This is a genomic window from Halobacillus sp. SY10 (genome assembly GCF_045401165.1).
GTDB classification, from domain to species: domain Bacteria; phylum Bacillota; class Bacilli; order Bacillales; family Halobacillaceae; genus Halobacillus; species Halobacillus aidingensis.
This window is the reverse complement of sequence record NZ_CP174345.1, coordinates 3,205,324-3,261,707: the sequence shown is the minus strand read 5'-3', so window position 1 is coordinate 3,261,707 and position 56,384 is coordinate 3,205,324. Positions and strand designations below refer to the sequence as shown.

The 56,384-nt window shown below is 41.7% G+C and carries 61 protein-coding genes and 3 riboswitches (1 of these 64 running past the window's edge); of the genes, 48 read left to right on the top strand and 13 right to left on the bottom strand.

Features of this window, described 5'->3' with window-relative positions; all coding sequences use genetic code 11:
* A protein-coding gene (locus ACJA3J_RS16740) for a flavodoxin family protein (protein ID WP_406944648.1) crosses the window boundary here: on the bottom strand, positions 1–117 show its 5' portion. The gene continues 423 nt to the left of window position 1, outside the view; the window shows 117 of its 540 coding nt (coding positions 1–117); it begins with the start codon at positions 115–117; its stop codon lies beyond the left edge, outside the window.
* Between the two features lie 108 nt (positions 118–225).
* Here ACJA3J_RS16740 and ACJA3J_RS16735 point away from each other — a divergent pair, with 108 nt between their 5' ends.
* The 5 genes from ACJA3J_RS16735 (at position 226) to hpaB (ending at position 6,025) form a co-directional block, all read left to right on the top strand.
* Positions 226–1,101 carry a LysR family transcriptional regulator gene (locus ACJA3J_RS16735; protein WP_089651403.1) on the top strand — a complete coding sequence of 292 codons (876 nt, stop codon included), beginning with the start codon at positions 226–228 and terminating at the stop codon, positions 1,099–1,101.
* A gap of 258 nt (positions 1,102–1,359) precedes the next feature.
* On the top strand, positions 1,360–1,470 hold the full coding sequence (locus ACJA3J_RS16730) for a YhfH family protein (protein ID WP_115822687.1): 111 nt from the start codon (positions 1,360–1,362) through the stop codon (positions 1,468–1,470).
* A 71-nt stretch (positions 1,471–1,541) separates the two neighbouring features.
* A complete protein-coding gene (gene aceB, locus ACJA3J_RS16725; RefSeq protein WP_406944647.1) occupies positions 1,542–3,134 on the top strand; it encodes a malate synthase A in 1,593 nt (530 codons plus the stop codon).
* 13 nt (positions 3,135–3,147) lie between these two features.
* Positions 3,148–4,440 carry an isocitrate lyase gene (gene aceA, locus ACJA3J_RS16720; RefSeq protein WP_406944646.1) on the top strand — a complete coding sequence of 431 codons (1,293 nt, stop codon included), beginning with the start codon at positions 3,148–3,150 and terminating at the stop codon, positions 4,438–4,440.
* 145 nt (positions 4,441–4,585) lie between these two features.
* Positions 4,586–6,025 (top strand): 4-hydroxyphenylacetate 3-monooxygenase, oxygenase component, encoded by a 1,440-nt coding sequence (gene hpaB / locus ACJA3J_RS16715; protein ID WP_406944645.1) that lies wholly within the window; start codon positions 4,586–4,588, stop codon positions 6,023–6,025.
* An 11-nt stretch (positions 6,026–6,036) separates the two neighbouring features.
* Here hpaB and ACJA3J_RS16710 read toward each other — a convergent pair whose 3' ends face one another.
* The gene (locus ACJA3J_RS16710) at positions 6,037–6,174 is read right to left on the bottom strand and encodes a hypothetical protein (protein ID WP_167356006.1); all 138 of its coding nucleotides are present in this window, start codon (positions 6,172–6,174) and stop codon (positions 6,037–6,039) included.
* Between the two features lie 126 nt (positions 6,175–6,300).
* On the opposite strand from ACJA3J_RS16710, the gene ACJA3J_RS16705 reads away from it, so the two are divergent.
* Positions 6,301–6,501, top strand: coding sequence for a YozQ family protein (locus tag ACJA3J_RS16705; RefSeq protein ID WP_406944644.1), 201 nt, complete (start codon positions 6,301–6,303; stop codon positions 6,499–6,501).
* A 2-nt stretch (positions 6,502–6,503) separates the two neighbouring features.
* Positions 6,504–6,761, top strand: a complete 258-nt coding sequence (locus tag ACJA3J_RS16700; RefSeq protein WP_089651407.1) for an alpha/beta-type small acid-soluble spore protein — start codon at positions 6,504–6,506, stop codon at positions 6,759–6,761.
* Between the two features lie 49 nt (positions 6,762–6,810).
* Here ACJA3J_RS16700 and ACJA3J_RS16695 read toward each other — a convergent pair whose 3' ends face one another.
* Positions 6,811–7,197: a hypothetical protein gene (locus ACJA3J_RS16695; RefSeq protein WP_115894146.1), complete on the bottom strand. Its 387-nt coding sequence runs from the start codon at positions 7,195–7,197 to the stop codon at positions 6,811–6,813.
* Between the two features lie 137 nt (positions 7,198–7,334).
* On the opposite strand from ACJA3J_RS16695, the gene ACJA3J_RS16690 reads away from it, so the two are divergent.
* Together ACJA3J_RS16690 and ACJA3J_RS16685 are read left to right on the top strand one after the other, a co-directional pair.
* Positions 7,335–7,931, top strand: a complete 597-nt coding sequence (locus tag ACJA3J_RS16690; RefSeq protein ID WP_406944643.1) for a serine/threonine protein kinase — start codon at positions 7,335–7,337, stop codon at positions 7,929–7,931.
* Between the two features lie 66 nt (positions 7,932–7,997).
* Positions 7,998–8,237 (top strand): hypothetical protein, encoded by a 240-nt coding sequence (locus ACJA3J_RS16685; protein WP_089651410.1) that lies wholly within the window; start codon positions 7,998–8,000, stop codon positions 8,235–8,237.
* A gap of 39 nt (positions 8,238–8,276) precedes the next feature.
* Here ACJA3J_RS16685 and ACJA3J_RS16680 read toward each other — a convergent pair whose 3' ends face one another.
* On the bottom strand, positions 8,277–9,035 hold the full coding sequence (locus tag ACJA3J_RS16680) for a TrmB family transcriptional regulator (protein ID WP_406944642.1): 759 nt from the start codon (positions 9,033–9,035) through the stop codon (positions 8,277–8,279).
* Between the two features lie 753 nt (positions 9,036–9,788).
* Between ACJA3J_RS16680 and ACJA3J_RS16675 the strand changes: the two genes are divergently transcribed.
* Positions 9,789–10,958, top strand: a complete 1,170-nt coding sequence (locus tag ACJA3J_RS16675; protein WP_406944641.1) for an MFS transporter — start codon at positions 9,789–9,791, stop codon at positions 10,956–10,958.
* Positions 10,959–11,366: 408 nt separating this feature from the next.
* Here ACJA3J_RS16675 and ACJA3J_RS16670 read toward each other — a convergent pair whose 3' ends face one another.
* Positions 11,367–13,943 (bottom strand): glycoside hydrolase family 31 protein, encoded by a 2,577-nt coding sequence (locus ACJA3J_RS16670; RefSeq protein ID WP_406944640.1) that lies wholly within the window; start codon positions 13,941–13,943, stop codon positions 11,367–11,369.
* Between the two features lie 388 nt (positions 13,944–14,331).
* Between ACJA3J_RS16670 and ACJA3J_RS16665 the strand changes: the two genes are divergently transcribed.
* The 11 genes from ACJA3J_RS16665 (at position 14,332) to copZ (ending at position 22,803) form a co-directional block, all read left to right on the top strand.
* Positions 14,332–14,508, top strand: a complete 177-nt coding sequence (locus tag ACJA3J_RS16665; RefSeq protein WP_089654190.1) for a YfhD family protein — start codon at positions 14,332–14,334, stop codon at positions 14,506–14,508.
* Between the two features lie 187 nt (positions 14,509–14,695).
* Positions 14,696–15,607, top strand: coding sequence for a glycine betaine ABC transporter substrate-binding protein (locus ACJA3J_RS16660; RefSeq protein WP_406944639.1), 912 nt, complete (start codon positions 14,696–14,698; stop codon positions 15,605–15,607).
* Between the two features lie 248 nt (positions 15,608–15,855).
* The gene (locus ACJA3J_RS16655; protein ID WP_406944638.1) at positions 15,856–16,803 is read left to right on the top strand and encodes an AAA family ATPase; all 948 of its coding nucleotides are present in this window, start codon (positions 15,856–15,858) and stop codon (positions 16,801–16,803) included.
* The gene (locus ACJA3J_RS16650; protein ID WP_406944637.1) at positions 16,800–18,008 is read left to right on the top strand and encodes a DUF58 domain-containing protein; all 1,209 of its coding nucleotides are present in this window, start codon (positions 16,800–16,802) and stop codon (positions 18,006–18,008) included. Before ACJA3J_RS16655 ends, ACJA3J_RS16650 begins: the two co-directional genes overlap by 4 nt.
* A 2-nt stretch (positions 18,009–18,010) precedes the next feature.
* Positions 18,011–19,231 carry a hypothetical protein gene (locus tag ACJA3J_RS16645; RefSeq protein WP_406944636.1) on the top strand — a complete coding sequence of 407 codons (1,221 nt, stop codon included), beginning with the start codon at positions 18,011–18,013 and terminating at the stop codon, positions 19,229–19,231.
* An 87-nt stretch (positions 19,232–19,318) separates the two neighbouring features.
* A complete protein-coding gene (locus tag ACJA3J_RS16640; protein ID WP_089654185.1) occupies positions 19,319–20,125 on the top strand; it encodes a VLRF1 family aeRF1-type release factor in 807 nt (268 codons plus the stop codon).
* A 253-nt stretch (positions 20,126–20,378) separates the two neighbouring features.
* Complete coding sequence (locus tag ACJA3J_RS16635; RefSeq protein WP_115822672.1) at positions 20,379–20,684, top strand: antibiotic biosynthesis monooxygenase; 306 nt, start codon at positions 20,379–20,381, stop codon at positions 20,682–20,684.
* Entirely contained in the window at positions 20,681–21,049 is a 369-nt protein-coding gene (locus ACJA3J_RS16630; RefSeq protein ID WP_089654183.1) for a hypothetical protein, read from the top strand. Before ACJA3J_RS16635 ends, ACJA3J_RS16630 begins: the two co-directional genes overlap by 4 nt.
* A gap of 11 nt (positions 21,050–21,060) precedes the next feature.
* Complete coding sequence (locus tag ACJA3J_RS16625) at positions 21,061–21,714, top strand: B12-binding domain-containing protein (RefSeq protein WP_406946311.1); 654 nt, start codon at positions 21,061–21,063, stop codon at positions 21,712–21,714.
* The gene (locus tag ACJA3J_RS16620; RefSeq protein WP_406944635.1) at positions 21,701–22,465 is read left to right on the top strand and encodes an STAS domain-containing protein; all 765 of its coding nucleotides are present in this window, start codon (positions 21,701–21,703) and stop codon (positions 22,463–22,465) included. Before ACJA3J_RS16625 ends, ACJA3J_RS16620 begins: the two co-directional genes overlap by 14 nt.
* 131 nt (positions 22,466–22,596) lie before the next feature.
* Complete coding sequence (copZ, locus tag ACJA3J_RS16615; RefSeq protein WP_089654180.1) at positions 22,597–22,803, top strand: copper chaperone CopZ; 207 nt, start codon at positions 22,597–22,599, stop codon at positions 22,801–22,803.
* Between the two features lie 56 nt (positions 22,804–22,859).
* Here the strand turns inward: copZ and ACJA3J_RS16610 are convergent, their stop codons facing one another.
* Together ACJA3J_RS16610 and ACJA3J_RS16605 are read right to left on the bottom strand one after the other, a co-directional pair.
* Complete coding sequence (locus ACJA3J_RS16610; RefSeq protein ID WP_089654179.1) at positions 22,860–23,189, bottom strand: spore coat protein; 330 nt, start codon at positions 23,187–23,189, stop codon at positions 22,860–22,862.
* Between the two features lie 11 nt (positions 23,190–23,200).
* A complete protein-coding gene (locus tag ACJA3J_RS16605) occupies positions 23,201–23,458 on the bottom strand; it encodes a hypothetical protein (RefSeq protein WP_115822930.1) in 258 nt (85 codons plus the stop codon).
* Between the two features lie 243 nt (positions 23,459–23,701).
* Between ACJA3J_RS16605 and ACJA3J_RS16600 the strand changes: the two genes are divergently transcribed.
* The 8 genes from ACJA3J_RS16600 (at position 23,702) to ACJA3J_RS16565 (ending at position 32,609) form a co-directional block, all read left to right on the top strand.
* Complete coding sequence (locus tag ACJA3J_RS16600; protein WP_406944634.1) at positions 23,702–24,619, top strand: proline dehydrogenase family protein; 918 nt, start codon at positions 23,702–23,704, stop codon at positions 24,617–24,619.
* Between the two features lie 217 nt (positions 24,620–24,836).
* Entirely contained in the window at positions 24,837–27,236 is a 2,400-nt protein-coding gene (locus ACJA3J_RS16595) for a 3-hydroxyacyl-CoA dehydrogenase/enoyl-CoA hydratase family protein (protein ID WP_406944633.1), read from the top strand.
* Between the two features lie 26 nt (positions 27,237–27,262).
* Positions 27,263–28,438 carry an acetyl-CoA C-acetyltransferase gene (locus ACJA3J_RS16590; RefSeq protein WP_089654175.1) on the top strand — a complete coding sequence of 392 codons (1,176 nt, stop codon included), beginning with the start codon at positions 27,263–27,265 and terminating at the stop codon, positions 28,436–28,438.
* Positions 28,439–28,457: 19 nt separating this feature from the next.
* Positions 28,458–30,239 carry an acyl-CoA dehydrogenase family protein gene (locus tag ACJA3J_RS16585; protein ID WP_115894136.1) on the top strand — a complete coding sequence of 594 codons (1,782 nt, stop codon included), beginning with the start codon at positions 28,458–28,460 and terminating at the stop codon, positions 30,237–30,239.
* A gap of 752 nt (positions 30,240–30,991) precedes the next feature.
* The gene (locus tag ACJA3J_RS16580) at positions 30,992–31,351 is read left to right on the top strand and encodes an arsenate reductase family protein (RefSeq protein ID WP_406944632.1); all 360 of its coding nucleotides are present in this window, start codon (positions 30,992–30,994) and stop codon (positions 31,349–31,351) included.
* Between the two features lie 82 nt (positions 31,352–31,433).
* Positions 31,434–31,817 (top strand): glycine cleavage system protein GcvH, encoded by a 384-nt coding sequence (gcvH, locus tag ACJA3J_RS16575; RefSeq protein WP_089654172.1) that lies wholly within the window; start codon positions 31,434–31,436, stop codon positions 31,815–31,817.
* Positions 31,818–31,939: 122 nt separating this feature from the next.
* Positions 31,940–32,287 (top strand): toprim domain-containing protein, encoded by a 348-nt coding sequence (locus tag ACJA3J_RS16570; protein ID WP_089654171.1) that lies wholly within the window; start codon positions 31,940–31,942, stop codon positions 32,285–32,287.
* 4 nt (positions 32,288–32,291) lie between these two features.
* Positions 32,292–32,609 (top strand): thioredoxin family protein, encoded by a 318-nt coding sequence (locus ACJA3J_RS16565; protein ID WP_406944631.1) that lies wholly within the window; start codon positions 32,292–32,294, stop codon positions 32,607–32,609.
* 140 nt (positions 32,610–32,749) lie between these two features.
* On the opposite strand, the gene ACJA3J_RS16560 is transcribed toward ACJA3J_RS16565, so the two are convergent.
* The gene (locus tag ACJA3J_RS16560; protein ID WP_374189705.1) at positions 32,750–33,172 is read right to left on the bottom strand and encodes a TlpA family protein disulfide reductase; all 423 of its coding nucleotides are present in this window, start codon (positions 33,170–33,172) and stop codon (positions 32,750–32,752) included.
* A gap of 91 nt (positions 33,173–33,263) precedes the next feature.
* Positions 33,264–33,369: riboswitch (SAM riboswitch) on the top strand.
* A gap of 228 nt (positions 33,370–33,597) precedes the next feature.
* Positions 33,598–33,706: riboswitch (SAM riboswitch) on the top strand.
* A gap of 80 nt (positions 33,707–33,786) precedes the next feature.
* Between ACJA3J_RS16560 and ACJA3J_RS16555 the strand changes: the two genes are divergently transcribed.
* From ACJA3J_RS16555 to ACJA3J_RS16480, 16 genes are all read left to right on the top strand, one after another.
* A complete protein-coding gene (locus ACJA3J_RS16555; protein WP_089654169.1) occupies positions 33,787–34,812 on the top strand; it encodes a methionine ABC transporter ATP-binding protein in 1,026 nt (341 codons plus the stop codon).
* A complete protein-coding gene (locus ACJA3J_RS16550; protein WP_089654168.1) occupies positions 34,805–35,473 on the top strand; it encodes a methionine ABC transporter permease in 669 nt (222 codons plus the stop codon). The genes ACJA3J_RS16555 and ACJA3J_RS16550 overlap by 8 nt, the downstream gene beginning before the upstream one ends.
* A gap of 26 nt (positions 35,474–35,499) precedes the next feature.
* Positions 35,500–36,357, top strand: a complete 858-nt coding sequence (locus ACJA3J_RS16545) for a MetQ/NlpA family ABC transporter substrate-binding protein (protein ID WP_089654167.1) — start codon at positions 35,500–35,502, stop codon at positions 36,355–36,357.
* Between the two features lie 66 nt (positions 36,358–36,423).
* Positions 36,424–36,789, top strand: coding sequence for a carboxymuconolactone decarboxylase family protein (locus ACJA3J_RS16540; RefSeq protein ID WP_089654166.1), 366 nt, complete (start codon positions 36,424–36,426; stop codon positions 36,787–36,789).
* A gap of 226 nt (positions 36,790–37,015) precedes the next feature.
* Positions 37,016–37,156: a hypothetical protein gene (locus tag ACJA3J_RS16535; RefSeq protein WP_167356104.1), complete on the top strand. Its 141-nt coding sequence runs from the start codon at positions 37,016–37,018 to the stop codon at positions 37,154–37,156.
* A 243-nt stretch (positions 37,157–37,399) separates the two neighbouring features.
* On the top strand, positions 37,400–38,179 hold the full coding sequence (sufC, locus tag ACJA3J_RS16530; protein WP_089654165.1) for a Fe-S cluster assembly ATPase SufC: 780 nt from the start codon (positions 37,400–37,402) through the stop codon (positions 38,177–38,179).
* 19 nt (positions 38,180–38,198) lie between these two features.
* Entirely contained in the window at positions 38,199–39,506 is a 1,308-nt protein-coding gene (gene sufD / locus ACJA3J_RS16525; protein WP_115895328.1) for a Fe-S cluster assembly protein SufD, read from the top strand.
* Positions 39,506–40,726, top strand: coding sequence for a cysteine desulfurase (locus ACJA3J_RS16520; RefSeq protein ID WP_406944630.1), 1,221 nt, complete (start codon positions 39,506–39,508; stop codon positions 40,724–40,726). Before sufD ends, ACJA3J_RS16520 begins: the two co-directional genes overlap by 1 nt.
* On the top strand, positions 40,716–41,159 hold the full coding sequence (sufU, locus tag ACJA3J_RS16515; RefSeq protein ID WP_406944629.1) for a Fe-S cluster assembly sulfur transfer protein SufU: 444 nt from the start codon (positions 40,716–40,718) through the stop codon (positions 41,157–41,159). Before ACJA3J_RS16520 ends, sufU begins: the two co-directional genes overlap by 11 nt.
* A 30-nt stretch (positions 41,160–41,189) precedes the next feature.
* Positions 41,190–42,587, top strand: a complete 1,398-nt coding sequence (gene sufB / locus ACJA3J_RS16510) for a Fe-S cluster assembly protein SufB (protein ID WP_089654161.1) — start codon at positions 41,190–41,192, stop codon at positions 42,585–42,587.
* 783 nt (positions 42,588–43,370) lie between these two features.
* Positions 43,371–44,183, top strand: a complete 813-nt coding sequence (locus ACJA3J_RS16505) for a sulfite exporter TauE/SafE family protein (RefSeq protein WP_406944628.1) — start codon at positions 43,371–43,373, stop codon at positions 44,181–44,183.
* 11 nt (positions 44,184–44,194) lie between these two features.
* A complete protein-coding gene (locus tag ACJA3J_RS16500) occupies positions 44,195–45,574 on the top strand; it encodes a bifunctional UDP-sugar hydrolase/5'-nucleotidase (protein ID WP_167356106.1) in 1,380 nt (459 codons plus the stop codon).
* A 370-nt stretch (positions 45,575–45,944) separates the two neighbouring features.
* Entirely contained in the window at positions 45,945–46,715 is a 771-nt protein-coding gene (gene yunB, locus ACJA3J_RS16495) for a sporulation protein YunB (RefSeq protein WP_089654157.1), read from the top strand.
* Between the two features lie 54 nt (positions 46,716–46,769).
* A riboswitch (Lysine riboswitch) is annotated at positions 46,770–46,953 on the top strand.
* A 135-nt stretch (positions 46,954–47,088) separates the two neighbouring features.
* Positions 47,089–48,633, top strand: a complete 1,545-nt coding sequence (locus ACJA3J_RS16490; RefSeq protein WP_406944627.1) for a Na+/H+ antiporter NhaC family protein — start codon at positions 47,089–47,091, stop codon at positions 48,631–48,633.
* Between the two features lie 367 nt (positions 48,634–49,000).
* A complete protein-coding gene (locus ACJA3J_RS16485) occupies positions 49,001–50,527 on the top strand; it encodes a sodium-dependent transporter (RefSeq protein ID WP_089654154.1) in 1,527 nt (508 codons plus the stop codon).
* Position 50,528: 1 nt separating this feature from the next.
* Positions 50,529–50,630, top strand: a complete 102-nt coding sequence (locus ACJA3J_RS16480; protein ID WP_115893550.1) for a MetS family NSS transporter small subunit — start codon at positions 50,529–50,531, stop codon at positions 50,628–50,630.
* A gap of 32 nt (positions 50,631–50,662) precedes the next feature.
* Here the strand turns inward: ACJA3J_RS16480 and ACJA3J_RS16475 are convergent, their stop codons facing one another.
* Positions 50,663–51,601 carry a M23 family metallopeptidase gene (locus ACJA3J_RS16475; RefSeq protein WP_115893551.1) on the bottom strand — a complete coding sequence of 313 codons (939 nt, stop codon included), beginning with the start codon at positions 51,599–51,601 and terminating at the stop codon, positions 50,663–50,665.
* Positions 51,602–51,679: 78 nt separating this feature from the next.
* Positions 51,680–52,309 (bottom strand): YhcN/YlaJ family sporulation lipoprotein, encoded by a 630-nt coding sequence (locus tag ACJA3J_RS16470; protein WP_089654152.1) that lies wholly within the window; start codon positions 52,307–52,309, stop codon positions 51,680–51,682.
* Positions 52,310–52,444: 135 nt separating this feature from the next.
* On the opposite strand from ACJA3J_RS16470, the gene ACJA3J_RS16465 reads away from it, so the two are divergent.
* Positions 52,445–52,720: a YutD family protein gene (locus tag ACJA3J_RS16465; protein WP_089654151.1), complete on the top strand. Its 276-nt coding sequence runs from the start codon at positions 52,445–52,447 to the stop codon at positions 52,718–52,720.
* Between the two features lie 43 nt (positions 52,721–52,763).
* Here ACJA3J_RS16465 and ACJA3J_RS16460 read toward each other — a convergent pair whose 3' ends face one another.
* Positions 52,764–53,051, bottom strand: a complete 288-nt coding sequence (locus tag ACJA3J_RS16460; RefSeq protein ID WP_089654150.1) for a cytosolic protein — start codon at positions 53,049–53,051, stop codon at positions 52,764–52,766.
* 56 nt (positions 53,052–53,107) lie between these two features.
* Positions 53,108–53,374, bottom strand: coding sequence for a DUF3055 domain-containing protein (locus tag ACJA3J_RS16455; protein WP_089654149.1), 267 nt, complete (start codon positions 53,372–53,374; stop codon positions 53,108–53,110).
* Positions 53,375–53,540: 166 nt separating this feature from the next.
* Between ACJA3J_RS16455 and hepT the strand changes: the two genes are divergently transcribed.
* Both hepT and ACJA3J_RS16445 read left to right on the top strand, forming a co-directional pair.
* Positions 53,541–53,978: a type VII toxin-antitoxin system HepT family RNase toxin gene (gene hepT / locus ACJA3J_RS16450; protein ID WP_089654148.1), complete on the top strand. Its 438-nt coding sequence runs from the start codon at positions 53,541–53,543 to the stop codon at positions 53,976–53,978.
* Between the two features lie 21 nt (positions 53,979–53,999).
* Entirely contained in the window at positions 54,000–54,788 is a 789-nt protein-coding gene (locus ACJA3J_RS16445) for a TIGR01457 family HAD-type hydrolase (protein ID WP_089654198.1), read from the top strand.
* Positions 54,789–54,823: 35 nt separating this feature from the next.
* Here the strand turns inward: ACJA3J_RS16445 and ACJA3J_RS16440 are convergent, their stop codons facing one another.
* Positions 54,824–56,383: a hypothetical protein gene (locus ACJA3J_RS16440; RefSeq protein ID WP_406944626.1), complete on the bottom strand. Its 1,560-nt coding sequence runs from the start codon at positions 56,381–56,383 to the stop codon at positions 54,824–54,826.
* Position 56,384: the final 1 nt, after the last annotated feature.

Below are 56,384 nucleotides of genomic sequence, written 5' to 3'. Positions count from 1 at the left end.
TATTTTATAATCACTGAGGCGTAATTGTGTATGCTCAATTCCTTTCATTGCTTGTTTGACGAGGTATTCAGAATTACCGTTCTTTCTGGAACTCCCTAAAATAGTCAATATTTTCATTCAGTGCTGCCTCCTTTGCTTTTAGAAAGAGTATATCATTGAACATGTCATCATTGTTATCTATACTTATTGATAATAACTATTGTAAAAAATGATAGAGGTGTACGTATGGATGTATCCTATTTTTATACTTTTAAAGAAGTGGTCAAGTGGGGGAGCTATACCCGTACGGGGGAAGAACTCGGTTATGCTCAGTCCAGTGTGACGACGCAAATTAAAAAGCTTGAAGATTACTATGGGGTGAGACTTTTTGAGCGAGCTGGACAGACGATGCGCTTAACCCAGTCTGGCGAACAGCTTCTATATTATGTCGACCAGGTCATCGGTTTATTAGAAGAAGCGGAAAGCATGCTTTCAGACAATATTCATATGCGAGGGACTGTGAGGATTGGTGCTGTTGAATCCTTAGCCGCTTATTTCATATCGAAATCATTGAAAGCTTTTAAAGAACAAAATCCTGACTTAAGAATCCAGTTGGAATCCGGACTCTGTCCAAATCTCAAAGACGGTGTGTTAGAAAGCCATTATGATCTCGCTGTTGTTCTTGATGAAGAAGTGAAGCATCCTCTTCTGAAAACTTCACTTCTACGAAAAGAAAGAATGGTTATTGTCGCTGCGAATGAACACCCTCTTGTTGGTGAGAAGAGGGTTAATTTACGGCGGATAGAGGATGAAACGCTCATTCTGACAGAAAAAGATTGTTCTTATAGAAATATGCTCGAAAGGCTTTTAAAGAAACGTGCAGTAGAACCACGTTCTGTGATTTCATTTACAAGTCTTGAAGCGATCAAACAATGTGTGATTGACGAGCTGGGTATAGCGATGCTGCCTGAAATGACGGTAGCCAGAGAACTTGAGGATGGAAGTCTTTGTGCTTTGGACTTTGATTATGAAGAATTGGACTTATACATCCAAATCATTCATCACCAAAAGAAGTGGTTATCGCCATCGCTAGAGAAGTTTATCGAACTGCTTTACGAGTAAAAATGAAGGTAACTTTGACTGTATTAAAACAGTACTGTTAGGGGGTTTATGGTAAAATTTGATTTCAGAAGTATAAAATGTAAGGAAATAAAAATACAAAAAAGGCGCTGACCCCTTTGACAGCGCCTTTTTTGTATCCAACATATGCCTAAATTAAAAAAACTTTCAGAAAACGGTTGCAATTTCCTCTTCCTCACAGTAAACTGTACCATAACAGATAAACAAAATAACTTCTGTTATATTAAAGGAGGAGCTAAAATGAAAAAACAACAAAATGTCCCTTGTCCGCAGTGTGGTTCGAAAATCGAAGGTCATACTTACAATTACATGATGGAATGTGATCGTTGCCTTTCCAAAAAAGATGAATAATTTTTTGTTTTAACTGTTATATATCAGGGGAGTTAATTGTTTGTTAGTATACAACAGAGGGTGGCGATTCAATGAAAACCAAATTGTCTGGAATACAAATTCACGGAACAATGCATGACGGATTTGCAGAGATTTTAAATGATGAAGCATTATCCTTCATCATTCAATTACATGAAAAATTTAATGACAAAAGAAAACAGTTACTGGCAGATCGAATAGAGACACAAAAGAAAATCGATCAAGGACAGCGGCCGGATTTCCTGAAAGAAACTGAGCATATCAGGAATGCTGACTGGACAATATCCCCCATACCTGACGATCTTAAGGATCGTCGGGTAGAAATTACAGGTCCTGTTGACCGGAAGATGGTCATCAATGGCCTTAATTCCGGAGCGAAGGTATTCATGGCTGATTTTGAGGATGCGAACTCTCCAACTTGGCTGAATACCATTCATGGCCAAATCAATCTGAGAGATGCAGTAAGACGGAATATTCGTTTTGAAAATCAAAACGGAAAGGTCTATGAGTTAAACGAGAAGACTGCTGTACTCAAAGTACGCCCGCGTGGATGGCATTTAGAAGAAAAACACATGACTTACAATCAGGAACGGCTCTCCGGGAGTCTTGTGGACTTCGGACTCTACTTTTTCCATAATGCTAAAAAACTCATTGAAAATGGTTCAGGGCCGTATTTTTACTTACCGAAGCTTGAAAACCATCGTGAGGCGAAGTTATGGAACGATGTGTTTGTCTTTGCTCAAGACTATATGAATATCCCACAAGGAACGGTGAAAGCGACCGTCTTAATTGAAACGATTTTAGCCGCTTTTGAGATGGATGAAATCCTTTATGAATTAAGAAATCATTCCGCTGGATTGAACTGTGGCCGTTGGGATTATATTTTCAGCTACTTGAAAAAGTTCCGTCATGATGAAAGTTTTTTATTGCCTGACCGTGCGGATGTAACGATGACTGTTCCATTTATGAGGGCCTACTCACGGTTAACCATTCAAACTTGTCATAAGCGAGAGGCTCATGCCATGGGTGGAATGGCTGCCCAAATACCGGTAAAAAATGATAAAGAGAAAAACGACGCTGCTTTTGAAAAGGTACGTGCGGATAAGAAGCGGGAAGTGAAAGATGGGCACGATGGGACGTGGGTCGCCCACCCGGGCATGGTAGAAACAGCGATGGATATTTTTGACAAACATATGCCTGATGATAATCAGATTCGAAAAAATCAAGATTCCGTCTCCTATCGTGCGGAGCAATTGCTTGAAGTTCCTGATGGATCTATTACAGAGCAGGGGTTAAGAACAAATATAAATGTAGGGATTCAATATATGGCCTCCTGGCTGGATGGAAGAGGAGCAGCACCGATTCATCATTTGATGGAAGATGCGGCAACAGCTGAGATCTCGAGAGCTCAAGTGTGGCAGTGGATCAGACATCCTAAAGGAATATTAAAAGATGGCAGGGAGATCACGATGGAGCTTTACGCATCGTTGAAAGAGGAAGAGATGGAAGCAATTCGCTGGGAAGTAGGAAAGAATGCTTTTGAAAAGGGTTCCTATATGGAAGCCGCTCAATTGTTTGACCGATTGATTCGTAACGATGATTTTGCTGAGTTTTTAACTTTAGAAGTCTATAACCATTTATCTTAAGGGGGATTTTATTATGAATGAGCGTGTTGAAAAGTTGCGTCACCAGTGGCAGGACGAGAGTCGATGGAGCGGGGTACAAAGACCATATGAAGCTGAAGAGGTCATTCGGTTAAGAGGTTCCATGGATATTCAGCATACGTTAGCGGAAAAAGGTGCCGAAAAGCTTTGGAAGTTAATGAACGAAGAAGATTATGTCCACGCGTTAGGTGCTTTGACGGGAAACCAAGCGATGCAGCAGGTGAAAGCAGGGTTGAAAGCAATCTATTTGAGTGGATGGCAAGTGGCCGCTGATGCCAACCTCTCAGGGCATATGTATCCCGACCAGAGCTTGTATCCGGCCAATAGCGTACCGCAGGTGGTGAAGAGGATCAATCAAGCTTTGCAAAGAGCGGATCAAATTCATCATATGGAAGGCAAAGAGGACATTGATTGGTTTGCGCCTATTGTCGCAGACGCCGAAGCTGGTTTTGGTGGCCAGCTGAATGTGTTCGAGTTGATGAAAGGAATGATTGAAGCAGGTGCTGCAGCTGTTCACTTTGAAGATCAGCTTTCTTCGGAGAAAAAATGTGGTCACCTTGGTGGGAAAGTCCTTTTACCGACACAGACCGCGGTTCGAAACCTGATTTCCGCAAGGTTTGCTGCGGATGTGATGGGAACTCCGACCATCATTATAGCAAGAACCGATGCAAATGCGGCCGATCTGATCACGAGTGATGTGGATCCTTATGATGCGCCATTCATTACTGGAGAGAGAACAGCAGAAGGTTTCTTTAAAACAAGGTCTGGATTGGATCAGGCGATTGCACGTGGTTTGGCTTATGCGCCATATGCTGATCTTGTCTGGTGTGAAACATCGGAGCCTAACTTGGAGGAAGCCCGTCGTTTTGCAGAATCTATTCACGAACAATACCCTGGAAAGCTCTTGGCTTATAACTGCTCTCCTTCTTTCAACTGGAAGAATAAGCTCGATGGTGAAACGATTGCAAACTTTCAGCGTGAGCTGGGGGAAATGGGATACAAGTTTCAATTCGTTACATTGGCAGGGTTCCATGCCTTGAACCACGGCATGTTCGAACTTGCTCGTCAATATAAAGATCGTGGTATGGAAGCTTATTCTGAGCTTCAGCAGGCAGAGTTTGCGAGTGAGATTCATGGGTATTCAGCGACACGACATCAACGTGAAGTTGGAACAGGGTATTTTGATGAAGTCGCTCAAGTGATCTCGGGTGGAACATCTTCCACAACGGCATTGAAGGGTTCCACAGAGACTGAACAATTCAACTCTGAAACCGTCAGCCCTTCATAACAGGAGCGTATGATTTAATGAGAAACGCCTGGAGTGTGAATCTCCTGGCGTTTATTTTTCTTGTCCACAAAGCACAATTCTTCGCCGAATTAATATGGTATGATATCAGTTATTTTCAGTGATTGTGAAAATCAGGAGTGATATCATGCCGGTGATTTCAGGTGAAGAATATAAAAAACGCATAGACGCGATGAATGCGGAAGTGTGGGTGGGAGGAAGTAAAGTCACGGGTGGCATTTCCGAACACCCGGCCTTCAAGGGGATCATCCGCAGTCAGGCAGAACTCTACGATCTTCAGTGTGCCAATCAAGACGATATGACGTTTCCCTCAGAAACGACAGGGAACCGATTAGGACTGTCATACTTAATTCCAAGAACGAAAGGGGAATTAGAAAGAAGGAGGAAAATGATTCAGCGGTGGGCCCTTCATTCAGGTGGAGTGATGGGGAGAAGCCCGGATTATATGAACACTGTGCTCGCCGCTTTTGCTGCATCGATTGATGTATTGGATGGGGAAGAGAATTGTCATCCGGAACGGCTTCTGAAATTTTATGAATATGCTCGAGAGAATGATTTGTCGTTCACACATACTTTCGTTAACCCTCAAAGCAACCGATCAAAGTTAGCTTTTCTAGAAGAGGATGTCACCAATGCTCGGATCATGGACCGGACCGACCAAGGTTTGATCATTAAAGGTGCCAAACTTCTGGCAACACAAGGAGGAATAACGGATGAGATCGTCGTCTTTTCCGCTCCTGGTGCTCAGGATAATGCTCACGCCTACTGTTTTTCTATCCCGAGCAACACGAAAGGGTTAAAATTTGTATGTAGGGAATCGTTCGCCAATGATGGACCATCTTATGATTATCCTTTGTCCTCACGTTTTGAAGAGATGGATACCATCGTCATTTTTGATGATGTTCTCGTTCCATGGGAGCGTGTCTTCATACACGATAATATTCGAGCAGCTACCCGTTTGTATGTCCAAGGGAAATTTGTTCCCTTCACGTTACATCAAATCGTTTCACGGCAAATCATTAAAACCGAATTTCTGTTAGGAATCGCTCAGGGGATCGTTGATACAATACAAATCGGTGATTATCAACATGTTCAAAGTAAAGTGGTGGAAATAGTCAAAGGGTTGGAAGTCATGAAGGCACTTGTCATTAAGTCGGAACAGGAAGCGGCTGTTGATGCTTCAGGCATTATGGTTCCTGAAAGGCAACCGTTATATGTGGCTGTGAATCAATTTCAAGAATCTTATCCGAGATTTGCTGAGATTCTTCAGATTCTTGGTGCCAGCGGAATGATGTCAATTCCGCAAAAGGCAGATTTTGAAGGAGAAGTCGGAGAGCAACTGGATCATTTTTTGCAAGGGGTTGAAGTGAAAGGAGAAGATCGCGTCTCCCTTTTTCGGTTAGCCTGGGATTTGACGATGAGCAGTTTTGGTTCCAGACAAACGCTGTATGAACGATTCTTCTTCGGAGATCCTGTACGGCTTTCGCAAACCATTTATCAACTTTATGACGACCATAAAGCATTAGAAACCATCCAACCGTTCTTATCAAAAAAAGCTGACAAGTAAATGTCAGCTTTTTATCGTTTAGCATTTGCTTTTTTTGCTTTTTGTTCTAACTGAGAACGAGGTTGCTGATCGGCGACATCTTCAGAAAGTCCCTGTGGGTTTACCGTGTTGCCGGCATTTCTTTTGAATGCATTGCTTTTCTTACTCATAAGCGCACCTCCTAATGCTTATTTTGGAGTAATGCTCGGTTTTTATCCATGTTTTCAATAGGCAAAAGCTTACAACGAATGGGTTATTCAAACATGCAAAAGCTAAGCGCAAAGGAGGAGTTAAGTATGAAGCAAAACAAACCCAACCGTAATCATAATCAAAACACAGACGACTTCAGTTCTCAGGGCTTGGCAACTACCCATGAGCAAGTATCCGATACTCTCACAGAAGGTACGTACGATGCCAAAATCGATGAAGTGGATGAAAACGGGCAGCTGATTAGCCATAAAGGTGAGGATATTAAAAAAGGAAAGAAGCGTGACTGATCATGGCTCGAAGGAATAAACTGCTTGTTCCCGAAGCTCGGGCAGGGCTTGATCAAATGAAAGCTGAACTTCTAAACTCATCATCACCTGACCAAACGAAATATGAAGTAGCAAAGGAACAAGGGATCTCGTTGAAAGAAGGTAACAATGGTGATCTTTCTACGAGAGATGCGGGTAAAATCGGAGGGCAGATCGGCGGGCGAATGGTGAAAGAGTTAATTCGCAGAGCTCAACAACAGATGGAACAAGAACAAAAGTAAGAGGCGCAAAACGGCGCCTCTTTTTTGGTCTTCAAATCGAACGAAGAGTTCATTCCATGTTCGCCAGCATATTCTTAGGATGCATCATCATTAACAGATCAAGTTCTTTTTTATGGTAAAGGAATTCAGATTTATTTTTATTTACAAGGGACTGATCGATCTGATGTTGATGCACAAGGATCGCTAATTCCAGATCCATTTCTGTATAGAGTGAACGGTCTTCATACTTTTCATCGATAAAAGGAATGGACATATAAAAAGGATCAGCATCATTTTTTCTAACAGATATATACCAGCCTGCATGGTCTACATAAAAGGGATCTTCAAGGATGTGAAGATGATCGCCTTGGTTGAATTCAATTATTTCATGGCATGTACAATCTTGGTTGCCTTTTTCATATGTGAACGTTTGTAGAACGGTTAAGGTATTCTCCATAGCCATTCTCCTTTCAAGGTGATAAAACAATAATAGTTGATAATGATTATCAATGTCAAACAAAAATGCACTTCTTTTTCTGATAATTTTGGTATAATGATATAAATAAAATGGCTTTTTCATAGAGGAGAATCTTTATGGGGAATATCAAAGATTTGGTTGGAAAAGTACAGTTTGATGGGGATCGTCCCATCGTAGTGCCTCCAGAGTTACAATGGATTGGCCAAGGAAGAAGTGCCGTGGTCTACCGATTGCAGGGAACAGACCTAGCGATAAAGATCTTTTATCCAGGTTACGAGGACCTGGCACATGTTGAAGGGGAAGTTTATGAAAAGCTGAACAACCATGAGTTTTTTCCAGCTTTTTATGAAAAAGGAGAAGGCTATTTGACGATGCAGTACGTGGAAGGTATCACTTTTTATGACTGTCTCGTCAATGGGGTTGCAATTACAGACGAGATGGTTCAACGCGTAGACGAGGCGTTGGAATTTGCCTGTCGTTTAGGTTTCAACCCTTCGGATACCCACTTGAAGAATATCCTGCTCACTACTGACGGTGAAGTGAAAGTGATTGATGTGGTTCGTTTCACACAGGAGTTTGATTGTCCGCATTGGCGTGACTTGAAAAAAGCCTATGAAACCTTTTATCAGCGTCGCTATGTTCCAAAAAAAATCCCGCGATTTTTTATAGAGTTTATCATACGTTTGTATCGTAAAAGGTTGTTGCCGATTTAGACGGTTTTGTTGTTTGACCATCCATTTTTCTGGGAAAACCTTGAACTAGAAAGGTGGAATGTGATTATGACACAACATCGTTTGAGTGATGTAGAAGTCGGCAAAAATTACAAGGCAAAAGAGTTAGACAGTTTTGTATCTACGACCGATGTACTTGTTCTTTCTAACAATGATTCACAACTTTTCACAGAACCTGAAAGAGAGTATAAAGTCGTCGATGCATTTGAAGGTTTTTTTGAACATTCCTCTGAAGATGGAGAGAAATATTTCCGTGAAAAGAAAGCCTATGTAGTAGAAAAAGTATAGAAATAGGCGTCCAATATGGGCGCCTTTTTTTCGTTGAAATCAATATCTTAGTTTCATGAGAATTTCCTTAATTTCCTCATCGGCCATGAGTACTTCCTCGTATTTCTTTGTAATTTCAGTCAATGCCACATCATGATAAAAGAATTCAGTAAAGAATTTCACTAATGGTTTGGATAAGGTATGAATGCCCTGGAACGTATCGCCCTCTACACCCGCAAATAGAATTTCTTCGTGATCAATAATCATGAGCTTGTGCCTTTCAAGGGCTTCGTGTTTTTCGTCAGGCAATAGGACATGAGCATGCAGCTTTCCTGGATCCAGTTCACCCACAGAAAGAAGCTCTACCTTGATGCCTTCTTTCTTTTTTTCTTCAAGAAGTGGGAGGAGGGGAGCCAATTCATCACTCCACCCGGTAACAAGTATTTCCTCCCTGGCAGTGTGAATCCGCTCATTTAATAAAGCTTTGATGGAAGCATCATTTTGGATGGTCCATACGCGTTCATCCGAATCATGAAGTTTAAAAGTCGTATTTCTTATTTCGTCTATGTTTGCTTGAAATTCAGTCGTCAGCTTCTCAATCGTTGTTTCCAGTGGAAGGGCGGTGTAAAGTTTTTTTCTTTCTTGAAAAGAAGTGAGGATCAACCCTTTTTCTACAAGGCGCTGAAGGACTTCATAGATTTTCGATTTTGGCACTTGGGAATATTTTACAATGGATGTAGCGTCCATGTGCTCTTCACTTGCTGTAAGGACTTCAAAAACTTGGCTTTCATATTGAGTAAATCCGAATTTCTGTAACATCATGTACCTCGCTTTTTGTGAACAGATTTTAGATTAGTTGTAGAATAACCTTATTCAATATATTGGCAGAATTGTGGAAGACTCGATTTCGAGACTTTTCGGGGTTCGTTTGCCGTGTGGAGCGTCAGGGGTGGTTGGGAAGCCACTCGCTTTCCTGCGGGGATGACGGCAAGCCTCCTCGTGCTTCGCACTGTGGGGTCTCGCCAGCCAATCCATTCCCGCGGGAGTCTCGCAGCTTCCCAACCACCCCATTCGATGAATGTGAGAAACGAACTCCATTACTGTGTGGGGGGGTCTTCCACTATCCTTGTGTTATATGCATATAGCGCTACATAACAAGCTTGCCGCACCCAGAATAGAGTGCCTGCAAGTTCGTATCCTCCATTAAATCTGTGCATAAAAGCAACTTATTCTGGAAGTGGTTTCGAGACACTTATATGGCAAAGGGGCGGAGGGAAACGGTGAGACTCCTATGGGCCGTGTGGGACAGGTGAGACCCCACAGAGCGAAGCTCGAGGAGGCTCACCGCCCGCCCCATGGAAAGCGAACCTTTTCCCGGAGCCCCTAAATTCACATAAACATCTCGAAACTGAGTCTTCAAGAATAGGGAGCTTTAGTATAATAGAAGTTTTTTATTGATGCTTTAGGTTTAGAATACATGGAGGAATGAAAAACGTAAACATTTCCTCTTGTTTTATCCTTTTCATATGGTTACCATTGTAGTGGTAACCTAATAGAAAGGGTCATGCAATTATGAATAAAAAAGTTTATTTGTTAGCACTTGTTGCCTTTGTTGTCGGAACCGTTGAATTGATTATCGGTGGGATTCTAGACCTTGTTGCCGATGATCTTGGTATCACCCTTGGTCAAGCAGGTCTATTGATCACTATTTTTTCCTTAGTATTTGCGGTGGCATCCCCGATTTTACTTACGGCAACCGCTCGGTTTGATCGGAAAAAACTGATGCTTGTCACTTTGGTTATTTTCTTTCTAGGAAACATGCTCGCCTATGTGAGTCCGAATTATTCTACAATCATGCTTGCGAGGGTATTAACAGCCGCGAGTGGATCATTGCTTGTGGTACTTGCTGTGACGATTGCTTCTGCGATTGTTACAAAAGAATATAGAGGAAGAGCGATTGGTACCATTTTTATGGGTATCAGTGGTTCTCTTGTTCTTGGAGTACCCATTGGGCTGACTATTGGAAACAGCTTTGGATGGAGAGCACCTTTTCTACTGATTAGTGTACTGACTTTGCTCTCTCTTGTGGCCGTATGGATTTCGTTGGGTAATATTGCTCCGAAACCCGTCATTACTGTTAAAGAGCAACTGCGGACGTTGAAAGATAAAAAGATTTTTTCTGCACAGCTGACCTCGTTCTTGTTTTTGACAGGGCACCTTGCCTTGTATGCTTATCTGACTCCATTTCTAAAATCGGAAATGGGGATGAACGGTACTTGGGTGAGTATTGTTTACTTTATCTTCGGTGTCGCAGCCGTTATGGGGGGAGGAGTCGGAGGTTTCTTATCGGACAAATTTGGATCTGAGAGAAGCATTCTCGGCATTATCCTCGTCTTTGCGGTCGCTATTTTCACAATTCCGCATGTCACATTTTCCCTTCCATTATTCTTAATGGTGATGGTGATTTGGAGTGCATTGAGCTGGGCAGTGACACCTGCACAACAAAATTATCTGATTTCCTCAGCACCTGAAACGTCAGATATTCAGCAAAGCTTGAACAACTCTGCATTGCATTTCGGAATTGCTTTTGGTTCTTCCATCGGTGGAATTGTCATTGAGCAGAGTTCCGTTATTCATAACGCAACTGTTGGAGGATTTTTCGTGCTTGTCGCTTTGGCCACCGCCTATTTCTCCATTACTCGTGGGCGACAAACGTATGAGCAGGAAGCTATGCAGCAATAACATATGAACCCCACCGGACGCGGTGGGGTTCTTGTTTATTCTCCTTTATATTCAACTACATTCATTTCCCACTATTCCAAGTGAGGGAGGGTAAAAGGAGAGTCGGCCATCGAAGGAACTGTTTATTTGAGGTCTGAAGTGTGCATGGTCACTTGGTTGTTGCTTGATCTTTATAAAAGTGTTGGATTTACATGCTTTCCGCTTTAGAATCTAACCATTGAAAGACGAAGAGTAGAACAATCATTATAAATGATCGTGCTAGCAGTATTTTGTTCTCATATATAGATCAGCCTTATAACAAATGGCTAGCAGATGATCTGCTAGCCACTTTGATTTATTGAATATGTTAGATGGAGATTCCTTCATGATTTGTAATCATCCAATAATAAGGATAGGCTTGGGTGCCGTTTATTTTTTCTTGTCAGACTTGCCTGCTTTATCTTTTTTACCATTGAAGAAAATCTTCACTTTATGTTTTTCATCAGCCGGAACATTCACATAAAGAGCTTGTTCTTCATTATCATAAAAGAAGGACTCTTGAGTTGATTTTACTTCCTCTACAGAGCTGACCTCCTTGTACTTCGCTTTTGCAGCACGTACACGTTTAGGTGCTTCTTCTCCATTAAGCTTCAGCGTGTAAGATTCTAAGTCAGTATCGTAACCTGTCGCTTTTTCTTTTTTCTTGAATTCAATGTGCTTCCCTTTACGTTTCACTTCCAGGTCTGTCACATTGTACTCGCCGTCCTTGTAATCTAATGTTGCGCCATCATCTTCATAGAAGGAATAGGTGGCTTTTTCATTCAAATAGGTATCTAGGACTAGGTTTTCGAGTGGCTTTTCACCAGTATATTGCTGTACTTCACGTGTAGGGATCATAGAATCCTTTTTGACGTAAATCGGCAGGTGATCAAGTTGTGCTTCTGTAGTGATGGTCTGACCTCCGTCAAACTCTTCCCCCGTCCAATAGTCCACCCACGTTTCTCCTTCAGGCAAGTAAACGTCACGCTCAGTTTGTCCTTCTTCAACAATTGGTGCCAGCATCATTTCTTTTCCAAACATGAATTGATCACTTACATTATAGGTGTTCTCATCATCTTGGAATTGATAAACAAGCGGTTGTTGAACTGGAGTCCCTTGTTCGGCAGCATCGATGAATGCATTATAAAGGTAAGGCATCAATTTGTAGCGCATCTCAATGTATTTCTTACTGATGTCTTCGACTTCCTGACCGAAAGCCCAAGGTTCCTGCGCCTGTTTCTTACCTTCTGCTTTTTTATCACTATCATAGTGAATGCGGGAGAATGGTAGGAAGGCACCGACTTCGATCCAGCGGGCAAACATTTCTGCATCAGGGCGTCCAGCGAAACCACCAATATCATTTCCTACGAACGGTACACCTGAAAGGCCGACGTTCATGTTCATTGGAAGAGACATTTCTAAGTGATCCCATTCACTTACGTTGTCACCTGTCCAAAGAGCTGCGTACCGTTGAGAACCTGCGTACATATCACGTGTCAATACAAACGGACGCTCATTTGGTTTGTACATTTCAAAAGCATCGTATGTAGCTTCTGCTTCATCATGTCCATAGAGGTTATGGTATTCTTCGTGTGTTCGTTTGTTTTCACCTTCGCCAAAGGTTACATCCAGTGGCATGGTGTGGTATGGACCGTCGAATACAGCTGGTTCGTTCATGTCATTCCATACGCCATCGATTCCTTTATCGAATAGGATGTCGTGCTTGCTTGCCCACCACTCACGCACCTCTTCTTTTGAAAAGTCAGGGAACATGGATTCTCCAGGCCATACTTCACCTACAAAGTTTGATCCATCAGGATTCTTTGCCCAGTAATCGTTGGCTGTTCCTTCATCGTACATGAAGTAACCAGGGTCTTTTTTGACAGCAGGATCGTTGATTGTGATTTTTTTGAAGTTCATGGCATCAAGTTTTTGATGAAGAGCTTCGTCGCCAAATTTATCAGACCATGTAAACACACGGTATTCATCCATATAGTCGATGTCGAAATGCATGGTGTCCACGGGGATCTCTTTTTCGCGATAGGTTTCAGCTACACGTTCAATATCTTCAGCTGAATATTCCCATTTGGATTGGTGCAATCCAAGCGTCCACTTGGCAGGTTTGTCCATTCTACCTGTCAATTCTGTGTAACGATCGAGTACATCTTCAATTTCAGGACCGTACATGAAGTAGTAGTTTAATGTACCGTCATCTGCGTAGAAGTAATAATAATCGTCACTCTCACTCGCCATTTCGAAATAAGAACGGTTCGTGTTATCGAAGAACATGCCGTACGCTTTTTCATTTTTCAGACCGATGAAGAATGGAATGGATGTGTATAAGTATTTTGTGTCTGTTCCATATGCATAAGCGTCCGTATTGAACATGCCAATGCTTTCACCACGTTGGTTTACTTCAAGTCCGGATTGTTCACCAAATCCGTAAAAAGCTTCATCTTCTGTCGTCTTTTTATATACATAAGGCTTTTCCCCGTCATATCCAGAACCGTTCTGCATGTAATCTTCGTTGATGACGTTTCCTGCTTTATCAAGGAATTTTACGCCGAAAGGTTCTTTTTTAATTTTGATGGTGATTTCATCAGTAGTCAGAGTGATTTCGCCTTTCTCTTCAGAAACATCAAAAGAAGGAGTGTCCCATTCTTTTTTGCTGATGGCTTCAGAGAAGTATTCTTCTTCGCCTTCTTTTATAATAGAAACTTTCGCCATGTCTTCAGAAAAAAGACGAATAAAAGCGTTTTGATCAGAGGATAAATTGAGCTTCACTCCATTTTCAAGCTGTTCGACACCTTCTACTTGAAGTTGTTTTTTTACAGCCTCCTGGTTCAGCTCTTGATCAGGGTGGGGTTGTGTCACCGCTAGTACGTTCGGTGCTTGTGCTGCCAATACCGTAGCCGCAATAGCCGTAGTAGCAACTAAGCGGGAGATTTTTTGGGATGGTTTGTGCATGTTAGCTTTTCACCTCGATAGAATTTTTTGCGTCAACCGGTTGCGCAAATCTACTGTATACCGAGAGTGAAAAACTGGCAATAAAGGAAATTTGGAATCGTTCCCATAAGTCATAAGAACCATTAGATTGATAATAGCGGCATTGGAAGCGGTTGAAAGACTTTTTGTAAGAGTTTCCAAAAAAAGTGAGATTCCAACCAATGATTCATGATTTACAATTCCTTAACAAATGTGGGGACTTTAGGTTCTTTTTGTGTAAAAAGTATGTGAACCCCCGTAAAGTGAATTTTTGAGCCGAAATAATCGGCTGTTATGGCTTTATCTTAAGAATATTTTTGGTGATTCGAAAAATACTACCATTGTTCCAACTAAAAAGGAGGGGAAGAACATGGGTAGAGACGAACACCGTAAAAACAAAGGGAAACAAAAACGTAAGTTACCTCAAACACCTAAAAATCAGAAGAACATTGATGTAGAGTTCTCTGAAGAATTAGCGGATCGTGAAGACAAAATCGCTCAACAAAGAGCAGAAGCCGCAGACCGCCGCGCTCACAAAAAACAATAAATGGTAAATATAGCCACACCAGGTCATCCATAATTTGGATGACCTGGTGTGGAATAATCATACAGGAGTACATTTTGTACAGTTTAAATTGTTTGAACTTGAATTACTTTATGATATAATTTTAAATTGTGTTTGAATATATGAATCACATAGAAAATAAATGAATACTTAGAGGAGGTCATCTGTTATGAAACAATGGCGTAGATGGTTACCAGCTGTATTTCTTGGTATTCTCTTAACTTTAGCTGCTTGTGGCGGTGAGTCAGGGGAAGATACATCAAATGGTAACGAAAACGAAGGAGACAATGCTGAAACTTCTGAAGAAAAAGGAACCGTCAAAATTGGGATGAACAACTGGGCGGAGAACGTTGCTGTATCGAATATGTGGAAGCTTGTTCTCGAAGAGAAGGGCTACACTGTAGAACTGGAACAAGTAGAAAAAGGTTTTCTATATGAGGCTTTATCCAGTGGGGATCTAGATATCGGTATGGAAATCTGGCTTCCGAACACGGACAAAGCGTTTTATGAAAAATATAAAGAAGATATCGACTGGCGTGAAACTTGGTATGAAGGGACAAAATTAGGCCTGGCTGTGCCAAGTTATATGGAAGATATTAATTCAATCGAAGATTTAAAGGGCTCAGATGCATTTCCTGATAAGCAGATTGTAGGTATCGATGCAGGCGCAAGCATTATGTCTCTGACCGAAGAGGTTATAAACGAATATGACCTGGATTATACACTTGCCGCATCTTCTGAGCCAACAATGATCACAGAGTTAAAGGGTTCCATGGAAAGTGAAGAACCTATCGTTGCGACCCTTTGGAAGCCGCATTGGGTATTCGCTGAAATGGATTTGAAGTTCTTGGAAGATCCTAAAAACGTTTATGGCGATTCCGAAAACATCTCTTACGCTGCGCGCAAAGGATTAGAAGAGGATCAGCCTCAAGTGGTCAAGTGGTTTGACAACTTTATGTTGAACGATGATCAGCTTGGCAGCCTCATGGCTAGCATTAATAAAGCTGGTGACGCTCAAGAAGGTGCTCAAAAGTGGATTGACGAGCATCAAGACCTTATCGATGAATGGACAAAAGAATAATATATCAAGACCCGCTCTCTTCAGAGCGGGTCTTTTTTATGCTCTTGTATCCTTTTGCAAACATAAAGAGTCAGATATTAAATTTCCAGGTCAGCGACTCAGACCAACTGATCATTCACCAGTCACGAGTAAATATATTTATGTTGGAACATTCATAGGGACAGCGAATCATCTGAATTGAAAGAATTATCTAACATAATTTGGTATAATGGATAACTGAAGTTTTAGTACAAAGGAGCTTTTACATAATGAGTATAGAGAAAATAAGAAAAGCGAAAGAAACGATCGGTCGAGTGATCCTCGGAAAAGATGAGGTTGTGGAGCTGTTGTTTGTCTCCATCATTGCAGATGGACACGCACTTCTGGAAAGTGTGCCTGGCTCTGGGAAGACGAAACTAGCTAAAAGTTTCGCTAAAGTGATGGATGGTCATTTCTCAAGGATTCAATTCACTCCGGACGTCCTTCCAAGTGATGTCACAGGCATTCAATTCTTTAATCCTAAAACCCAGGAATTCGAATTGCGTGAAGGTCCGGTCATGACGAATGTTCTCCTAGCAGATGAAATCAACCGGGCGACTCCGAAGACGCAGTCCAGTCTGCTTGAGGTCATGGAGGAAAAGCAAACGACTGTGGATGGTGAAACGTTAAAGATTGCTCCACCACTCTTTGTCATTGCAACTCAAAACCCCGTGGAAGGAAACCATGGTACGTTTCCTCTTCCTGAAGCCCAATTGGATCGGTTCTTGTTCAAGATCGACCTGGGATATCCGACGGAACAAGAAGAAAAAAACATTTTAAGAACATATCAAAAAAATGAACCGTTTGAAACACTCACGCCACAAATCTCGTTAGAAGAAATTTTACATATCCGTGAACAATCAAAAGACATTGCCATTGCCGATGATACGATGAATTATCTTTTGGATCTTGTTCGGTTGACACGTGAAAGTGAGGATATCGAGTTAGGCGTCAGTACGAGGGGAGCCCTCGCTTTTATGAGAGCGAGTCAGGCTCGGGCGTTACTATTGGGAAATGATTTTGTCCGCCCGGAAGATGTGAAATTTCTAGCCCCTTATGTGTTGGAACACCGTATTGTGCTTTCTATGGAGGGGGCCATACGGAAAACGAAAAGCCAGGTGATCCAGGAAGTGATTCAGGAAGTTCCGGTTCCCGTTGAAGCAGGTTCGGTACAGTGAATCATTGGGAAAAGCAACTCGGATTGGGAAGAAGGTTTTATGATGGTGTTTTGGCTGCGGTGATCCTCACCGGATTGGTCGGGTTTATCATCAATCAGCCAATATTTTATTTCCCTACAGGGCTTCTTATCATATTTATACTTGGGAGTAAGATTTTCGATCATTATAGTGGTTCGGATTTTGAGCTGCAAAATGTTAAACATTCCGTTCGTTTGTTTCCTGGAGATGAAGCAGAATGGAAGATCCACATGAACAATTATTCACGGGTTCCTATGTTAAATGGAACGTTGTCATTTGAAACGGGAAAAATGGTAAGTAGTCGAAGAGAAATGATGAATGAATTGTACCATTCCTATTCATACAAATTACCTTTTTCATTAATGAGTCGTGGGGAGTCCGTGGTACATATTCCGGTGAGAGCTGAAACACGCGGGGTAACAAAAGCAAGGAATTTGTCGTTCCGGTTTCCTCATTTATTGAATTTCACTCCTATAAAAATGCGGTATAAAAAACCGTATCAAACAGAGTTTATTATTTATCCAACTCCGGAACCTGTACTCGGTGTCAAAGAGTTTATTCATCCATCCATCGGGGAAGAACGTGCGAATTTTTCACCCTATGAAGATGTTCTAACACCTGTGGGAACGCGAGATTACGAACAGGGGGACGCCTTTCATAAAATCCATTGGAAAGCGAGTGCGAAATCACAATCTTTGAAGACGAAAGTATTGGAGCGTCAGGTGGATGGGAGTTGGACGATCATCGTCAACGTAGTGGAACAAACGAGACTAGGAAATGAACACTTGTCTCCCCGCCTCGAGTCATTGTTGTCCTATGCCTGTTATTTATGCTATACGGCTACAGAACGGGGCTATCCATATGAAATGATCATTAACATGCGAAAACCTCAAAGAAACCCTTATTTTTATCAAGAAAAAGGGGAGGGCAGCGTCCATTTACGACACTCCCTGGAAATGTTGGCCCGGATTGATAAAGAACAACGGCTGCTGCCCATGGATCAATTGTTCCATTGGTTCGGATCGCGCGGCTTAAGCAGTAAAGTTGTTCTTATTGTGGGGGAGATTCCTGATGGAACCTTAGATAAGTTAAAAGACTGGCAATCGAAAGGCACTGTTGTGCTTCAGGTGCAGATGGATGGTTCATCTGCCTATTTACGCCCTGCCTTACAAAGAGGGGGTGCTTGAATATGGTGGAAGGTAAAAGGAATATCACTTTTGTTTATCAGATCTTAGGGGAAGCGATGCTTTTCTTCGTGCTTCTTTTCCCTTTGACTCAATGGACGTCTCTATCCCTCTCTTATGTTCTGTTTAGTACATATGTGGTCGTTAGTATCGTTCTATTTTTTCTTATAAGAAGGTGGTCGTCAGGCTTTTTCCCCTATCTGTTTAGTTTAGCGGTAATCATAATGATTGCCTATTTTGTGGGCGCTGGTTTATTACTGGGATTCATCGTCGGATCATTTCTAGTATGGAGATATTACCGCCATGAACGAGATCCTGATTTGAATCATGAAATATCATTAATTTTGTCCACATCGATTTTGACTTTTATTATGATCTTCTTCTTCCAGTCCTGGGATTTAGTCTACGCACTGATTTCCCTATACGTTGTAACGTGGGGAGGGTATGCTTTTTCACATTATTACAACGTAGACAGAAGGGAGAGAAAAGGAGGATGGAAGAGTCTCTCCGTCATCTTTCTCTCTTTAATCACAGGAACCTCGGTAATTTTGCTTCTTTTTCCATATCTACGTTCTTTGATTGGAACACTCTGGAGTGGAATTTCGTACGCCTTTCTTGTAGGAATCAACGGAATCATGACACTCCTCGCTAAAATAGGTCTTGATGTTTCTAGAATCGAGCCTATGGAAGAAGATTCTTTACCGGAAATGAAGTTTTCATCTCAAGAAAGGCAAGAAGAGCTCCAACGAATGAATGATAGCAATCAAGAAACCACTCAAAAAGTAGCAGAAGCGATTGAAACAGGAACCGTTGTCCTAATCGTCGTTGCACTTCTTTTGGCTTTGATCACCTTTTTCTTTTTGAGAAAAAGAGTGAACATAGATATGGAAACAGCCACTGAAGCTCTCAACTATCAGTATTATGCATATGGTGAAGATGAGAAAAAGAGATCTTCCTCAACTTTTTCTTTCCATAGGTCACACACAGAAGGATGGGTGAGAAAGCAGTTTCGCACCTTTGAACATTTTGCCGCCCGGAATGGATGTGGCAGATATTCAAATGAATCAATCGAGGATTGGTTTCGGAGGATTGGGCTTACTATTGAATCGACCGAGCTTTATCAAAAAGTGCGGTATGGCAGTCAAACGTTAACAACCGAGGAGAAAGAGCAATTTGAGCTTGAATTGAAAAAACTCAAACAAAAAATTATCGAGAAAAACCACTGACCTCTAGGAAATAAGTTTAAGCACTTCTTTTTCAGGAAACATACAGACTAGATTCGATTTACAATTCTTGAAAGGAGTCGCTGTTTTATGGACTTAAATAAAGAAATAAAGAAACTAGAGGCAGTACACTTAGAAAAACCACAAAAAGTATTTACGATGTATCTAAACACCGACCCTTCCGATCCCGATCAACAAGGGGGAGAATGGAAGATCCATTTGAAAAACGGATTGAATAATTTCGAATCCTATCTTCAAAAAGATGGCGATTCGGATGAAAAGAGAAACTATTGGGCAGTAAAAGAAAAAGTGGAGCAATTCATAGAAGAAAATGAACAAAACTTCGCTAAGAGTGTTGTTTTATTTGCCACTGGCGATGACACGGTATGGTTTGCTGAGCGTTTCCAAATGCCAGTGAAGACAGAATTCTACTGGGAAGAAACACCTGTCCTGGATCAATTGAAAGAGATGCAGAACAAGTTCCCTAAAACAGGAATCGTCTTAACTCAGAAAAATCAAATCAAATTGATTGATGCAGAACTTGGAACACTGAAAGATACACAGTTGTTTGAGCTTGATTTAGATACGGAAGATTGGAGGCAGCACCAAGGGCCACACCGTGCTCAGCCTTCCATGGGATCTGGTGGTGCCAAGACTTCCAAGAGAGATCAATTCCAAGAACGTTTCGAAGCCAACCGTTATCGTTGGTACAAGAGTGTAGCTCCTAAAATCGATAAACTAGCTAAAGATTATGGCTGGGAGCGCTTCTATCTTGTCGGTGATAAAGAAGAGCTGAAAGATCTGCAGGACAATATGAATAAAGAAGCTGAAGACATGATCAACAAGAACCTTCTCGATCATGAAGAGATGCATGTTCTTGATGAAGTTGTGCAATAATCTCAGAAAGGTGCTGGTGCTAAAGCCGGCACCTTTTTATTTGGAAAGTTTTAAATGAGGAGCAGTAAATCATTTGACTGGAATAACAATGTTCGTAATCTCTCCCTGTACCTTACTTATGGGGGGGCGTTTCTCACAGGACGGTAATGACCTATCTTCGTTAAACTTAAGGAGAATCTTAACATTATACATAAAAGAAATGGTTATGATAAAATAATATTTAATGAAAATAAATCAGATTGGGGAATAACACATGTTCGTCGTAGATTCTATGGTGAAGGTACCAGACCATAAAGCAGATGAGTTAATTCATATATACAAAAAAAGATCACGTCTCGTAGACCAGGCGGATGGTTTTATTTCCTTTCAACTGCTACAAAATGATAAAAAGCCCGGTGAGCTAACGGTACACTTGGAGTGGGAATCTAAAGATGCTTATCTTAAATGGGCTCGTAGTGAACAGTTTAAGAAAATTCATGAATTAGAAAAGCAATATCCTGATCAGGAACTTCAAGGGATCGTGCCGAAGGTTTCTAAATACGAGGTGGTCGCAACGTGAATAAGTCTGAGCAAAGCCGCTTAGTTCAATTAGTAGCAGATGAAATTTACGAAGCATATCCGTACCTTTGGGAAAAGTTCGGTCAGAACGGAAGAGACCGAACCGAAGAAGATAACTTCCATCATTTAGATCATTTACAAGCGGCCTATGAGATGGATAGTATCGATTTTTTTATGGATTATACGAAGTGGCTTAATACAGTTCTTACCTCGAGGAATGTTCCTACTTCTTTAATCATTGATAATTATGAACGTCTCGTTCGCTTATTGAAAGATATGGACTTGATAGATGAGAAAGAAAAACAGTGTTATATCAAATATTTACAAGCGGCCTTACAACATTTGGAAACACTTTCAAAGAGGTGAGTACTTTGGACGTGCAACACGAACAATTAGCCCATTATTTCCTTCAGGGAGATGACCAGGGTGCAATAGAATTTATTAAAACGATGCTAGAAAAATATCCGAGAGCTTACCTATATGGAGACATCATCACCCCAGCCATGTATTATGTTGGAGAATTATGGGAGAGGAATGAAATATCCGTGGCGGACGAACATTTAGCTACCGCCATTTGTGATTTTGTGCTTTCGAAATTAGACGCGGAAAGCGGTCATGTAAGCAGGAAACAACAAAAAAATTTCAAAGCTATGTTGTTTGGTGTAGAAGAAGAGCAGCATTACATAGGTTTGAAAATGGTGGCCGATACGTTTAAAGAGCATGGATGGAGAGTGAGATATTTAGGACCGGCTCTTCCTATGGAACACTCTTTTACCCAAATTGAAAAGTATCGCCCTGACGTTATCGGAATCTCGGCGGCTTTACCTTATCGTTTAAAGACGATTAAAATGGTGTTGGAGCGTTTTGCTGAATTAGATTGGAACCCATTGATTATGATTGGCGGCAGATTAGCAAAGGAATACGATTTGAAAGAGTTTGAATCCGATCAGGTAATGGTTGTCAAGGACCTCGGTGATCTAAAGCGGTGGTTCAACGAAGGAAGGGAAGAAAAGATTAATGAAACGAGTTGAACGCAGCTTCCCTTTGCCGCACTTAATCATGAATAAAAATTTTAAAATTGAGTCCTTATCTGATGAAGCTGTTACGATGTTCGGTGAAGTAAACCATTTATTAGAGATCATGGACGAAGGGAGCCTGTCTAAAATAAAGAGATGGGTTACTCCTGAGGTTCATAAACTCTCTTTAGAAATTGCTCTCAAACCTTTAAAGGAAGATAAAAATCCAGTCACATGCGATATGCATGTAAAGTGGAAAAATGATTTGTATGCAGAAGTGTTGATTATTCCAAAGGACGAACAGTTATCGAAAATTACGAAGACCATGGATCAACTGCGCTCCCGATTAAATGATACAAACTTTCAACTCCTGGAAGAAAAGGAAAAATTGGAAGAGGCCATTCAACATGGAAATCGCCTTTCTGCTCCATTTATACGCTTAACAGAAGAAACAGCTTTTATCCCGCTCTTTGGTCATATTACGGCTGATAAAATGTATACAGTGGAAGAGCCATTGCTGCACGCCACTCAGAATGAGGATACAGACAAGGTTCTTTTTGATTTTACCGCAGTAGGACAAATCGACGAGGATGGAGCTCAAATATTGAAAAATTTAATGACCTCATTATGTTATATGGGCTTACAAGTCATCATCACCGGCATTCGTCCAGAGCAGGTGAAGCGTATTCAAATCATTCATTTTTCATCAGAGATTATTTTTATGAATTCTCTGCATCAGGCTCTAAAAAAATATTGTAGCTATTAGTTGACCCGCTCCTTATACAGGAAGCGGGTTTTTTAATACTTAAAGCACATACTTTTATGAAAATATGTTAAAGAATCACTATTTTGTGGAATAGTTCAATAAGAGCTTAGATTGAGAAAGGTTGTGAAATCATGGAAATGACATTAGAAGTAAATGGTATGACTTGTAATCACTGCGAGCAGTCCGTAAAGGGTGCCCTTCAAGAACTGGAAGGGGTACATGGTGTTGAAGTTGATTTAGACAGCGGGAAAGTAAACATCGCATACGATGAAGCTTATGTAAGCAAAAAGATGATGAAAGAAGCCGTAGAGGCTCAAGGGTATGAGCCTGTAGGATAAACAAAAAGAAGCCCGGGTATCCCGGGCTTCTTTTTTAGCTCTACAATCGTTATAAATTACTGGACGTTGTATGGCAATTGGGTCTTATACCCTGTGAATTGTTGATACGTCTGATCGATCTTTTGTTTTTCCGCCTGCTCAAGCGCATACCACCCATTTTTAAACATGAGGTTGTATAAGTTGCGTTGACAGTCCTGCGTTTCCTTGAAAATGGTAGCAAGATCTTGATAAAGGTTTTGATTGCTAGCTTCGTTCAATGCAATATTATAAGAAGCGGTCATGTACTTTTCTGTTGACAGCTGATCATTAACAAAGTCTCTCTCATTCATTTGTGGAGTTTTAGGCACGTTTGTTTCAGGATTCTGTATTTTTTGAGTCTGATTCATGATGTTCCTCCTCAGTTGGTTGTTTGGGATTGAGAATTCAAATGATTAAGCAGCTTATCATAATGGCGCTGGTGCATTTGACCAGCTTCCTCTAAAGCGGCCTGTATTTCCGGTGTTTGACAGTTTTGTGCAAAGAAATGAGCTTTCTTACAAGCATTCAAATTCCAGGACAACATATCAGCTAGATAAAGCTGATCTTTTGTGCTTACGATGTCAGGTACTTGAGACATGGGCTGGGCTTGCTGCATGGATTGATTTTGCTGTTGCATCACGTTTCCTCCTTCTTTTTTCATTTTTTATTATGACCTTCATCCTCATTTCTATAAGAAAAAATCAAGTCGGCAATCAAAGGTAGGAAATACCTTGGTGAAAAAGCTGGGAGTTTGTCGAAGGAAACATTATTTTTACCCATTTCATCTAATGAATGATAAAATAGCAGTATGTTAACGATTACATGACGGAAAAATCAGAATCATTTTTGTGAACGGGAACAAGGTTTAGGGGGTTGGAGAATGGAACGGATACTCAGAAACTTTTTTCTTTTTTTATCAAAAAATCGCTTTTTTACGAAATTGGCAAAGAAATATGGTCTTCGCTTTGGTGCAGGCAAGTTTGTAGCGGGAGAAACGGTCCCGGATGCCGTTGAAACAATCAAAGAATTGAACAAGAAGGGGATGGCTGTGACCATCGACCATCTAGGGGAATTTATCGATAGTGAAGCAGAAGCAAGGGAAGCAGCGGAAGGCTGTATAAAAGCGATTGAAGCGATTGCAGAACATCAGTTGGATTCCCAGCTTTCTTTGAAATTAACTTCCATGGGTCTTGATATATCAGAAGACCTTGTCATGGAGAATATGCGCAGGCTCCTGGATGTCGCTGAAGAAAAAGATGTGTTTGTTACCATTGACATGGAGGATTACGAAAGATGCGAAAAAACACTTGAAATTTTCAAGAAGCTGCGTGAGGATTACGATCATATCGGAACCGTATTACAGTCCTACTTATACCGCACCGTTGATGATATAAAAGAACTCGATAAATACAATCCGAATTTACGACTTGTTAAAGGCGCTTATAAAGAGTCACCGAAGGTCGCTTTCCCTGACAAGAAAGACGTAGATGAAAATTTGAAAAAAATCATACGTATCCATTTGCTTAACGGAAATTATACAGCCGTAGCCAGTCATGATGATCGAATGATCGAATACACGAAATCTCTTGTTGAAGAAAAGGATATATCAAAGGAACAATTTGAATTCCAAATGCTCTATGGAATCAGAGTGGAAAGACAAGAGGAGTTAGTGAAAGAAGGTTATAAGATGCGTGTGTATGTCCCTTATGGAAATGATTGGTATGGCTATTTTATGAGAAGGCTCGCTGAGAGACCGGCGAACGTTGCTTTTGTGTTAAAAGGTGTATTCGGAAAATAATTAGATGCCCGCGGTTATGCGGGCATCCTTTGAGATAATCATGCATAGAATACATGAACCAGAAAAATCCAAGGTAAGATTTCACAGAATTACGGAGAAAAGGATTGCGAAATGTCTGAAAATATTTTATATTATACATAGATACGAATTAGCCGTACTTATTTTTTTGGCTGTAAAATGAATGAGTATTCATTCAAATGAGATAGGGGGAAATGTAATGAATCACAAAATCAAGCGGGCAGCCGTCCTTGGATCAGGAGTAATGGGCGCAGGGATCGCCGCACATTTAGCGAATGTAGGAATTCCTACGTTGATGATGGATATCGTCCCTCGTGAACTGACGGATGCAGAAGCAGAAAAAGGTCTCACGCTGGAAGATAAAGCTGTGAAGAACCGAATTGCTGCTGAAAATAAAAAAGCACTTCTTAAACAAAAACCTTCACCACTAACGAGTAAACAAAACCTTAATCTAATTGAAGTCGGAAACTTTACAGATGATATGGAACGTTTATCCGAAGTCGATTGGGTCATTGAAGTAGTCGTTGAGAACCTTGATATCAAGAAAAAGGTTTTAGCTGACGTTGACCGCCACCGTAAAACAGGCTCTTTTGTAAGTTCCAATACTTCTGGAATTTCCATTGAGGCTATGTCCGAAGATTGCAGCGAGGATTTCAAGGCTCATTTCCTTGGCACACACTTCTTCAATCCGCCACGTTATTTGAAGTTATTAGAAGTGATTCCGACGAAACATACAAGTCCAGATGTTCTTCAATTCATGAAAGAATTCGGAGAGGATGTTCTTGGTAAAGGTGTCGTCGAAGCGAAAGATACGCCTAATTTCATTGCAAACCGAATTGGAACGTATGGCCTTTTAGTGACCGTCCAGCAAATGCTTGAAAAAGGCTACTCAGTCGGAGAGGTGGATTCTGTTACAGGACCGATGATCGGGCGTCCGAAAAGCGCTACGTTCCGTACCCTTGATGTCGTAGGCCTTGACACTTTCATCCATGTAGCTAACAACGTGTACGATCAAGTAGAAGGAGAAGAGAAAAAAGCCTTCGAAACCCCTTCCTTTATGAAAAATATGCTTGAAAAAGGCTGGTTGGGATCGAAGAGCGGGCAAGGCTTCTTCCTTAAGCAGAAAGGTGAGAAGGGTAGTGAGATCCTGCAGCTTAACCCTGAAACCCTTGAATATGAAAAACGAGGCAAGTTGAAAACAAAGGCCACAGAAATGGCGAAACAGGAAAAAGGTCCACAGCGAAAACTGAAGACGCTCGTAAATGCAGAAGGTGACCGTGCTGGAGACTTAGTGTGGTCTGTCGTAAAACCAGTCCTTCTCTATTCCGCAGAATTGTATGGTGAAATTGCTGATGATGTACCATCTATTGATGAGGCCATGCGATGGGGATTCGGATGGGAACTTGGTCCATTTGAGATGTGGGACAGTATCGGTGTGAAGACTTCTGTTGAGCGTATGAAGAAAGAAGGAGAGACGGTTCCAACATGGGTAGAGGAAATGTTGGATGAAGGTATCGATACATTTTATAAAAAGGAAAATGGAAACGTTTACTTCTATCATGAAGGAGAATATATGCAGCAGTCCTTTAATGAAAAGGTCATCAACCTTAAACGCTTGAAAGAAGAGCGGGAGGTCATTAAGAAAAATGCTGGTGCCAGCTTGATCGATCTTGGCGATGGGGTTGCTGGACTGGAGTTTCATTCCAGGAGCAATGCTATTGGTCTTGATATCATCCAGATGATTAATTTTGCCGTCGATCATGTAGATGAGAACTTCGAAGGTCTCGTCATCGGAAACCAGGCGAAAAATTTCTGCGTCGGCGCAAACCTCGGAATGATCCTTATGGAAGCGCAGGACTTCAACTTTTTTGAAATTGAAATGGTCGTGAAAAGTTTCCAGGACAGCATGATGAAAATGAAATACTCGGATAAGCCAGTCGTTGCCGCGCCTTTTGGAATGACGCTTGGAGGTGGAGCAGAAGTTTGTCTGCCTGCTGATGCTATCCAGGCTTCACAGGAAACCTATATGGGGCTTGTAGAAGCTGGTGTCGGTCTGATCCCTGGTGGTGGTGGAAATAAAGAACTTTATATCAAACACTTGAGGAACATTCCTAACGGTGTGGATTTCGACTTACAAAAGGTTGCAAATAGCGTCTTTGAAAAAATCGCAATGGCGAAAGTTTCTACTTCGGGAGAGGAAGCGAAGGAAAACGGCTTCTTAGACCAACAAGACGCCATAAGTGTAAACGGAGATCATCTCCTCCATGATGCGAAGCAAAAAGTGCTCGGATTAGCAAGGTCTGGGTATAAGGCTCCTAAGCGTACAAAAGTACCGGTAGTAGGCGAGCAAGGTTATGCAACTATGGTTCTCGGAGCTAAATCCCTGGCGTTAAGCGGATATGCGAGTGAACATGATCTTAAAATAGCAGAAAAACTAGCTTATGTACTATCAGGTGGAAAGTTGAAAGAAGGAACGCTTGTGGATGAGCAGTATTTATTAGATCTTGAACGTGAAGCCTTTTTAAGTCTTGTAGGTGAGCCGAAGTCTCAAGCTCGTATGCAGCACATGCTCATGAAAGGCAAACCGCTACGTAATTAATTTAATAAAAAAGAGGGGGAAGAGTCGTGAGAGAAGCAGTTATCGTATCAGGAGCTCGTACACCAGTCGGCCGGGCGAAGAAAGGTTCACTTGCACATACGCGTCCCGATGATTTGGCCGCTCTGACAATTAAAGAAACTTTGAAAAGAGCCAACAATTATGAGGGCAACATCGATGATGTCATTATCGGGTGTGCGATGCCTGAAGCAGAACAAGGAATGAACATGGCTAGGAACATTGCCGGCCTTGCCGGACTTCATCATAAAGTGCCAGCAATTACAGTTAACCGTTATTGTTCCTCTGGTTTGCAAAGTATCGCTTATGCCGCAGAAAAAATTATGCTTGGTCACAGTGACACAGCGATTGCAGGTGGAGCGGAGTCCATGAGCCTCATTCCTATGGGAGGCCATGTAATTAAGCCGAATATTCAGTTGGTCGAAAACGCTCCTGAGTACTATATGTCCATGGGTCATACCGCTGAAGAAGTAGCGAATCGTTTTGAAATCTCAAGAGCAGATCAGGATGCATTTGCGGTTCAGAGTCACGAACGTGCAGCTAGAGCGATCCAAGAAGGGAAATTTGAGGATGAAATCGTTCCAGTTGAAGTGACAAACCGTGAGCTTGGAAAGGACAACAAAGTAAAAGAAACAAAAACCCTATTTTCAATGGATGAAGGAGTTCGAGCGGGTACTACGCCTGATGTGCTTGGTAAGCTGAAGCCAGCCTTCTCCACAAAAGGTTCTGTAACAGCAGGGAACTCTTCGCAAATGAGCGACGGTGCAGCAGCCGTTATGGTTATGGACCGGGAAAAAGCAGAAGCTGAAGGTCTTACTCCTTTAGTTAAATTCCGCTCCTTTGCAGTGGCCGGAGTAGAGCCGGAGATCATGGGAGTTGGGCCGATCGAAGCTGTACCAAAAGCTTTGCGAATGGCTGGTCTTTCTTTATCCGACATTGGCCTCTTTGAATTGAATGAAGCATTTGCTTCTCAATCCCTTCGAGTCATTCGGGAACTTGGATTAGATGAAGAGAAAGTAAATGTGAATGGTGGGGCCATTGCCTTGGGCCACCCGCTAGGATGTACCGGTACAAAGCTTACCTTGAGCTTGATTCATGAAATGAAACGCAGGAATGAGCAATTTGGTGTGGTGACGATGTGTATTGGTGGCGGTATGGGAGCCGCTGGAGTATTTGAATTAATTTAACTCGGGGAGGAACAGAAAGATGAGCGATTTGAAAGAGATGATTAAAGGTGGAGGATTCATTGTCGAAGATTTGGCTGCAGAAGATGTGATTACACCGGAAGATTTTACTGATGAACATTTAATGATTGCAAAAACAGCGGAAGATTTTGTCCTTGGTGAGGTTGTACCAAAGATCGAAAATCTTGAAAACCACGAATTCGAGCATTCCGTTGCCCTATTGAAGCAAGCGGGTGAGTTGGGATTGTTAGGTGCTGATGTACCAGAAGAGTACGGTGGATTACAGTTAGATAAGATCAGCTCTTCATTGATCACTGAAAAGTTTTCTCGTGCTGGAGGCTTTTCCGTTACCCATGGTGCTCACGTAGGAATCGGATCCCTGCCGATTGTTTTCTTCGGTAATGAAGACCAGAAACAAAAATACCTTCCGTTGCTTGCTACAGGAGAGAAAATAGCAGCATATGCTCTAACAGAGCCTGGTTCAGGATCCGATGCTCTGGGAGCGAAAACAACGGCCAAGTTAAATGATGCAGGTACTCATTATGTTCTAAATGGTGAGAAACAGTGGATTACGAACTCTGCGTTCGCCGATGTGTTCGTCGTGTATGCGAAAATCGACGGAGATAAGTTTACGGCGTTTATTGTGGAGCGCGATTATCCTGGCGTATCTACAGGGCCGGAAGAGAAGAAGATGGGAATTAAGAGTTCTTCCACACGTACATTGATCCTTGAAGATGCTGAAGTACCTGTCGAGAATGTGCTTGGAGAAATTGGCCGTGGGCACGTCATCGCTTTCAACATTTTAAACGTCGGTCGTTATAAATTGGCTATTGGTGGAGTAGGTGGAGCTAAGCGAGCGATTGAACTTTCGGTCAAGTATGCAAAGGACCGTAAACAGTTCAAGACTCCAATTGCAAGCTTTCCATTGATTCAGGAAAAGATCGGTTCCGTAGCCGCCAACACGTATGCAAATGAGAGTTCCGTCTATCGTACGGTAGGCTTATTCGAACAAAGTATGGGTAAATTATCTGAGGAAGAACTGAAAGACGGATCAGCCGTTGCAAAAGTCATTGCAGAATATGCCATTGAGTGTTCATTAAACAAAGTATTCGGTACAGAACTCCTTGACTTTGCTGCTGATGAAGCCGTACAAATACACGGTGGATATGGTTTCATGGCTGAATACGAAGTAGAAAGAATGTACCGTGATTCTCGAATCAACAGAATTTTTGAAGGAACGAACGAAATCAACCGTATGATCGTTCCTGGTACATTGTTGAAAAAAGCAATGAAAGGCGAGTTGCCTTTACTTCAAAAAGCTCAAGCCCTTCAAGAAGAAATCATGATGATGATGCCTGAGGAGCCAGGCGTAGAAGTACTGGAACAAGAGAAATATTTATTGAAGAATGCGAAGAAGATTGGTCTCCTTGCCGCTGGCCTCGCCGCGCAGAAATACGGGGAAAAACTAGAAAATGAACAAGAATTACTTGTTAATATCGCGGACATAGTAGGCGAGATTTATAACATGGAATCTGCCGTCCTTCGTACAGAAAAAGCGATCAACAAAACGGGTGAAGAGAAGAACAAACAGAAACTTCTTTATACACAAGTTTATGTGCAGGAAGCCTTCAACCGAATCGAAGGACATGCGAAGGAAACATTGATTGCTGCGGAATCCGGGGATTCTTTAAGAATGATGCTTGGTGCATTAAGGAAACTGACACGCCATACACCGACGAACGTTATTCCTAAGAAGCGCGAGATCGCCAAAGCATTGATCGAAGCCGAAAAATATACAGTCTAAAAAATATAGAATGAATGTGACACAGGGCCTGCACTTTCGAAAACGCGAAGGTGCAGGCCTTCGTTATGACCTTTCCTTGTTAAACAATATGGCAGGATTATTGATGACTTGATTTCGAGATGATTTCGGGGTTCGTTGCTTAGTTTGAGCGTCAGGGGTAGTTGGGAAGCTACTCGCTTTCCTGTGGGGATGGCGGCAAGCCTCCTCGAGCTTCGCTCTGTGGGGTCTCGCCAGCCAATCCATTCCCACGGGAGTCTCGCAGCTTCCCAACCACCCCATTCCATGAAGATGAGAAACGAACCCCTTTACTGTGGGAGGGTGCCTTCCACTATCCTGGTGTTATAAGCATAAAGCGCTCTATAACAAGCTTTTCGTATGCAGAATAGCGTCCTTAGGAGTTCATTCCCTTCCAATTACCATGGGCATAAAAGCGGCTTATTCCGGAAGTGGTTTCGAGATACTTATATGGCAAAGGGGCGGAGGGGAATGGCGAGACTCCTGCGGGAAAAAAGTGCTTGGTGAGACCCCACAGGACGCAGTCCGAGGAGGCTCACCGCGCTCCCGCGGAAAGCGAGCTATTCCCCGCAGCCCCCATCCACTCAACAAAAGTCTCGAAACTGAGTCTTAAACTAAAGGAAGCTATTATGGAAGAACTTTATGTGGTGATTGTGAAGACAATAATAGAAATAAATGAAATCTTTGCCTTCGTTATGATAAAATATTAGACAACAAGAATGAAGGAGGGTGTGTAGATGTCTTTAACCTTCTATTGGTACCCGAATTGCGGTACGTGTAATAAAGCAAAAAAATGGTTGGATGAGGAAGGGATTGACTACGAATCTGTACATATTGTCAATAATCCCCCTTCGAAAGAGCAGTTAAAGAGCTTTATAGCTACTAGTGATAAGCCTGCAAAAAAATTCTTTAACACTAGTGGGAAAAAGTATAGAGAACTCAACATGAAGGAAAAGCTAAAAGAAGCAGAAGAAGGCGAAATGATTGAGTGGCTTGCATCTGATGGCATGCTGATTAAGCGGCCTATCCTTACCGATGGTGAAAAAACAACGGTAGGGTTCAAGCAAGAAGAGTTTGAGAACGTTTGGTCTCAGTGAGCACATTATTGGGAATAGAAGCCTATAGCTTTTATGTTTATATTGGTTGTTGAACTATAATTATTATTTGGAGGTAATTGAAATGAGCGTACCTAAAGATCTGCGTTATTCTGAAGAACACGAATGGGTGAAAGAAGAAGGGGAAAAAGTAAGAGTCGGCATTACTGAATTCGCGCAATCAGAACTTGGGGATATCGTATTCGTAGAACTTCCTGAAGTCGGGGATGAACTAGAAGCGGATGAGCCATTTGGCAGCGTAGAATCTGTGAAGACTGTCTCTGAACTTTATGCCCCTCTTAGTGGTAAAGTTGTGGAAGTAAACGAAGACCTGGAAGACAGTCCAGAGTTTGTCAATGAATCTCCTTACGATAAAGCTTGGATGGTTGTTGTTGAGCCAAGTAACAACTCTCAAATCAACGACTTGATGACCCCGGAAGAATATGAAGCAATGATCGATGAAGACTAAGGATAGTGCATTGGACAGGCAGGGCTTTAAGAAACCTTGTCTGACATGATCACGTTTGATCTTAATCATGTTCAGACCATGCCTGATTGGCATGGTCTGTTTCTATATAGTAGGTGATGAAGATGGATGGAGAACGAATCGTCATTGTTGAAGGAATTACAGATAAGAAGAAGTTGAATAAAGTTCTTGATGAAGAGATTGAAATCATCTGCACCCATGGTACTTTAGGAATCGAGCGGATGGAAGAAATGATTTTTGATCATAACTTAGATGATCGGACCGTGTATATTCTAGTGGATGAAGATGACTCTGGCTACAAATTAAGAAAACAATTGATGGAAGAGCTTCCTCACGCTGAGCATATCTACATAGATAAGGCTTTCAGGGAAGTAGCAGCTACGCCGGAACCTGAATTGGCAAGAGCCTTACTCAGTAGACATTTCAATGTAAAGTCGATCTATTTAATATAGGAGGATGGCTGTGGAGGAAATAAAAACAACAGAAGTAAAGAAGTTCTTCGAATCTCCACAAACGACCCTCACCTTCGTTCATAGCCCTTTTTGTGCAACTTGTCACCTAGCGCGTCAAATGCTCACAACACTGGAGTCTGTATTTGATCGAGAAGTTTTTAAGGAAATGAATGCTTCTCTGCACCCTAAATGGATGCAGCATTTTAAGATTAAAAGTGTTCCATGTCTGCTGGTTACGAGGGGCGGGGAGGTAGAGGAAAAGATTTATGCTTTTCATTCTGTCTCCTATATGTATGAGAAAGTGGTGGGTTTTGTTGAATAGTGTATGTATTTCCCAGGAAATGACCACTACTGTAGAATTTAAAAATTCTCTAAAAAACTTATATGTAATGTGGAAGAGTTCGATAATGAAAAAGACAGCAAAGACTTTCCGGAGTCTTTGCTGTCTTTTTGTTATGAATATCATACGATTTCTCCTAATTTGCTTACAATATCTAAAAAGGAGGACTGATCGCCAAAATTCGCATGGATCTCTCCTTGTTGATTAATGATGATGGTGGAAGGAACGCCATCACAATTGTACAAGTCATAGACGTATCGTCCTTCGTCAGAAAGAGTTGGTTGTGTTAAAAACTTTTCCTTGAATTCGATGCCTTCCTCAATTTTCCGTTCCCTTCCAGTTACATTGATCGTCATCATTTTTACTTTGTCATGGTCCATCGTTTTGAAAAGTTGTTCTTTCATAGGTAAGTCTTTCCCACAATCTGGACACCAGGAAGCCCAGAAGGTCAAGACAATAACTTTCCCTAAGTCCTCTTCAAGTTTATAAATGGAAGAGTGGTTGTGGATGTAAGGTAGTTCAAATAAAGGGGCTTGTTTACTCAATGTCATTCTCCTTTTTATCAGGCGAAGGTTATGGATTGACGCTTATATATTTCCCATGCTAACATAATTATTAATTTCATATCGACATCTTCACTTATCCAGAGTGGCGGAGGGACTGGCCCGACGATGCCCGGCAACCGGCAGGTAAACTGCACGGTGCTAAATCCTGCGAAGTCTTTGACTTTGATAGATGAGAAATGTAAAAGCGATGAATCTCTTCTATTAAAGAAGGGATTTTTTTATTGTGTCAATCGAGTGAATATTCGATGTTTTTGTATGGAAGATGTAATCATTTCTTTAGTTTTGATCGACTTTATTTTTCTGAACAATCTGTTTATGAGTTGACACAAAATTCTTACGGTGCTACAATCCATTATTGTACTACTTAAACGAATTAAAGCGATAGTAATTTAATAAATTAAAATCTCTTATCCAGAGTGGCGGAGGGACTGGCCCGATGATGCCCGGCAACCGGCAACACTGTTTTGCTCAGGTGCCAATTCCTGCAAAGTATTAAGCTTTGACAGATGAGAGAACAGATTTTTAGGTATGATTAAAAAAGCCACTCTGTTCTCATTACAGAGTGGCTTTTTTTGAAGTGGAGGGAAAGCAGCATGATTACAATTAAAGGACTATCAAAGATATTCCACACGAAAGATCAGGATGTACGAGCAGTGGATGATTTAAGTCTTAATATTAACAAAGGGGAAATTTATGGAGTGATCGGATATAGTGGGGCCGGTAAAAGTACATTTATTCGCTTACTGAACCGTTTGGAAGATCCCACAGAAGGAAGCATTCTTGTCGATGAGCAGGAACTTACTTCATTAAGCAAAGGAAAATTAAGGTTGGCCAGACAAGAAATAGGAATGATTTTCCAGCATTTCAATTTACTTTGGTCACGTACCGTTCATGATAATATCGCTTTTCCACTGGAAATTGCCGGGATCCCTAAAGCAGAAAGGCAAAAACGTGTCGATGAATTAATTGAATTGGTCGGGTTGAAAGGCCGGGGAGGTTCTTATCCATCCCAATTGAGCGGTGGACAAAAGCAAAGAGTGGGAATAGCCAGAGCGCTTGCAAACAATCCGAAAGTTCTTTTATGTGATGAGGCCACATCCGCGTTGGACCCTGAGACCACGGATTCGATTCTTGATCTTCTTGTGGATATTAACGAAAAGCTTGGCCTTACAATCGTTCTGATCACACATGAAATGCACGTCATTCGCAAAATCTGTCATCAGGTGGCGGTTATGGAAGAAGGTAAAATTGTTGAACAAGGGGAAGTGTTGGACGTTTTTCTTCATCCTCAAAAACCAGTCACGAAGAAGTTTGTGGATCAAGTGATGGGAGATCCAGAAAAAGAAACCTCCTTGCAATTGATCAAAGATAATTACCGGTCTGGAGAAATTATACGCCTTCACTTTGTCGGAGAAAGTACAAATCAGGCACTGATCAGTGATTTATCAAGGAAGTTTGAATTAGACGTCAACATTCTACATGGAAAGATTACCCAAACACAAAAGGGTGCATATGGAACAATGTTTGTTCAATTTGATGGAGACGAAAAAGAAGTCGAGCGTGCCATTGAATATATTGAATCAACATCTGTTGAAGTGGAGGTGAATCCACATGTTTAATGAATGGTTCCCGAACGTAAGAATGGAAGACATGATTACAGCTACAAATGAAACCTTGTATATGACGCTGGTTTCTGTCGCTGGGACATTCGTTTTAGGTTTGCTTTTGGGTCTTCTCCTTTATTTGACCGGACCTGGGGGTCTTTGGGAGAACAAAACGTTGAATTGGATTACTGCTTCCATTGTTAACATATTCAGAGCAATTCCGTTTATTATTCTCATTTTATTATTGTTCCCGTTTACTGATTTTCTGCTGGGCACCATTCGAGGGCCACAAGCAGCATTGCCTGCCCTGATTATTGGTGGAGCGCCATTCTATGCCCGGTTGGTGGAAATTGCATTGAAAGAAGTCGATAAAGGTGTCGTGGAAGCAGCAAAATCTATGGGAGCTAAATACTCGACCATCATTTTTAAAGTATTGCTTCCGGAATCGATGCCAGCTCTCATATCTGGGATAACCGTAACAGCTATCGCATTGATTGGATACACCGCCGTAGCCGGTGCAATCGGATCTGGCGGTCTTGGCGATTTCGCTTATTTTTATGGGTTCCAAAGAAGTAACTTTGATGTTGTATTCATTTGTACTATTTTAATCATTTTAATTGTGTTTATTTTCCAATTCATCGGAGATGCCATCTCACGAAAATTGGATAAAAGATAAAATAAATAAAAGGGAGAGAATGAATAATGAAAAAACTATGGACGAGTTTAATCGCTGTATTGCTTATCCTTGTTCTCGCAGCTTGCGGGTCATCGAATGAGGAAGAAAATGCATCAGGATCTGAAGGTGAAGAAGGTGGAACAAAGGAGATTAAGGTAGGAGCTACCAGTGTTCCACATGCTGAAGTTCTCGAGAAAGCAAAACCTATGCTTGAAGAAGAAGGAATCACATTAAAGATTGAAGAATATCAGGATTACATTTTACCGAACCAAGATTTAGATGAAGGTCGTATTGACGCTAACTACTTCCAAACGATCCCTTATATGGAGACCCAAGAGGAAGAGAAAGGGTATGACTTTGCAAATCTTGGTGGGATCCATATTGAGCCTATCGGAGTTTATTCTCAAAAATATGAAAACCTGGAAGAAGTTGAAGAAGGTACGCAGCTAGTCATGAGTCGTTCTGTATCCACTCATGGTCGAGTCCTTTCGCTCTTAGAGAAAGAGGGACTAATCAAATTGGATGAAAGTGTGGATAAAGTGGATGCTACTGTACAGGATATTGTAGAAAATCCTAAAAACATCGAATTTGATACGGGAGTAGATGCAGCTAACCTTCCACAAGTTTACCAACGTGAAGAAAACGTGCTTGTAGCGATTAATACAAACTATGCTATTGAGGCTGGCCTGTCTCCCAGCGAAGATTCAATTATTCTCGAGGAGTCTGACTCTCCTTATGTGAACGTCGTTGCTGCTAATAGTGAAGATAAAGACAATGAAGCGTTAAATACGCTTGTAGAAGTTCTTCGTTCTGAAGAGATCGTAAACTTCATCAAAGAAGAATATGACGGTGCTGTTGTACCGGTCTCAAGCGATGCTGAATGACGGATAAAATAAGTGACTGCGGTTTATACTAACCGCAGTCACTTATTTTTATTGGGAGGTTTTCTTATGCAGGAGCAAAATATGACGTGGACGCAAACGTACTTACATGATTATAAAGAAGGAATGGGAGCCTTCAGAGAGCACATGCCGGAAGTTTCTCATAAGTTTGATGAATTTACACAAGAATGTTTTAAAGCCGGAGAATTATCTAAAAAAGAGAAGCAATTGATGGCATTAGGAATCAGTATTGTTGCACAGGACGAGTACTGTATGATCTACCACACGAAAGGCTGCGTCGACCAGGGCGCAACGGAAAAGGAAATATTAGAAGCATGTGGTGTTGCTGCGGCATTTGGAGGTGGAGCGGCTTTAAGTCAGGCCGTAACGCTTGTGCAGGATGCGTACATGGACTTGACGACAACGGTCAATTGATTCAATTATTAGAAAATTCAAGGAAATCGGATGTATTCTATATACTCACTTGCAGTAAACGCTTACATCAATAGTGAGGATCACTTTTGCATGAATTTAAAGTTTTAAGGAGTTTTATTTGGGTACAGCATTTGTGGTACCTTAAATTGTGTAAATAATCTGAAAGGGTTGATTCGTTATTAGTGACGATCTGAATTTGAATTACACTGCTGATATGGAGAAAGCCATGCACCAATCTCATAACATGAGTTATGCGGAGTACAGCAGGAAGTTGGATACACGCTTGAAAGTAGAAGAAAAACGCCAACGAGAATTCGAAGAGAGTCAGAAAATGATTGCCCAGGTCGACCGTAAATTGCATAGATAAATCATTCGATTAAATGAAAAAAATCAGGTGTGTTTAGCCACCTGATTTTTTCATGTTATAATACACATGAAAAATGTAGGAAATTGTTCGTTACATATCCGGACTCTTGGCTTTAGCTAATGGGAAAAAGTTGATAACAAGCACTAAATGATATAAGATTGTAATGAGAATAAATTGAGAATAGTTCTTTGTTTCCGATCAACATGGACATTCTTTAATAATAGATACTGGAGGTATTCATTTATGGCAGGATCAACGTTAGAAATCAAAGATCTTCATGTAGAAATCGAAGGTCAGGAAATCCTTAAAGGTGTAAATTTAACAATCAACGGTGGGGAATTCCACGCTGTTATGGGACCGAACGGAACTGGTAAATCTACACTGGCTTCCGCAATTATGGGTCACCCTAAATATGAAGTAACAAAAGGTGAAGTATTGCTTGATGGCGAAAACGTTCTTGAAATGGAAGTGGACGAGCGAGCTCAAGCAGGTCTATTCCTTGCTATGCAATATCCTAGTGAAATCAGTGGTGTAACAAACTCTGACTTCCTGCGTTCTTCTATTAATGCTCACCGTGAAGAAGGCGATGAAATCTCTCTTATGAAGTTCATCAAAGAGATGGATGCTAAGATGGACACGCTTGATATGGATAAAAACATGGCGCAGCGTTATCTTAACGAAGGTTTCTCCGGCGGTGAGAAAAAACGTAATGAAATCCTTCAATTAATGATGATTCAACCAGCGATTGCCATTCTAGATGAAATTGATTCAGGGCTTGATATCGATGCATTGAAAGTCGTTGCAAAAGGAATTAACGAAATGCGCAACGATGCTTTCGGTTGCTTGATCATCACTCACTACCAGCGTCTATTGAACTACATTACTCCTGATAAAGTACACGTTATGATGCAAGGACGTGTTGTCAAATCTGGTGGACCAGAACTTTCCCAGCGTCTGGAAGCGGAAGGTTATGACTGGATTAAACAGGAACTTGGCATCGAAGACGAAACCGTTAACGCGTAATTAAGATAGGAGGGTAATCATGACAGTAGAAGTCTCACTACCATATGACAAAGAGTACATCTCACAATTCTCCCAAGGGCAGAATGAGCCTGAATGGATGAAGAACCTTCGTCTTAGCGCCCTGGAGAAATCGGAATCTTTACCGCTTCCGAAACCAGATAAAACGAATATCTCCAAATGGAACTTCACAGAGTTCGACCATCACGTAACAGGTGATCGTATTGAATCTCTTGATGAACTTCCAGTTGAAATCAAAGATTTCTTAGATGAAGAAAAAGAACAGCAAAACCTGGTCATTCAGCGTAACCATACAGTGGCTTACGGAACCATTGATCAAAAATTGAAAGATCAAGGGGTCATCTTCACAGATATCGGAACGGCACTTAGAGAGCACAGTGAATTGGTGGAGAAGTATTACATGAACGATGCCGTTCACATGGACGAGCATCGTTTGACAGCTCTTCATGCAGCTCTTATGAACGGAGGGGTTTTCCTTTACGTTCCAAAAAATGTGCAAATAGAGGATCCTATTCAGGCGATTTTCTGGCAGGAAGATCCAAAAGCTTCCTTGATTAACCACATTTTAGTCGTAGCAGAAGAGAATAGTTCTGTGACGTATGTAGAGAACTATATTTCTCACAATAAAGAAGAAAAAACTTCCGCGAACATTGTGACAGAAGTCATCGCTAAAGATGGAGCGAAAGTATCCTTCGGCGCGGTCGACAATTTTGAAGCGGGTACAACTGTATATGCCAATCGTCGTGGAGTCGCTTATCGTGATTCAGTCATTGAATGGGCTCTTGGTCAAATGAACGAAGGCGACACCGTTTCTGAAAACATCACGCACTTGATTGGTGATAATTCACACTCTAATGCGAAAACCGTTGCTATTGGACGTGGAAAACAGAAGCAAAACTTCACAGCAAACATTACGCACTTCGGAAAAGGCTCTGACGGTTATATTCTTCAACACGGAGTGATGAAGGATAAGGCTTCTGCTATTTTCAATGGAATCGGTAAGATTGAACATGGGGCAAGCAAGTCTAATGCCGAGCAGGAGTCACGTGTTCTTATGCTTAGCAGCGACGCACGCGGGGACGCGAACCCGATTCTTCTCATTGATGAAGATGACGTAACAGCGGGACACGCTGCATCGGTTGGTCGTGTGGACCCGATTCAACTGTATTACTTGATGAGCCGTGGAATTTCCAAGTTCGAAGCTGAGCGTTTAATCATTCATGGATTCCTTGCTCCAGTAGTAAACCAATTGCCTGTTGAAGCTGTAAAACGCCAATTACAACAAGTGATTGAAAGGAAAGTATATTAATGGATGTAAAAGCGGTACGCGACGAATTTCCTATTCTACACCAGGAAGTAAATGGACATCCGCTCGTGTATTTGGATTCATCAGCGACTTCTCAGAAGCCGATCAAGGTGATTGAAAAGCTTGATGAGTACTATCGCGGATACAACTCTAATGTCCATAGAGGTGTACACACGCTTGGCACAAGAGCGACAGACGAGTATGAAGGTGCCCGTGAGAAAGTGAGACGCTTCATTAATGCGTCCAGCACCCAAGAAGTCATCTTTACGCGTGGGACAACAACAGCCATCAATACCGTTGCAGCAAGCTACGGTCGGGCGAACTTGCGTGAAGGTGATGAGGTTGTCATCACTCCAATGGAACACCACAGCAACATTATCCCTTGGCAGCAGATTGTTAAGGAAACAGGAGCTACTTTGAAGTATATTCCATTGCAATCTGATGGCACGATTCTTTTGGAAGATGTGCAAAAGACAGTAACATCTAAAACGAAAATTGTTGCCGTCATGCATGTGTCGAATGTTCTAGGAACGATCAATCCGGTGAAAGAGATTGCACAAATTGCTCATAACCAAGGAGCAGTCATGCTTGTTGATGGTGCCCAAAGTGCTCCTCACATGAAGATCGATGTTCAAGACTTGGACGCTGATTTTTATGCGTTTTCAGGTCATAAGATGTGCGGCCCAACTGGAATCGGAGTTCTATATGGCAAAAAGGCGCTTCTTGAAAAAATGGAGCCTGTCGAGTTTGGTGGAGAAATGATCGACTTCGTTAACCTTTATGATTCGACATGGAAAGAACTGCCCTGGAAGTTTGAAGGCGGAACACCCATTATTGCCGGAGCTGTCGGTCTGGGTGCAGCCATTGATTTTCTTACGGACATCGGTTTGGATGAAATCAAAGAGCATGAAGAGAAACTGGCTTCTTATGCCATGCAAGAAATGAATAAAGTCGATGGCATGACCATTTATGGTCCAGAGCATCGAGCAGGTCTTGTCACTTTCAATCTTTCAGATGTGCACCCTCACGATCTTGCTACGGTATTAGACGCTGAAGGAATTGCTGTACGTGCAGGGCACCACTGTGCTCAGCCATTGATGCGTTGGTTGGAAGTTTCAGCGACGGCAAGAGCAAGTTTTTACTTGTATAATAATGAAAAGGATATAGATCGACTTGTTGCAGGATTAAAAACAACAAAGGAGTATTTTGGCGATGTCTTTTAATGACCTGGATACACTTTATCGTCAAGTCATCATGGATCATTATAAAAATCCGCGCAACCGTGGTTCCATCGAAGGCAACCCTATGACTGTAGATATGAACAACCCTACATGTGGGGATCGTATTCAGCTGCAATTGCTGGTCGACGATGGTATTGTGAAGGATGCTAAGTTCGATGGTGAGGGCTGTTCCATCAGCCTATCCTCAGCCTCCATGATGACACAGGCAATCAAAGGAAAGCCAGTTGACGAAGCACTGAAAATGTCTGAACTCTTTTCTGACCTGATGCAGGGGAAAGATATTGACGAAGGCGATGTAGACCTTGGAGATATCGAAGCCCTACAGGGAGTTTCCAAGTTCCCTGCCCGTATTAAATGTGCGACCCTAGCTTGGAAAGCAATGGAAAAGGGTGTAGATGTAGAGAAGGAAGACTAAGCTTTTCTATACCAAAAGGAGGTATATAACATGGCCAAAAAAGCGCCAGAAGTGGGAGAGTATCAATACGGTTTCCACGAAAAAGATGTTTCGATTTTCCGTACGCAAAAAGGTTTGACGAAAGAAGTCGTTGAACAAATCTCCAACTATAAAGAAGAACCAAAATGGATGCTGGACTTCCGTTTGAAGTCTTTGGAGCAATTCTATAAAATGCCGATGCCTCAGTGGGGCGGCGATCTATCTGAGCTTAATTTTGATGATATCACTTATTATGTGAAGCCATCTGAACGTTCAGAGCGCTCATGGGATGAAGTCCCTGAAGAAATTAAAAACACATTCGACCGTCTGGGAATTCCAGAAGCCGAGCAGAAATATCTTGCAGGTGTATCCGCTCAGTATGAATCCGAGGTCGTTTATCACAACATGGAAAAAGACCTTGAAGAATTAGGTGTTATTTTCAAGGACACGGACTCTGCACTTAAAGAGAACGAAGATCTTTTCAAAGAGTACTTCGGTAAAGTCATTCCGCCGTCTGATAACAAATTCTCAGCGTTGAACTCTGCGGTTTGGTCCGGAGGTTCCTTCATTTATGTACCGAAAGATACGAAAGTAGAAACGCCTTTGCAAGCGTACTTCCGTATCAACTCTGAGAACATGGGTCAATTTGAGCGTACGTTGATCATTGCTGACGAAGGCTCTTCTGTTCACTATGTGGAAGGCTGTACAGCACCAACGTATTCTTCAAGCTCTCTGCATAGTGCTGTTGTTGAAATCTTCGTTAAAGATAACGCTTATTGCCGTTATACAACGATTCAAAACTGGGCGAACAACGTTTACAATCTTGTAACGAAGCGTGCGGTTGCAGAGTCAAACGCTACGATGGAATGGGTCGATGGAAACCTTGGTTCCAAATTGACGATGAAGTATCCTGCTGTGCTTCTTAAAGGTGAAGGAGCGCGTGGCATGACGCTTTCCATCGCTCTAGCTGGGAAAGGTCAGCACCAGGATGCCGGTGCTAAAATGCACCACTTGGCACCGAACACTTCTTCTACGATCGTTTCTAAATCCATCTCTAAACATGGTGGTAAAGTAACGTATCGCGGAATTGTTCAATTCGGTCGTAAAGCTGAAGGTGCTCGTTCCAACGTTGAGTGTGATACGCTCATCATGGATAATGAGTCCACTTCCGATACCATTCCTTACAATGAAATCATGAACGAGAACATCTCTCTTGAACACGAAGCGAAAGTTTCTAAAGTGTCAGAAGAGCAGTTGTTCTACTTGATGAGCCGCGGTATTTCTGAAGAAGAAGCTACAGAAATGATCGTCATGGGCTTCATTGAGCCGTTCACAAAAGAGCTCCCAATGGAGTATGCCGTGGAAATGAACCGTCTAATCAAATTCGAAATGGAAGGTTCCATCGGTTAATAAAAGGAATAAAGCCGTGCAGATATCATCTGCACGGCTTTTTCATCGTGTACTGGTAATTTGATGCTGGTTAGTAGTTATTAAAGTATATGGCAGGATTTTTTCAGCTCAGTTTCGAGATGTTTATTGAGTGGATGGGGGCTGCGGGGAATGACTTGCTTTCCGCGGGAGCGCGGTGAGCCTCCTCAGGCTGACGCCTTGCGGGGTCTCACCAAGCACTCTCTTCCCGCAGGAGTCTCCCCATGCCCCTCCGCCCCTTTACCATGTGATTGACTCGAAACCACTTCTCGGAAACTTTGCTTGTGTGCTCAAGCGAAGTGGATAATATAAAACTCTCCCCAGTGGTTATCCCGAGCGTGAAAGCTTGATATAGAGCGCTTTATACCTGCTTCTGAGTGGGGGTGGGAGACGTCTCATCTCGGAATAGGAGTTTGTTTCTTTCCTGCATGGAATGGGGTGGTTGGGAAGCTGCGGGACTCTCGTAGGTGAAGGAGATAGGCGAGATCCCTTAGTGCTCAGACCGCCTGAGGAAACTACTCGCTCCCCCACAGGAAAGCGAGTAGTTTCCCAACCACCCCTGACTCCAAATGTGGCAAACGAACCCGGGATTATCTCGAAACTGAGTTTTTCACAATCGGAAGCTTATATTATATTAACAATAGGATTCATCAGAGCCTATTTTTTAATGGGCTTGTTTATTACACACCATATGAGGCAAGATGTTTTATGAATACAAAACATGATACTATAATATTATCTATTAAGAGTTAAGGAAGATTCGATATGTTTTTGGTTATGTTTTTGATCGGTTTAATCACAGCCCTAGTCGGTAGTGTGGCAGGCCTTGGAGGAGGCGTTATTTTAGTTCCTGTTCTCCTGTTTTTAGGTGATCATTTTGCTTCCTTCGATTGGGTAAACCCCCAGGCAATCGTGGGGATTTCTTTAGTTGTAATGATTTTTACAGGGATGTCTTCAGCCATCTCGTACATGAAGCACAACCGTGTGGATACAGGAATTGGACTAGTTTTTTTGAGTGGCAGCATTCCGGGAGGCATTTTAGGCTCTTGGCTGAATCAATTTTTTGAAACGGATGGTTTCTCTCTTTTCTTTGGAATTGTTATGATTGGGGTTTCTTTACTGTTTTTCATTCCGCGGAGACCATCAGGTCATTCCTTATTTAAAACAGGTATGTCTAGAGAGAAAACAGTGGACGGGAAAGTGTATAAGTACCGGATGCCTTTTTGGGTTGGGTTTATCTTATCGTTTTGCGTAGGAATGTTATCTGGTTTATTAGGCATAGGTGGAGGATCTTTAATGGTCCCGGCTATGATTTTACTATTGAACCTCCCCCCTCATATTGCGACAGCGACTTCTATGTTCATGATTTTTTTTGCAAGCATAACAAGCTCTGCGACCCATGTTCTTTTAGGGCATGTGGATTGGAGTCATACGCTCTGGTTTATTCCAGGAGCCTACTTAGGAGGAACACTTGGAGCATGGGTCAATCGACGCCTTGATGGGCAAGTCGTGGAGAGATTTCTGAGGGTACTGCTCGTATTGATTGGCATACGTTTAATTTGGCAAGGTTTAGGGTGAGGAGACTGATGATGAAGGAAAAATTATACTTTTATTATACAAGCGATCTGCACAGTCACTTTGAAAATTGGCCACAAATCGTCGGGTATTTTAACGAAAAGAAAAAGAAACACGAGAAAAAAGGGGAAGAGTACTGGCTTTTTGATAATGGAGACCATGTCGATCGTTTTCATCCGATCGCTGAGGGCTTGATGGGGAAGGGCAATGTTGAGTTATTAAATGAAGCTGGATATGATGTAGCAACGATCGGCAACAATGAAGGCATTACTTTAGCGAGTGAAGATCTTCACTCCTTATACGATCATGCAACTTTTCGTGTCGTTTGTGCCAATTTGGATTGTAAGAGCTCCTCTTCACCTGCATGGTTAAAGCCATACCACATTCTTGAGTCCAAATATGGGACGAAAATCGGCGTATTAGGTTTGACTGCACCATTTCAAGCGTTTTACCAGCAATTAGGGTGGGATGTGCTTTCGCCATTCGATATATTAGATGGGATAATTGAAGAGTTGAGAAATCAAACAGATATCATTATCTTACTATCACACCTTGGTATTAATGAAGACGAAGAAATCGCGAGGCGTTATTCAGACATTGATATTATTATAGGGGGCCACACGCACCACCTTTTTAAGAATGGTGAATATATTGATGGTGCCTTGTTGACAGCAGCAGGTAAACACGGGACGCATCTCGGTGAAGTTGCTGTGGAATGGAACATCGATACGCGCCATCTAGAGAAGAAAGAGGCCTATGCCATACCAACGGAACAACTGAAAAAAGATGATGGAGTCACAAAAAAAGTCAAAGATATTCGTTCTAAAGCTGTTCATGAACTAGGCACTCCCGTAGCTTATCTCCGGGAACCTCTGCACATTGCATGGTTTCATGACACCCCGCTTATGAACCGCTTGACTGAACAATTACGCTTATGGACATCGGCGGATATAGCGATGTTAAATGCAGGTGTGCTCCTCGACCATTTATCCGCTGGAGAAATTACTTATGAAGATATTCATCGCATTTGTCCACACCCGATGAACCCCTGTCTTGTGGAATTAAGAGGGGATGAGCTGATGGAAGTGATACGAGCTGCTCATACGAAAGAACTTACGGAAATAAGGCTGAAAGGTTTTGGCTTTAGAGGTGAAGTGATTGGGAAGATGGTTTTTGCAGGTATTGACATAGAAATGGATGATGATGGAGAAGAACATGTAAAGCGTGTCACTTTTGCTGGTGAACCGATTGATTATGATCGTACGTATCGGTTTGCTACAGCGGACACATTTACGTTTGGCCGATTCTTTCCTGAAATCGCCTATTCGAAAACAAAGAAATATTTTATGCCGGAACTATTGCGAGACCTTTTATCTGAAGCACTTAAGTCATAACACTGGGAGCTACCTTTGTAGGTAGCTCTCTTACATAACGGATTGTAAGGAATTTATTATGAAGAGTCTTTGCAACAAATTCTCTAGTACCCGGAGCTGTATTAGCTAAAACCATATACAATGAAAGCGGTCAAGCGTTCTTCCAACAAGGTGTAGCTTTTACACCGCGGATCATTGAACGGTTAAAAAGCTTTGATATTAAAAGCGATCGTCCCATAGTAAGGGAAATAAAAAGAGATGGTACAAGAGGAAGAAACACCGACTTGTCCAAAGAATTGAATATCCTGATCAAGAATTGTCATATGACATCGGTAAGTTGATGCTTAAACCCTTCTTTTCTTTCATATAGATAGATGAGGAGGGTTGTTCTATGCCAAAGAAGAGTGCGACTACTGGTTCCACGATCGGAAAAAGGATTGTGCTTAGTCTGCTGTTTTTCGCCCTTTTCACAGCGTTAAGCCTTTGGTTCATTAACCGAGGTGTGACTCCGGCGCTCGTTGAAATTGCTGAAACAAAAGCTCAACAGCTGGCTAGGGATGCCATTAATGAAGCAGTCAGTAAAACGATCGCAGAAGATCTACAATTTAATGACCTTGTGAATATGGAAAAAGATAACCAAGGAAACATTGTTTATATGGGATGGAACTCTGTAGTTGTTAACCGCGCACTTCGTGATACGACCATACGTGTTCAGAACTTTTTAAAAAGGATGGAGCTTGGTGAGCTTCCGATGGAGGATACTTCTTTGGAGCCGAATATTGATCCCGATCGCACACAGGAGGAATTAGGAGAACAACCAGCAACACTTATCGAACTTCCTATTGGGGTAGCAACAAACAACAGTTTACTAGCAAACCTTGGGCCAAAAGTTCCTGTTCAACTTAGAGTGATTGGAGACGTTCAATCAGAAGTCGATATCAAGATGACGGAATATGGGATTAACGCTGCTTTATTTGAATTGACGATTCATTTTGAAGTGAATGTCCGGATTGTTATTCCATTTTCTACAGAAACAACTGTCGTAACGAATAATATTCCTATTGATCAAGCTACCATCCTAGGTAAAGTTCCTAATTTTTATGGTGGTATGGGAGGGGAAGGAGATCCATCATTTTCCTATCCAATGGAACCCTTGCAATAAATGCTTGGAATTGTTAAAATTACTGAGAATTGAATATGCGTGACCTTATCAGATCGGTGAGGTAGAGGTGCAAACACCATCAGTAATCAATTGGAGCGAGACAAGCGACGATGATTGATGGAAGGGGATGTTTGCCGAAGTGTTTTGTAGTCCGTCAAACTATAAGACGCTGGTGTATATCTGAACAAGAGATACACTGTCATGCATGCTTTTGGGTGCATGGGGCGCTACTGATCGAAATGGAGGATAATCAAATTGCCACTTACAAAGGCGATGGTAGGTTATTTTCTATCATTGTCTTTTTTTATTCCTCATTTTTATCCGCAGTAGCCTTCCAATCCCGTTACATCAAGATTTACGGAGGGGAAACATCATGGAAGGAACCATCTATTCTTTAATTCCAGCAGTATTAATGTTAATCCTTGTTCTGCTGACAAGGAAAGTCATCCTATCCTTAGGGATTGGGATCATCGTAGGAGCATTCCTGCTCACACAAATGGATATTGGCGGAGGACTAGCGTTAATCTGGTCGATTTTCGCAAACATCTTCGTCAGTGAAGGCGCACTGAATATGGGCAACATTTATTTGTTATCATTTCTATTCTTATTAGGAATTACCACTGCCTTCATGACAGCATCAGGAGGAAGTCGTGCGTTTGGTCGTTGGGCTGTCGAACGTATTCGTACGAGAAAAGGGGCAACACTTGTTCCGGCGCTTCTGGGAATCATCATCTTTATTGATGATTACTTCAATGCACTGGCCGTAGGACAAGTAGCGCGCCCTGTAACCGATCGATATAAAGTATCCCGGGCAAAATTGGCGTATTATATCGATTCCACATCGGCTCCGATTACTGTTATTTCACCTATTTCCAGCTGGGGAGCTTATATTATTGGAACGATCGGAAGTATCCTGGCTGCGAATGAAATCACACAGTATCAAGCTTTTGAAGCATTCGTGTTAATGATTCCAGCAAATCTCTATGTGTTTGCGGCGTTATTGCTCGTATTCTTGACGATTTACTTAAGATTGGATCTTGGTCCGATGAAAGTTCATGAGAAACGAGCCATTGAAACAGGAGAATTGAATAACCCTGAAAAAGGGGACGTTCCTGGTGATTTGAATGATGAATTCAAGGAGCATAACCATGGGAAGATCTCTCATCTGATTTGGCCTATCTTTGCTCTTGTTGTCGGAACTGTGTTAACAATGGTCATCACAGGAATGCGCAACACAGAAGGCAGTGTCGATCTTCTCTCCATCTTTGCAAACACAAATGTGAATATCTCATTGTTCACAGGTGGAGTCGTTTCTGTTGTTGTTGCGCTTGTGCTGTATATCAGTCAACCAAAACCTAAATCAGGAATTTCTCTCGTCTTTGGTCAAGGGATGAAAGCCATGTTACCAGCGATTTACATCTTGGTTTTTGCCTGGATGATCGGTGATATCATCGGCCAGCTTCAAACTGGTGAATATTTAGCCCAGCAATTTACTCAAGCAGATATCAACCTTGCCTATCTGCCTTTGATTATTTTCTTATTGTCTGGCTTCATGGCATTATCAACAGGTACATCTTGGGGAACATTCGGAATTATGCTTCCGATTGCAGGAGAAATCGCGGCAGTGTCCGACCCTACACTGATTTTGCCGGCACTGTCAGCAGTACTCGCTGGATCTGTGTTTGGGGACCACTGTTCACCGATATCCGATACGACAATTCTTTCCTCGACAGGGGCAGGATCGAACCACATTGATCACGTACTCACACAGCTCCCTTATGCCCTTATCGCTGCAGGAGCTGCTTCCATCGGTTATGTTATCTTAGGCTTGTCTGGTGGAGTGTGGCTGCCATTGTTGATGACGTTGATTATTGCCACATTTGTAGCGTTCATTATTCACAAGTTTAATCATAGGTAGCCAACGGAGTAAAATAAAAAGGAATACTTTTTGGGAGAGTATGGAACGTGCAACGTCCATACTCTCTTTTTTTGTCATCATCTCCCCATTCAAAAATTCTTTATATAGGCTGATTGTTGAAGACTCTGTTTCGTGACTTACAAAATTCTGCCATATAGTATAAATCGTGTATGATAAAAACATATTAATCCATATTATGGTAGTACATTTTACTCAAGGCTTTTAACTCCCCCTTCCAATTTCTGAAAATTTAAAAATTATTTTGACAAGCTGCGCATTGCTAGTTATAATTTAAAGCAGAATAATCAGAAAAATAAAAATTAAAAAACATCTTTTCTAGGATGTTAAACTCAGGGAGGTCTTTCGCATGGAAAATCGTGCACAATGGGGAACACGAGCCGGTTTCATACTGGCAGCCGTCGGTTCAGCCATCGGTTTAGGTAACATCTGGCGTTTCCCGGCAGTAGCTTATGAAAATGGTGGTGGGGCATTTTTCATTCCTTATTTATTTGCTCTGTTAACAGCGGGTATTCCGCTACTTGTTATGGAATTCACCATCGGCCACAAATTTAGAGGGTCAGCACCACTTTCATTCTTCAGAATGAACCGTAAAACAGAATGGCTTGGCTGGTGGGCAGTACTTGTATCATTTGTTATTTCAACATATTATGCCGTCATTATTGCCTGGGCAATTTCATACAGTTTCTTTGCATTCAACCTTTCATGGGGTGAAGACACAGAAGGCTTTTTGTTTAGCGATTATTTGCAATTATCCGTAGATCCTGGTCAGACAGGAAGCCTTGTACCTGGTGTTCTTATTCCACTTCTTATCGTTTGGTTGATTACTCTTGGGGTCCTTTTCAAAGGAGTCAAAAAAGGGATTGAAGCGGCAAACAAAATCTTTATCCCTACATTGGTTGTCCTTTTCATAATTATTGTCATCCGGGCGATTACTCTTCCGGGGGCGGCAGAAGGTCTTCAGACTTTCTTTGCTCCAGACTTTAGTGCAATTGCTAATAGTTCCGTGTGGGTAGCGGCCTATGGTCAAATTTTCTTCAGTTTATCGATCGCCTTTGCGATTATGATTACGTACTCCAGTTACCTACCGAAGAAATCGGACTTAACGAACAATGCGTTCATTGCTGGCTTCGGTAATTCAAGCTTTGAACTATTAGCTGGTATTGGAGTGTTTGGTGCATTAGGATTTATGGCTTCCCAGAGCGGCGTACCCGTGAGTGAAGTCGTTAGTGGCGGGGTAGGACTTGCGTTTGTGGTATTCCCGCAAATCATCAATGAATTCCCTGCACTGAATGGATTATTCGGTTTCCTATTCTTCGCATCATTAGTATTAGCCGGACTATCTTCGTTAATCTCTATTTCAGAAACATACGTAGCTGCTTTGAGCGAAAAATTTGGACTTTCAAGAAAAGCTGCTGTAGGACTAGGTGGTGGACTTGCAGCTGTTATTTCCTTGCTTTTCGCGACACAAGGGGGACTTTATCTCCTTGATGCTGCTGATTACTTCATTAACCAATTCGGAGTGGCGTTCGTCGGCCTTGTTGAAGTCGTGGTTATTGCTTGGTTCTTACGTAACCTCAATGACTTCCAAACTCATGCGAACGGTATTTCTGATCTCCGCCTTGGTGGCTGGTGGAAGGTCTGTCTTGGTCTCATCACACCAATTGTGCTTGGATTTATGATGTTTGGCTTATTCAAGAAGAACCTTCTTAAAGAGTTCGATACAGAAACAGGGAACTACGAAGGATATGCGGATGGATTTATTTTATTCGGCGGCTGGTTCGTGGCAGCCTTCGCCATTGTCTTCGGCTTCTTGATGACATTGAAGCGTTGGGATTCAAAAGCCGTTGAAGAGGTAAAAAAGGAGGTAAGCTAATATGACAGCTGGTGCAGTGACAATGATGATTATCGGAATGCTCGTGATATGGGGTGGCCTGGCTGCCAGTATTACGAATGCCGTTAAAAAATCAAAATCATAAGAAAAGGCGTCGCACAATGAAGTGCGGCGCTTTTAATTTTTTGTCATTCTTTCCCACTTCCTCAGAAAAGGGTAAGGATCAAAGGACCATTCATTTTTTCCATTATCTTGATACATGCCGTAATGAAGGTGAGGAGGGAATTTTCCGGATGTTCCAGGTGGTCCATATCCAGAAGCTCCTACCGATCCAATTACATCACCAGGCTGTACGATATCCCCCACTTTAATATCTTCTGAAAAGCTATGCAAATGGGCGTAATAATGGTAAATGTTATAAATATCCCGAATTCCAATCCGCCAACCACCGAACTTATTCCAGCCTTTCATCTCTACAACTCCATAAGTTGTAGATTTAACGGGAACGCCGTAATTAGCGAAAATATCCGTGCCTTCATGAATGCGTCTTCCTCCAAAGCCTCGAGCATCCCCCCATGTGCTTCTATAGCTGTAATTTGCCTGAAGGGGGAGGGGAAAGTCACGGTTTGTCAAATTAACGGTCTGAAATTTCTTGAATACCCTCGCTGTATTCATAATGGTTTGAACGGTAAGGTCTCTCTTGTAATAATTCCATAGGGCAATTTTAATATCATCACTCGTGGTACCGTAGGACTTCAAGTATGTGCCTATCGAATATAACACGTCTTCGTCATTATCCAACTGAACCTTTTGATCACCATCTCCATCTGAACCCCAGCCTTCCGGGAAGAATGTTGAGGGCATTTCTCCAGCAGAACCAGTCCAGAACATCGGATCCGCTTCAATAGCAGTAACCCGCCCCTCTTTAGGATCGTCATGAACTTGCCTTTCGTATTGATCGATAGCCGCCAGATACTCCCAGGGGATATCAGTGATAGCTGAAGTTTTCTTATATAATGCCATTCGTGCATCGATCTCTTCATCTGCATGTATGGAACCTGCAGAGAAAAGTAGGCACATGCTAAGACATAAGATCATTGAACCGATGTATTTCATAAACTCACCTTCAATGTTTTGATATCTTTAGCATGAGGCAGGCATGCTTTTGTTATGAATGGAAAAATTGGGGTGATGTCAGTTTTCCATCCCGGTTTCTTCTTCTGTATTCATATTTGGTCCAACATCCGGTTGTTGAGGGTTGGATTCCTCGACTTTTCCTTGTGGTGACTTCTTCATTTTTTTGATAATGCTGTCGATCGTATCGTTATACCCTTGATCATAAACGGTGGAATTACTTAAACTTTGAATATCTCCAAAGGAAGCAGGATTGTCAGAGACATACACATGGTAAAAGCTTGGGACTAAAGAATAAGCCGTCTTCTGAACCATATCGGCCGCTGATTCTCGATCTGTATCGTCTGCTTTTTTGTACGCGACGAGCACTTCATTATCCGTAACTACTGTGGCTACGTCTTCGAATTGATCATAGCGGAGGATCATCCGAGAAATCATATCCGCCATTTCTTCACGATTGACTTTGATTTCACGATGTTCTTCAGCATCTTGATTTAATTGGTCTTTGTTAAAGCGCACATAACCAACTTGCCCATCTTTTGGCTTCTCGTTATATCCGTCCATGGCATTGCCATTCAACGTGTCATCATCCATCATATTTTTTGCTTGCTCTTCTTTTGTTTCCTGACATCCCGCAACAATGAGTGTGACAAGGGACAATAGGGTGAATACTCTCCATATCTTTTTCATTATAGTTCCTCCTTCATGTAACTGTTTATAATCATTAGATTGAGCAGTTTTATCGGAAACATACTTTTTGCTTTTGTTGTATTTCCTAACATGTGAAAAAATGTGATACACTGAAAAAGGATAGAGGTGATACAAATGATTGAGCTGGCTGGGAAAACATATGAGATCCTGGAGGACTATCAAGAAGGCTTTCAACAAGAAGAAGTGGAAAGTCGTTTTAGTGATATCCTGAATAAATATGATTTTATCGTTGGCGATTGGGGTTATGGTCAATTACGTTTAAAAGGGTTTTATGATGATCAAAATTCCAAAGCAACGTTTGATACCAAAATCAGTACGCTGGAAGATTATTTGTATGAATACTGTAATTTCGGTTGTTCCTACTTTGTACTGAAAAGAATTCGTCAATAAGAAACGGCGCGCCAATCATCGCACGCCGTTTTTTGTTTTGTTTTTAATGAGCTTCCTCAGAGGGCTTTACATTTTCATCTTTTTCATCATGAGTGGGGTGAGCACCATCCTCTTGACGAGGAAGATCCTGGTGGAGCCCTTTGTTTTCATAATTAAAAGCGCTGTAATATCGCTGCTCCTCGGTCCATGGCGCACTCTTATCATTGGTTACAGGTTCATATTTGTTTCTGGGTGCACCATAAGGCCCTTCAGGAAGTTGTTCGGGAGTCAAGTAATTACGTTGGGCTTCGACATTGGCAAAATCCGAATACTTACGTTTTTCTTTACCCATAAAAAAACCTCCTTCCGCATTATTTTTTGTCGAAGGAGGTTTTTTTATGCCCGTCCTCAGAGGAGATCAGGAAGGTAATTCCTTAATTCTTCTGCTTCCATTGCACTGAGTTGAAACATATGTTCCAAATGGCCGATTTCGTTGATGTTTTTATGATCAAGCAAGGCTTGTCGGTTTTTTGGTAAGTTGATGACCATCGTTTGGTTTTGAAAATAATCGGCCTTCATGAGAGCAAGTTCAAAACGGTGACTACCTGCTGTGAATGAAACAAATCGAGTGCTTGTACTTTGAGTGACGTCTTCTAAAAGCGGACGTTGTGCCATGATGTAATCATCTCCTGTTCGTTGTTTTTATAATCCGCTACGAAAAAACTTTAGCAATAGTATGCCCGATTTTTATGAAATCAGACACTAACAATCAGGAAGCGTGAGAGTAAGACTTTTATGGTATCATGAATGAAAAAGGTCATTTTTGTGGGAGGTTAACAAGATGTATTTTGTCAATCGAGAAAAAATTGAAGAGATTTTATCATATATGGAAAAGATACAAGAAGAATTGGCGGCACACTCTTATAAGCATTTTGCAGACCAGCTTCTTTTAGAACGGATGACACACTTGAACATAGAAGCCATCATTGATGTCGGGAACATGATGATCGATGGTTTTATCATGAGAGACCCAGGAAGTTATGAAGATATTATAGACATCCTGACAGATGAAAAGGTATTACCTGAGGATGAGCAGAAAGCATACAAGCAGTTTGTTCAACTTAGAAAAATGATTGTACAACAATATACGGAAGTAGACCATGATCAAATCGTTAAAGTTTGGCAGGAACAAGAACACTCGTTACAAGCTTTCCCAAATCGTGTCCGTCATTACTTGGATAATGAGCTTGGACCCGTGTCTGCCTTTTCCAAAAACTGAGGAGTGTGTAAAGGTATGAACATGAAAGAATATAAAGGTTATCTCATTGATCTCGATGGAACCATGTACAAAGGCGCTGAACGAATTGAAGGAGCGTCAGAATTCGTGGAGCACTTAAAAGAGAAAGACCTTCCATTTTTGTATTTGACAAATAACTCTTCAAAAACCATTGATCAAATTGCAGAGAAACTCAATCATATCGGAGTCCGTGCTAAGCCGGAGCAAGTTTATACAAGCAGTCTTGCAACAGCTGAGTATATAAGCAGCCAAAAAGAAAGAGCCCGCGTTTTTGCTATCGGTGAAGAAGGGTTATACGACGCTTTACGCCAAGAGAGCTTGGAATTGGTGCAAGAGGGAGCAGACTTCGTGGTGATTGGTATTGACCGGGAAATTAATTATGAGAAGCTGGCCTTGGCCTGTTTGGAAGTGAGGAATGGAGCTGCTTTCATAAGTACAAATGGAGACATTGCCATTCCTACAGAGCGGGGTCTTGTGCCGGGAAATGGAGCTTTGACATCCGTCATTTCTGTGAGTACCGGCGTGGAGCCAGTGTTTGTAGGTAAACCTGAGCCGTTAATTATGTCTCGGGCACTCAAACGGTTAGGTTATCATAAAGAGGATGTCTTAATGGTAGGGGACAATTACAACACAGATATTAAAGCTGGAATGACAGCTGGCATGGATACATTAATGGTGGAAACTGGTTTGAGTACGTTCGATGAAATCAAGAATAAGGAACACCAACCCACATATAAATGCAGAGATTTATTCCATTGGATCGAGCGTTTGAATTTTAATGAAAAGAAATAGAGAAACGACCAGAGAATAGCTCTGGTCGTTTTTTTCTACATAAGGTATGGACCAAAAAAGACAGTGATGAACAGGATGTGCATCCCTATGAAATAGGTCAATTGGATCGGGTTGGACCAATCCTTTGAACGCGCCCCAGCCTTTAATATCCCGTAAGCAATTCCTGCAAAGCCAAGAAGAAACAATATAGGACTGCCTGGAAAACTTAAATACTCTGGAGCTCTAGCGAGAAGCGCATCTGAAAACATCGGATCCCTTGCTACAATAGCTGCCATTAAGTAAATGAGTATTCCTGTATAGAGAACCCAGGAACGGTCTTGGTCAAGAGCGTCGGCTTTCGAGAACATAATGAAAATCATAAATAGCAAAGGCCATAAGAACCAGAAGGTAGAGATGATTAGGGCAAATAACCCTGAGGAAAGCATACCAATAGTCTTTCCTGAAGCTAGCAACAAACCTTGTTTTGTTATCTGGTCGGCCCGCTCAATCACTTCAGGTTTGCTTGAAGCTAATAACAGCTTATGATCTTCTCCTCCATTGTCTACCCACAAAACCGTTTGTTCATTTAGCCTAACTGGAAAATTAGAAAATGAAGGTGTATTGCTTAATCGTGTTACTTTTGTAGCACTACTCTCACTGATGGTTGCTTGGTATATGTTAAATTGCCGGCCAGGCCGGAAAAGCGTGTCAGTCCAACCGTTTGCTTTAAAGAGGAGTACTGGCCCGTTCTCTGTATTATGAATGCTGAGATCAGATATTTCTTTCAGCTCATATGTGGAGTGCGGATCTTGAAAATTCACTCTGTTCAGGTTAGGGTTTTCTCCAAAAGGAGCCTCTGCATAGTAATAGTAATTTTGTATTTTACCGGACTGACTTTGTTTTTGTATCGTTGTAACAAGCAATTGGTAACTGTCATTTTTGGTCGTGAATTGGATATCATTGACCTGTTCAGATTCTTTGACAGAGAACGTAGCTTCACCTAGTGGGGTTATGTTGTTCTTTTTCACCTGGTAATATGTCAGTGAATTTCCTGAGGACGTCACTTCATCTGTCAATAAAAAAGTACCACTGTCTGTCTCTGCCATATGGACAGAGGCTTTCGGGTTTTCCAGTGACAAAAGCTCTTCACTAGCAGATTCATTTACGTCAAAGCTATAAATTTTATCCTCATTTCTGTAAAAAGCCCTGCTTTCGAGAGGATAAAAAGCTTGAAGGTCTGTGATTTTCTCCCCTGTCTCTTGATCGTACATGCCATAATAATCGGCATGAATTACCTTGTTTTCACCTATGTAGAATTGAGTGAATTTATCGACAGGGATATCATATGAGTTTTGTTCCTTTATTTCATATTGATCATTGTAAATGTTTTGTTGGATCCCATTTTCGGTAAGAAAAGAAACGGATGGGTTCCCATCGTGAATGCCTACATTGGGGGGGCGTAAAACAGGAGTTGTTCCAATATCCAAGGCGCGGCTCCAACCCTCATCCGGCGGTTCAGTGACTTTTTGATAATTATGAGAAAACAGCAAGCTTACAGCGATTAGAACAATGATCGTAGGAAGCAGCCAAACTAACTTTCCTCTCCAATTTTTCATC

Bases quoted from the DNA above. Each gene is read 5' to 3' on its own strand.
- ACJA3J_RS16735 (WP_089651403.1), top strand. From the start codon at position 226: ATGGATGTATCCTATTTTTATACTTTTAAAGAAGTGGTCAAGTGGGGG.
- ACJA3J_RS16730 (WP_115822687.1), top strand. From the start codon at position 1,360: ATGAAAAAACAACAAAATGTCCCTTGTCCGCAGTGTGGTTCGAAAATC.
- aceB (WP_406944647.1), top strand. From the start codon at position 1,542: ATGAAAACCAAATTGTCTGGAATACAAATTCACGGAACAATGCATGAC.
- aceA (WP_406944646.1), top strand. From the start codon at position 3,148: ATGAATGAGCGTGTTGAAAAGTTGCGTCACCAGTGGCAGGACGAGAGT.
- hpaB (WP_406944645.1), top strand. From the start codon at position 4,586: ATGCCGGTGATTTCAGGTGAAGAATATAAAAAACGCATAGACGCGATG.
- ACJA3J_RS16710 (WP_167356006.1), bottom strand. From the start codon at position 6,174: ATGAGTAAGAAAAGCAATGCATTCAAAAGAAATGCCGGCAACACGGTA.
- ACJA3J_RS16705 (WP_406944644.1), top strand. From the start codon at position 6,301: ATGAAGCAAAACAAACCCAACCGTAATCATAATCAAAACACAGACGAC.
- ACJA3J_RS16700 (WP_089651407.1), top strand. From the start codon at position 6,504: ATGGCTCGAAGGAATAAACTGCTTGTTCCCGAAGCTCGGGCAGGGCTT.
- ACJA3J_RS16695 (WP_115894146.1), bottom strand. From the start codon at position 7,197: ATGGAGAATACCTTAACCGTTCTACAAACGTTCACATATGAAAAAGGC.
- ACJA3J_RS16690 (WP_406944643.1), top strand. From the start codon at position 7,335: ATGGGGAATATCAAAGATTTGGTTGGAAAAGTACAGTTTGATGGGGAT.
- ACJA3J_RS16685 (WP_089651410.1), top strand. From the start codon at position 7,998: ATGACACAACATCGTTTGAGTGATGTAGAAGTCGGCAAAAATTACAAG.
- ACJA3J_RS16680 (WP_406944642.1), bottom strand. From the start codon at position 9,035: ATGTTACAGAAATTCGGATTTACTCAATATGAAAGCCAAGTTTTTGAA.
- ACJA3J_RS16675 (WP_406944641.1), top strand. From the start codon at position 9,789: ATGAATAAAAAAGTTTATTTGTTAGCACTTGTTGCCTTTGTTGTCGGA.
- ACJA3J_RS16670 (WP_406944640.1), bottom strand. From the start codon at position 13,943: ATGCACAAACCATCCCAAAAAATCTCCCGCTTAGTTGCTACTACGGCT.
- ACJA3J_RS16665 (WP_089654190.1), top strand. From the start codon at position 14,332: ATGGGTAGAGACGAACACCGTAAAAACAAAGGGAAACAAAAACGTAAG.
- ACJA3J_RS16660 (WP_406944639.1), top strand. From the start codon at position 14,696: ATGAAACAATGGCGTAGATGGTTACCAGCTGTATTTCTTGGTATTCTC.
- ACJA3J_RS16655 (WP_406944638.1), top strand. From the start codon at position 15,856: ATGAGTATAGAGAAAATAAGAAAAGCGAAAGAAACGATCGGTCGAGTG.
- ACJA3J_RS16645 (WP_406944636.1), top strand. From the start codon at position 18,011: ATGGTGGAAGGTAAAAGGAATATCACTTTTGTTTATCAGATCTTAGGG.
- ACJA3J_RS16640 (WP_089654185.1), top strand. From the start codon at position 19,319: ATGGACTTAAATAAAGAAATAAAGAAACTAGAGGCAGTACACTTAGAA.
- ACJA3J_RS16635 (WP_115822672.1), top strand. From the start codon at position 20,379: ATGTTCGTCGTAGATTCTATGGTGAAGGTACCAGACCATAAAGCAGAT.
- ACJA3J_RS16620 (WP_406944635.1), top strand. From the start codon at position 21,701: ATGAAACGAGTTGAACGCAGCTTCCCTTTGCCGCACTTAATCATGAAT.
- copZ (WP_089654180.1), top strand. From the start codon at position 22,597: ATGGAAATGACATTAGAAGTAAATGGTATGACTTGTAATCACTGCGAG.
- ACJA3J_RS16610 (WP_089654179.1), bottom strand. From the start codon at position 23,189: ATGAATCAGACTCAAAAAATACAGAATCCTGAAACAAACGTGCCTAAA.
- ACJA3J_RS16605 (WP_115822930.1), bottom strand. From the start codon at position 23,458: ATGCAACAGCAAAATCAATCCATGCAGCAAGCCCAGCCCATGTCTCAA.
- ACJA3J_RS16600 (WP_406944634.1), top strand. From the start codon at position 23,702: ATGGAACGGATACTCAGAAACTTTTTTCTTTTTTTATCAAAAAATCGC.
- ACJA3J_RS16595 (WP_406944633.1), top strand. From the start codon at position 24,837: ATGAATCACAAAATCAAGCGGGCAGCCGTCCTTGGATCAGGAGTAATG.
- ACJA3J_RS16585 (WP_115894136.1), top strand. From the start codon at position 28,458: ATGAGCGATTTGAAAGAGATGATTAAAGGTGGAGGATTCATTGTCGAA.
- ACJA3J_RS16580 (WP_406944632.1), top strand. From the start codon at position 30,992: ATGTCTTTAACCTTCTATTGGTACCCGAATTGCGGTACGTGTAATAAA.
- gcvH (WP_089654172.1), top strand. From the start codon at position 31,434: ATGAGCGTACCTAAAGATCTGCGTTATTCTGAAGAACACGAATGGGTG.
- ACJA3J_RS16570 (WP_089654171.1), top strand. From the start codon at position 31,940: ATGGATGGAGAACGAATCGTCATTGTTGAAGGAATTACAGATAAGAAG.
- ACJA3J_RS16565 (WP_406944631.1), top strand. From the start codon at position 32,292: ATGGCTGTGGAGGAAATAAAAACAACAGAAGTAAAGAAGTTCTTCGAA.
- ACJA3J_RS16555 (WP_089654169.1), top strand. From the start codon at position 33,787: ATGATTACAATTAAAGGACTATCAAAGATATTCCACACGAAAGATCAG.
- ACJA3J_RS16550 (WP_089654168.1), top strand. From the start codon at position 34,805: ATGTTTAATGAATGGTTCCCGAACGTAAGAATGGAAGACATGATTACA.
- ACJA3J_RS16545 (WP_089654167.1), top strand. From the start codon at position 35,500: ATGAAAAAACTATGGACGAGTTTAATCGCTGTATTGCTTATCCTTGTT.
- ACJA3J_RS16540 (WP_089654166.1), top strand. From the start codon at position 36,424: ATGCAGGAGCAAAATATGACGTGGACGCAAACGTACTTACATGATTAT.
- ACJA3J_RS16535 (WP_167356104.1), top strand. From the start codon at position 37,016: ATGCACCAATCTCATAACATGAGTTATGCGGAGTACAGCAGGAAGTTG.
- sufC (WP_089654165.1), top strand. From the start codon at position 37,400: ATGGCAGGATCAACGTTAGAAATCAAAGATCTTCATGTAGAAATCGAA.
- sufD (WP_115895328.1), top strand. From the start codon at position 38,199: ATGACAGTAGAAGTCTCACTACCATATGACAAAGAGTACATCTCACAA.
- ACJA3J_RS16520 (WP_406944630.1), top strand. From the start codon at position 39,506: ATGGATGTAAAAGCGGTACGCGACGAATTTCCTATTCTACACCAGGAA.
- sufU (WP_406944629.1), top strand. From the start codon at position 40,716: ATGTCTTTTAATGACCTGGATACACTTTATCGTCAAGTCATCATGGAT.
- sufB (WP_089654161.1), top strand. From the start codon at position 41,190: ATGGCCAAAAAAGCGCCAGAAGTGGGAGAGTATCAATACGGTTTCCAC.
- ACJA3J_RS16505 (WP_406944628.1), top strand. From the start codon at position 43,371: ATGTTTTTGGTTATGTTTTTGATCGGTTTAATCACAGCCCTAGTCGGT.
- ACJA3J_RS16500 (WP_167356106.1), top strand. From the start codon at position 44,195: ATGAAGGAAAAATTATACTTTTATTATACAAGCGATCTGCACAGTCAC.
- yunB (WP_089654157.1), top strand. From the start codon at position 45,945: ATGCCAAAGAAGAGTGCGACTACTGGTTCCACGATCGGAAAAAGGATT.
- ACJA3J_RS16490 (WP_406944627.1), top strand. From the start codon at position 47,089: ATGGAAGGAACCATCTATTCTTTAATTCCAGCAGTATTAATGTTAATC.
- ACJA3J_RS16485 (WP_089654154.1), top strand. From the start codon at position 49,001: ATGGAAAATCGTGCACAATGGGGAACACGAGCCGGTTTCATACTGGCA.
- ACJA3J_RS16480 (WP_115893550.1), top strand. From the start codon at position 50,529: ATGACAGCTGGTGCAGTGACAATGATGATTATCGGAATGCTCGTGATA.
- ACJA3J_RS16475 (WP_115893551.1), bottom strand. From the start codon at position 51,601: ATGAAATACATCGGTTCAATGATCTTATGTCTTAGCATGTGCCTACTT.
- ACJA3J_RS16470 (WP_089654152.1), bottom strand. From the start codon at position 52,309: ATGAAAAAGATATGGAGAGTATTCACCCTATTGTCCCTTGTCACACTC.
- ACJA3J_RS16465 (WP_089654151.1), top strand. From the start codon at position 52,445: ATGATTGAGCTGGCTGGGAAAACATATGAGATCCTGGAGGACTATCAA.
- ACJA3J_RS16460 (WP_089654150.1), bottom strand. From the start codon at position 53,051: ATGGGTAAAGAAAAACGTAAGTATTCGGATTTTGCCAATGTCGAAGCC.
- ACJA3J_RS16455 (WP_089654149.1), bottom strand. From the start codon at position 53,374: ATGGCACAACGTCCGCTTTTAGAAGACGTCACTCAAAGTACAAGCACT.
- hepT (WP_089654148.1), top strand. From the start codon at position 53,541: ATGTATTTTGTCAATCGAGAAAAAATTGAAGAGATTTTATCATATATG.
- ACJA3J_RS16445 (WP_089654198.1), top strand. From the start codon at position 54,000: ATGAAAGAATATAAAGGTTATCTCATTGATCTCGATGGAACCATGTAC.
- ACJA3J_RS16440 (WP_406944626.1), bottom strand. From the start codon at position 56,383: ATGAAAAATTGGAGAGGAAAGTTAGTTTGGCTGCTTCCTACGATCATT.